The sequence below is a fragment of the Anabaena azotica FACHB-119 genome (genome assembly GCF_014697625.1).
Classification (GTDB): Bacteria; Cyanobacteriota; Cyanobacteriia; order Cyanobacteriales; family Nostocaceae; genus Trichormus; species Trichormus azoticus_A.
In genome coordinates, this window is record NZ_JACJSG010000006.1 from 57,672 (window position 1) to 115,342 (window position 57,671).

The following is a 57,671-nucleotide window of genomic DNA, read 5'->3' on the forward strand; positions in this document are numbered from 1 at the left end:
TAGTGGTGGGCAATGCCCACCCTACGAAATCATATGGGTTTCGGGCTGCGATTTTCGCAATAACAGAGTGGTGCAAGATATGAGTAAACACAACAACACCCAAACATCTACTAGTTGTTTTGATTTCCTCCCCTCTTTAGATTCTTTCCAGGGATGTAAACATCAATTACTACTACAATTAAGCAATAGAAATATGTTACAGCGCCCCCTTACTTAGGATATTTGAGGAAATATCAACTTTCGCGTTGGGTGTTGTCGGTTGTAAACGAGACAGACATGAAATTAAACAGCGTTTTTACCTCTTTCTCTTGTTTTACACACTAGCTGTTACATCTGCCAGGGAAGCTTTTTCTTTAGCTTCAATTATTAATTTAGCATTCAATAGATGACTTGGGAATTCCCTGCAAATAAACTTTACTTCCCTTGGTTAGATATTTTTTACCTCAGCCCTCTATTTGTAAGGATAAACTCAATAAAAATATTTGGTATTGCAGTCATATTTATTAGAGTAATAGCTTCAGTAATTTTTAAGTTTTGTTTTCATCTCTCAACTTGCACATTTTAAAACCTTTATACAGCAAGGCTTTGATAAATATCATCAAAATGTGCTTGTTTCATATTTTGCGGGAGAGTTCATCGTGTCCTTGGGAGGCTTATATCTTGCACCATTACCTTCCACTCGAAAATCGAAGCCCGAAACCTTTATTATTTCGTAGGGTGGGCAATGCCCACCACCAGCTTCCACAAGGGAGATGCAAGATGTCAACAATGAAAATTTCCTTTGATTGCCTGTTCAATTTCTTCTGGGTTAGCATCTGCATAAGCTCAGGCATTTACTAAGTCAGCAGCAACATTGCCCACCGTATCATGGTTTTGGTGGGCAATGCCCACCCTACTGTTTCTATACGCTCTACATTTCACCCGGAATTGAGTATCATCTAAAAAGATGTGAAGAAATGTAAAGTAGATGATGCAAAACAAAGTTGTTGTAATTGTTGGTGCGAGTGGTGGTATTGGTTCAGCCTTGGCTGATAAACTGGCGGCTGTTGGGGCAAAGTTAGTGCTAGCAGCGAGGGATAGCAGCCGTTTAGAGGCTTTGGCGCAGGAGTTACCAGGGGAAGTTTTAACAATTCCTACAGATATTACTGACGCGCAGCAGGTGGAAAGTTTAATCCAAAAGACTGTGGCTGAGTTTGGTCAGATTGATGTGTTGGTAAATGCTGCTGGTGCGGGTATTCTCAAGCCTTACAACAGCGTCGAACCAGCCGATTTAGACAAAATGTTAGATGTTAACTTAAAAGGTAGTTTCTACACCACTCAAGCAGCAGCAGAGGAAATGCAGAAACGTAAATCTGGACATATCTGTAATGTGATTGGTATTTTAGGTAAACATTCAATGCCGATGGCTTCTGCTTATTCTGCGTCTAAGTTTGGTGTGGTGGGTTTTAGCAAGTGCTTGGCTGAAGAACTTAAGCGTTTTGGGATTAAATTTACCTTATTTTATTTTGGTGGAGTTGATTCACCATTCTGGGATAATGTCAGTTTGAAGGTAGACCGAAAAAAAATGCTGAGTACGGAAACTGCTGCTAATGCAATTTTCTTTGCTCTGTCTGCTGAACCCCAAGCTGTACCACTAGAAATTAATATTCAGCCAGATAGTCATTTATTTTTCTAAAAATACGGTAGATTTAAGAGGTCGAAAGTAAAAACCTAATCTCTTGCTTAGGCAGGAATCGAGAATCTGGCTAAAAAGGCAAAATTTACAGTTACTTAAGCTGTGGTGCTGGATTTCCAGAATTTATGAAGATTGATCACGTTCATTTTTATGTCGAAGATGCCAAGATGTGGCGGGATTGGTTCCTCAACTATCTTGGCTTTACAGCAGTAAATAGTAGCATCAGTTCTCTACACACCTGTACGGAAGTGGTGAAAAGTGGTGCTGTCTGTTTTTTGCTGTCTTCACCTTTATTACCTACTAGTCCTGTAGCTGAATTTCTGCGTCAACATCCTCCAGGTGTGGCAGATGTGGCGTTTGCGGTAGATGTTGTAGAAGCGGCGATCGCTCATGCCCAAGCTCAAGGTGCAACAATATTACAATCTATCGAGGAGCGTCTAATTGGCAATATTGTCCGCAAATGTGGCAAAATCGCGGCTTGGGGTGGACTAACTCATACATTAATTGAAAAATTAAGTACAGATAATCAGATAAATTCGTCACCTAATTTTATTACCGCCATAGACCATATTGTACTCAATGTAGCCGTAGGTGAGTTAGAGCCTGCTGTGGCTTGGTATGAGAAAATTCTCGATTTGCAACCCCGACAGGCTTTTAAAATTCAAACCGATCGCTCGGCACTACACAGTCAAGTGATGGTTTCCCGCGATGGCGTTGTACAATTACCAATTAACGAGCCAGCAACTAGCAATTCCCAAATTCAAGAATTTTTAGACTTTAACCGAGGAGCAGGAATTCAACATATTGCCCTACAAACACAAAATATTGTCAGTGCGATCGCGCAATTTCGCCACCGTGGTTTACCATTGCTGTCAGTCCCCCCGACTTATTACTCCCAACTCAAACAGCGTTTAGCGATGCCATTATCATCCACCGAAATCGAAGCGATCGCTCAACAGGAAATTTTAGTAGACTGGCAGAAAGATCATCAACAAGGTGTATTGTTACAAATCTTCACCCGTCCCATCTTTGAACAACCAACCTTCTTTTTAGAATTTATCGAACGTCGTTCCCAAGCCCAAGGTTTTGGCGAAGGAAACTTCCGCGCCTTATTTGAAGCCATCGAAAGCGAACAAATGAAGCGCGGAACACTTCAGTAGGTCAGTTGACAGTTGACAGTTATCAGTTATCAGTTGACAGTTGACAGTTGTCAGTTGTCAGTTGTTATTTTTCCCTTTCCCCCTTCCCCCTTCCCCTTTCCCCCTTCCCCCCAGTCCCTAACCTCCTGAATAAGGCACTAGTTCCGCCTCCCATTTCTGATATTCACCACGCAGTTCTGCAAAAATCTGCGTTTGTTCTGCTTGAATATTGGTTTCTTCTTGTGGGTCAGTTGCTAAATTGAAAAGATATTCATCTTCTCCATAAGTGACATATTTCCAATCTCCCCACCGCACAGCACCTTGTATCATGGGTGGCGGTAAAACTGGTACTGCTTTGCCTTTGTAACGCCAAAACAATTTTCTTTCCCGCACAGGTGCTTCACCTTTGAGAATGGGAAGTAAGTTTTCACCATCAAGGGGATAATTTGGATCAGCCTGGGTTTGGGTAGCCGCCAAAATGGTTGCGGTAATGTCGTGGGTGATGATCACTTGGTCGCTAATTTGGTTGGCTGCTATCACTCCTGGCCAGCGAATAAAGGTAGGAACTCTAATTCCACCTTCATAGACTTTGCCTTTCTTACCTTTAAACGCCCCAAAGTTAGAAAATTTATCGCCTCCGTTATCGCTGGCAAAGATGACTATGGTATTTTCAGTTAGTCCAGCATCAGTTAATGCTTGCAGCACTCTGCCAACTCCATGATCTAAGGTTTGCATAACTGCGGCGTAGGATTCGGCTGTGCCTGTGTTAATCCAGTTTTGCAGACTATCTTGACCAATTAAAGCTTTGCTGAGGTCAATCTCGTTAGGGCCTTCCCAAGGCCAATGAGGCGCTGTGTAATGCAGACTGAGATAAAAAGGGCGGTTATGAGGTCTCTTAATGAAATCTATGGCACGTTCGGTAAATAAATCTGTGATGTAACCTACCTGCTGTATGGGAACTTCCGCTTCCCATAGGTCTGGTTCACCAGTAGGATCTACATGGCGAAAGTAATCGATAGCACCGCTAAGGTTGCCAAAAAACTCATCAAAACCACTGCGTAAAGGCCCATATTTGGGTAGATAACCACAATGCCATTTACCTACTAGTGCTGTTTCATAACCACTCGTTTTTAACAATGAGGCAATGGTTGGATGTTCGGGGGGTAAGCCGATGCTTTCTCCTACTTGGCTATAACCACCTAAAGGTTCTTGTACACCAATGGGTAATCTACCCGGATAACGACCAGTAAAAAAGCTGACTCTTGTGGGTGTACAAACTGGGGATGATGAATAAGCATTGCTAAATCTGGTTCCTTCCCTAGCTAGTTGGTCTAAGTATGGGGTTCGATAATTTTGCTGACCATCAATACTCAAATCTCCCCAACCCAAATCATCAGCCAAAATGAACACAATATTGGGACGTTGTACCGTAGCAGGATTAGTCGCAACCATTTTTAGTAAATACATTAAATTGATAGATTTACAGTATTTTACATCCAAGTTAACACCCCTACACCCAATCTCATTGGAGCGTAAGTCCTGCATAGTCAATAGTCAATGGTCAATAGTCAATGGTCAATGGTCAACTGTCACCTGTCAACTGTCCACTTGTATAGAACTTTTCTAGATAAACTGTATTATAGGTTACAAAAAAAATATTTAATTATTAGTAATATTGGTCACTCAACTATTAATGACTTATAGTTATTTAATTAGATGAGCAAAATTAAGTAATTGATAGTAAAAGTTAATAAATCGCTAGAAATTAATTTCTTGATTAACTGAAATAAATAAAAAAAGTTTCAGTAAAAACATGGTTAATTACTAATTAAATAATTGAAAAAGATTCGTATATTTGCTGAACTAATATATTGTTATATTAGCGTAAATAAATATATGAATTTGTGTTGTTCAAAAAACTATATCTGCATATTCATCACTGACCAAATAGAAGTACATCTATCACAAGCATTAGATATATGTATGAACACATACATATAAAGAGATTAAATGTAAAAAATGAACAAAAATGTGCAATTTATGTAATGAATATAGAGAAATATTTCACATATTAAATTAAAATAAAGATTACTCAATGATCCTACATAATTAACCAAATATTGGTGTTATAACACCTAGAACTGACCGCAACTTTACTTAGAATCATCAACACACACAAACTATGAACTCTAACACTGAAAAACGTATAGCTTTAATTTCAGTTCACGGAGACCCAGCCATTGAAATTGGGAAAGAGGAAGCAGGAGGGCAAAATGTTTACGTGCGCGAAGTGGGCAAAGCATTAGCTCAATTGGGATGGCAAGTAGATATGTTTAGCCGCAGAGTGAGTCCTGAACAAGAGTTAGTTGTTCACCACAGCCCACTTTGTCGCACAATTAGGTTGACAGCTGGGCCAGAAGAGTTTGTACCCAGAGATAACGGTTTTAAATATTTACCAGATTTTGTCAAGCAACTGTTGCAATTCCAACAGGAAAACAACATAACATACCCAATAGTGCATACAAACTACTGGCTTTCTAGTTGGGTGGGGATGCAGTTAAAAGAAATCCAAGGAAGCAAACAAGTTCATACATACCACTCATTAGGAGCAGTTAAGTACAAAGCTGTCGATACTATTCCTTTAATTGCAACTAAACGTTTATCTGTAGAAAAACAGGTATTGGAAACAGCAGAAAGAATTGTTGCTACCAGTCCTCAAGAACAACAACATATGCGATCGCTAGTTTCCACAAAAGGTTACATTGATGTTGTACCTTGTGGTACAGATATTCAACGCTTCGGTTCCATCGCCAGACAAGCAGCTAGAGCCGAATTAGGTATTGACCAAGATGCAAAAGTTGTTTTATATGTAGGGCGTTTCGACCCCCGCAAGGGTATAGAAACTGTAGTGCGGGCTGTAAATGAGTCGGAATTACGCAACTCTGGCAAACTGAAACTAATTATTGGTGGTGGTAGTACCCCTGGTAATAGCGATGGTAGAGAGCGCGATCGCATTGAAGGTATTGTGCAAGAATTAGGCATGAGCGATATCGTGAGTTTCCCTGGTCGCCTCAACCAAGATATCCTCCCGTCCTACTACGCGGCGGCTGATGTTTGCGTTGTTCCTAGCCATTATGAACCATTTGGACTAGTGGCGATCGAATCAATGTCGAGTGGTACACCTGTAGTAGCCAGTGACGTTGGTGGACTTCAGTTTACAGTAATTTCCGAGAAAACAGGTTTATTAGCACCACCAAAAGATGTGGCTGCTTTCAAAACCGCAATTGACAGAATTTTGCTCAACCCAGAATGGCGAGATGAATTAGGACTAGCCGCTAGGAGACACACTACCGAGAAATTTAGCTGGGATGGAGTAGCAGTGCAACTGGATGGGATATACAATCAGTTGTTGACGCAACAAGTTAAAGAAGCAGCATTGATTAGTAAATAGAAGTTTGGGATTTTAATCTATCACTGAAATTAATAGGGAATGGGTAGTATTTCAACCTACGTAATTAGGTTAAACTGTTTATAATACCTGTTCCCTAAATTTTTTGTCTCTCGTTCGTCTAGCCTTACAAATTATTGTAATTATGCTTTCGGAGGAATATCAGATGACGAAGCATTATAAGTCAGGCGATCGCGTAATTGTAAAATCCCAAGATAAACGTGGTGAGGTAGTTAGTCCTAAAGATAATTTTTGGCAGCATGAATACATTGTCAAATTGGATGAAACAGGCACTGAGGAACCGATTTTAGAAAGGAATTTAGAAGCGGAAAACCTTAGTCAGTCTGAAATAGATAGTGAAATAAAAAAGCTAAAAAACCTGATTAAAGAAACTTCTGACAAAATTTCAGACAAAGTAGCCAAAGAATTACCTCAACATTTAGACCATCTTCAGAATGCTTTAAAGACTAAAGATAAACAAGAATCTGAAAATGAGTATACTTATATTGCCAAAGAAATGAAAAGAGTATTGGACAGTCAGTTATTGGCAGAAAATACTAGCTTGAAAAAATTACAGCATTGTTGGAGAAATTTTCCATAATAAAGCAGGCTACTGGCTTGGCAAGGCTAAAACAGTGCATTAGCGAAAATCTGCATCCGCATTTATCGGCGTTTATCCTTTTCATCGGCGGTTAATTTTCTTCAAATTAATTACCACATTTTAGCCTTGACAAGCTACTAATATAGTACTAAAGAACTGATAAAAATATTACTCCCATGTCTGAATTAGAATTGCTGACACCCGCAAGTTTCAATCATGCTTTGACGGTGCTGGCAAATCTTGATGGCGATTTAGCAAGGGTGTTAGAGACACTGGGACCGCCTCCGATGTGGAAACGAGAGGCTGGTTTTCCGACATTGGTACAGATAATTCTGGAACAACAGGTTTCCTTGGCGGCGGCTAAGGCGGTATTTAATCGTTTATGTGAGATTGTTAAACCTTTAACGCCAGAACATTTTTTAACACTTGATGATGGACAATTAAGATTAATTGGTTTTAGTCGGCAGAAAAGTTTATATTGTCTTGGACTGGCGGAGACAATTGTTAGGGGTGAGCTTGATTTAAGCAAGTTGGTAACAATGGATGATCATGCTATTAGAAGCCAGTTAAAGCGGATTAAAGGCATTGGTGATTGGACAGTAGATATCTACCTACTCATGGCTTTGCAACACCGTGATGCTTTTCCTAAAGGGGATTTAGGGTTGGTAATTGCGGCACAACAACTTAAAGGTTTAACAACAAGACCTACACCTGTACAATTGGAAGCGATCGCTCAAAATTGGCGACCCTGGAGAGCAGTAGCAGCCAGAATACTCTGGCACTACTATCTCAATAATCAAGGTAAAGCGGTTACAGTTTACCAGTAAACACCCGATCAGCCGGGCCTGTCATGTAAAGTTTCTGGTCTACTTCTGACCATTCAATTTCCAAGCAACCACCAGGTAATTCTACAGTAGCGGTGCGATCGCTTCTGTCAGTCAACACCGCCGCCACCAAAGCTGCACAAGCACCTGTTCCACAAGCTAAAGTAATCCCCGCGCCGCGTTCCCACACACGCATTTTCAAGTAATCACGACTTACTACTTGAATAAATTCGGTGTTTGTGCGTTGGGGGAAAGCTGGGTGATGCTCAAATTTAGGGCCGATGCTTTCTAAAGGAATTGCGGCTACATCTTCTACAAAAGTGATACAGTGAGGATTACCCATACTCACACAGGTAACTTCCCAAGTTTGCCCCTCTATTTCCAAAGGTTGGTTAATTACCTTCGCATCAGCAGCAGCCAGATTTGTGGGAATTTCCCCAGCCAGCAGTCGAGGTAAACCCATGTCCACCCTGATTTGCCCATCAGGGGTGAGTTGGGGCGTAATTACCCCCGCCAAAGTATGAATACGATAGGCATCCTTGGTGCGTGACATTCCTTCCAAATCAGCCAGAAATGCAGCTAAACAGCGAATCCCGTTACCACACATTTCCGGTTCCGAACCATCGGAGTTAAAAATCCGCATGGTGTAATCAGTATCCTTTTCTCCAGGTAAGGCAAAAATCACACCATCAGCCCCGATACCAAAGTGGCGATCGCACCACTGCACCGCCTGTTCTGGAGTGATTTTCGGCGTTTTAGCAGTGCGATTATCAATCAAAATAAAATCGTTACCCAGACCGTGATACTTAGTAAATTCGATTGCCATTTTTCCGATGATGAATTATCAATGATTCAGAGATTGGGTATTGGTAATTGGTAATTGGTAATTGGTGATTGGGAATAAATTCTGATCATTACCTATTACTCATTACCCATTACCCATTACCTAATCCCTCAATTATTCCATCATTATCAAAAATGGCTATAACTGAATTTGACACTTCTTTGCCTAGCATTCGGCAAGTACAGAACCTGATTAAACAAGCAGCAACCGTAGAGTTCAAACTGCTCACTGGCGACTTTATCACAGGCAGAATCCTATGGCAAGACCCAAACTCTGTGTGCGTTGTCGATGAAAACAGCCGCCAAATCACAATTTCCAAGCCTGCGATCGCCTATTTCTTAGCGAAGGGATAGGTATTGGGGACTGGGGAGTAGGGGAGCAGAGGAGCAGAGGAGCAGAGGAGCAGAGGAGTGGGGGAGAAAAAATTACACCTCTTTTCCCCTTTCCCCCTTCCCCCTTCCCCTTTCCCCCTTCCCCTTTCCCCCTCATCTTTTTTTGAATTTTGAATTTTGAATTGTTTATCCCCTCTCCTTCACTACCTCCGTCTCCTTGGACTTAACCAAGGGAATTGACAGGGGTATATCGCTGACAACAGCAAATAAAGGCTGTATTTGAGTTAGATTTGGCAGGCTACCGCATAGTAAAACTTGGTCTCCTGTGCGGAAGTCTGTATTCTGATTAGGGGAGCGAATAAATTTACCATCTCGCCGTATTGCTTGGACTTTGACACCGATTTGCGGTTGTATGGGTGAATCCTTGAGGGTTTTACCCAAAATGGGGGATTTAGCATCGACTGTTACCCACTGACAGGCGCTGTTTTTGCCTGGAACTGCGACCTTACCTTGGGCAAATTCCTCTAAGGCGGCGATTTCTTCGTTAGCACCAACAATCAATAAGCGATCGCCTGCTTCCAATTGTGTCTGATTACTGGGATAATCAATTTCCTCACCGTTGGCGCGGCGGATAGCCATCAAGCTTACGCCTGTTAAGTAGCGCATATCCGCTTCTTCTAAAGTCATGCCAATTAGGGGAGAATCTGCTGGTAAGGGATACCAACGGCGGTTTAAATCTTGCGTCGCTTGTTCTAAGTGGCGGGAAACCTCATCAGCGTTGCGTTCCGGGCGAAAATCTAAGTAATGGTCACTGCGGAGTTGCTGCATTTCCTGTTGTAATAAACCCGGTGTCCAACCCAAGTCTGTTAAGAAATGCGTAGCCATTTCGATACTAGCTTCAAACTCTGGTTGGACTACTTCCTTCGCTCCTAATTGATACAGCAATTCGATATTTTTATCCTGAGTAGCACGGACAACCAAATCTATTTCGGGACAGAGTTCCAAGGCGCGTTTCACACACAGACGGGTACTCATGGGGTCAGGAAGTGCGATCGCCATGCCTTTAGCATGATTCACCCCCGCCGTTTCCAATACATGGAAGCTGACGCAATTACCGTATACATAAGGTATTCCTGCATCTCGCACTTGTTGAATGCGGCTTTCTGATTGGTCGATGACAACTACGGATAAGTTGTGTTGTTGCAATAGCTTGACTAAATTCTGTCCTACTCGCCCATAACCGCAGACAACTACATGATCCTTAAATGGTAGGTCTTCTGATACATCTAATGCCTGACCTTCTCCGGCGATATAGGGTTTTAGCCAAGGTATAGACTCGGCGAGATTAAATAATGATGGTACTAACCGTAACACAAAGGGGGTAAGCATCAATGTGACGGCTGTAGTGCCTAAAGTTAGTAAATATATCCGTCGAGAAACTAACCCTAAAGCTTGTCCTTCACTGGCTAAGACAAAGGAGAACTCCCCAATTTGCGCCAGTCCCAACCCCGCGATTAAGGCGGTTTTCAACGGATAGCGGAATAGTTTAACTAAGGGCGTGATAATCAGGAACTTACCCAAGAAAACTACCCCTACCAACCCTAGAATTAATTCGATGTTCTGCAACAGAAACACCGGGTCAATTAACATCCCGATCGCGGCAAAGAATAAGCTAGCAAAAATATCCCGCAAAGGTTCTACATAGCTTAGGGTTTGGTCGGCGTATTCTACCTCAGATATCATCAACCCGGCGACAAACGCCCCCATTTCAATCGACAGTCCTAAAGATTCCGTCAACAAAGCAATACCCAAACACAGCGCCACCACACCCAATAAGAATAGCTCTCGGCTTTCTGTACGGGCTAGCAGCCGCAACAAGGGGGGTATGAGCCAAATTCCCGCCACCACAGCCCCAGCCGCAAATAAGCCAATTTTCAGCAAAGCTGCGAGGACAGCCACAACAATCACTTCCCCTGGTTCGTGGAGTGCGGGTAAGACAGCCAGCATTAAACCCAGCGCCAAGTCCTGCACTACCAGAATCCCCAACATCACTTGTCCGTGGGGGGTTTCGGTTTCGTTGCGTTCCATCAAGCATTTGAGGACAACGGCTGTGGAGGAGAGGGAGAGAATTGACCCCAAAAACACACCTTTGGCGGGTAAGGTTCCCCAAGCGCCAGTCAACCCACAGACCACTACAGTAATGAGGATTGTCAAGGCTATTTGCAGTCCACCGCCACCGAGTGCGATCGCCTTGACCTTTTTTAACTCAGCAAAGGAAAACTCCACACCCAAGGCGAATAACAAGAAGGCGACCCCGAACTGCGCCAGAGTCTCAACTTGAACCACCTCTTTAATCAGTCCCAGTCCAGCCGGGCCGACTACCATTCCGCCGATGAGATAGCCCAGCAGCACAGGTTGTTTCAGCAACGCCGCCAACAACCCGCCACCCGCAGCAACGGCGAAAACTAACACTAAATCAACAATTAATCTAAAATCTTCTTGCACCAGATTTATCTAAGAACTATTAAGACGTATTAACTTTAGAATACAAATTTTTAACTATCTGGGGGAGGGTGTCTGTGCAAGAATAACGAAATTACAGGGAACCAAGGAGTGCTGATTGCTGTTAGCAGGGCGTTGAGTTGTCAACTGTGATCTCGAAACAGTTATCAGTTATCAGTTATCAGTTATCAGTTATCAGTTATCAGTTATCAGTTACAGCAGTCTCGCTATTCGTGAAATACTGTAGAGACGTTACATGTAACGTCTCTACATGGTTTTGGGTTTTACGCTTGTACCTCATTTACCCAAAATATGCTGTATCAGTCAGCCAGGGCGTATGGTGGGGGATAAATAAGCGCCTCCCTACGCCTTCCACCAATTGGTGTGGTGTTTCGCCTTCGTATTTAACTGATAACTGTTTACTGTTCACTGTTCACTGTTAAACAGTAATTTTTGTACCATCAAACTTGGTAAAGGTGAAACCGCCGAACCGTTCGTTAAACCCTAGTCTCTCATCTCGAAGAATACTGATAGCAATTTGTTCCCCCAAAACTAAGCCTGCTGCACCATCTGAACGCCAATGGATACCACCATTACCACGACCAATATAATAATTAGCTGCCAACTTGTTCAACTCACCACCCACTGTCAAAGGTGAGCCACTGTAGGGTATCAGTTTGGTTGGGTCGTTGGGGTCAGGTTCTACAGGATTAGGAAGGATAAATGTCTCATCAAAAAATGCCTTCAACAATGTAGCTTGTACACCAGCAATAGAGGCTGCACCACCTGTGTAAGAAGAATGAAATGGTGCGCCTTCAGGGTAAGCATGGGGTAATAAATAAGTCCCGAAAGTACTGAAGGTGCGAGCTAAAGCTGTAGAATTTAACACCTGGTTATTAATGGGATAGTTAGTTTTATTGACGAGGTTATTGTAAATTAACCCTCCATAAGCTTCTGGACGTAAACGACGATGTACATAAAACTTTTGCCAGTAAGAGGCTCTAATTGCCCGTGAGGGAGCCAAGTTGAGTAAAGCTTGAAAATGAGCTGGTGCAAATGTAGCAGCAGAACCTACTTGAGTTTTGGAATTGAGATAGGGATTTCCGGGATTTAAGGGGGCGTTAGTACTACTGAGAATCAAGGAAGCGCCAAAGAACAAAGCCCCACCAATACGTGCTAGTTCACCTAAATCACGAACCGTATAGACAAAACGACGTGTCGGGTCAAATGTAATAGACCTACCAGAACTACGCCCGTTTTGGACAGTTAACCATTCATCATAATTAATGAGAAAAGTATTATCCTTGGTTGCCAGTGCAGTCCGAATCAACGGAGAAATAAACTGAGTATTGTAAGGAATTTCCCTCAACAGAAATTGGGAAATATAGGGGCCATCTAGAACACCCGGAGGAGTAACATATCGTCCTGTTCTACCTGAGCGATCGCGTTGATCAACATAAAGGGCGTTACCACGGAATAAAGTTTGCGGGGTGACAGAACCATTTTCTTTTGGCCCTGAGAATCCGGGAAGGCTGTTTAGTTCGGCGATCGCGGCTGCAACATTCGCATCGCGATCAAAGTTCTGAAAAGGTACATCCCTTAATAAAGCTTGCCAATATAGTTCGACTGCTTCGGCAGCTTGTTCTACACTATCAAGAGTTGGTGGTGACGGCACTGATATCTGCGTTGCATTGACTCCTTCTAAGCTAACTGCTAACGGCCCTTGAGGGTTAACTAACTTCCTTGTACCACCTAAAATAATATTTTCAAAGTCTTCTGGGTTTTGAGTGGTTAAAGCTTTAATCAAAGAATCGTAAGCTTTTAAATCAACTTCCCCTCTTTGATCGTGCGGTAAACCTCTGGTATCAGTGGCAATTTTGTTTGGATAGCGTTCCTCGTCACCATTGGTAGGATGCGGGGGAATCTCAATCTGCTGATTATTTTGCGCTGCTTGGACGCGGACTTGAAATGCTTTTTGACGAAAGCTTACATAGTTAAACTGTCTACCGAAATTTCTTGGTAGTTTAAAAAATTCTTGAGCTTGTACAATATCTTCGTTTTTAGAAAAGACATTTGAGCTAATTAGTCCAGTCACAATGCTAGTAGCACTGAACAAACTAGCATGGGCGAGAAAGGAGCGCCGACTAACATCTTTGAATAAGAAAAGTTTGCTACGCCTCTTGCGAGTTTCCTGATGCTGCTCTTGTTGATTTTCTTGGGGGGGTTGATGAGAATTATGATTGGGTTGCATAAAGTATTTCTTAATAGCAAGGGTTAAAACTTTGAGGTTACACTACAAAAGGGTTATCTGTTTGTAGCTAATCCATGCACCGTAAACAAAGCCCTAGTCAGCAAAGGAAGCTTTCTCTTAATATTGCTAATCAAAATAAATAGCTGCAAATAATCACATAAGCAGAGGCTGACAGCTTATGTGATTATTTAGATGTTACCCATCTATACTTACATCTGTTTGCTTAGACAGGTTAACTGAAAATTTGCACTCTATAAATTGTGGAAATAGCTTTAGGTAAAACCTTGAGTAATCCTTTCAAGCCTTTATAGATAATGGTGTATGTAGTTATGATTCAGAGGTAACATATCTTTATTTTGCATAAAACTCCGTTAACTCGATTGATTTACCGTATTTAAGACTAAAATAAAATTTTGCATAAAAATACTAAAAAAGCAAGACCTTCTTTCAAAGAAGTTATTGAGTTGATAGCCGCCTGTTCAGATTTCTCTATCAACTCACTTTGAGAGGACTAGCTTTGATATCCTCACCACCGTAAAATAGCGTTCTTATACTCCTTATAAGGGACTTCCAGAAATTAAATTATTCCATGAGTGAAAGCGTAGAACATCATGGAATTCTTCCTCCCCATCTCCCCCTGCTTCCCCTAGCGATGGGATATTTATTTACTTGGAAGTCCCTAAACACAGGACTTACGCAACTGGCACTTGGGGTGCGTCAGATGTGGAAAATCCTTGAATGTCTACAAAATTACTACAGTTAGTTTGATTATGACACTTGCGTAAGTCCCACTGTATAAGTTTCTGCGGCTTACGTAGAGATTAAAGCCTGTATTCATAATGCAATTATCATATTACGTGGCTTTGTACAAAAATATACTTATTTACGTAGTATAACGTATACTGAGCAAAGTTATGTAATTTTGCTACTTTATTTTTGGTAAATTTATTGCAAAATAGGGTTCTTAAGGGTTACAAGGAGTAGCAAATTAAATTACTCACGTGAAAATTTAAGAAAACAATATTTATCATTTTGAAATCGGAGTGTTTCATGACAAGCTTCAGAAGCAGAACGAAAAATTCAGATAGACAACCTTGGGAAAAAGACAAATTTCAGGATGAATCAACTGATTTACGACTAGATCAGAAACTGGTGAATGATTCAGCATTGACTACTAAGATAGAAAAAGCTGCGCCAATACAAACATTAGTGTTGGTGGATAATTCTTCCGTGAGTTTTAAACAGGCGACTCTGACTGAGTATGTCATAGGGCATTTAACAAAATCAGAAATCAAATCTGTAGAGCAGACTGTCAGCAATGCTGCAAACTCTGTGATTGCTTCAACCAACTTACACAATACAGGTTGTAGCTGTTCAGCCTGTGCGCTACCTCCAGCCAATCCAAATCGAGTCCAGAATCAACAGCAGACATCAACTGCATCAACAACTGCATTAACAACCATACCAGCTAGTTTAGATTTATCTCAAACATTTTTTCTCAGCAGTTTACCTGGAGCTAATCATACAATTTACTTAGATTTTAACGGGCATACCACCTCTGGGACTGCGTGGAATACAAACTTTACGGGTGGGGCTAATATTGTTACTTCTGCTTTTGACTTTGATGGGAATACAAGCTCTTTTAGCTCGGCTGAACTGGAAAGAATTCAGTATATTTGGCAGCGAGTGGCTGAGGATTTTAGACCGTTTAATGTTAATGTGACGACTCAGGCTCCAACAGATATTAATAATCTGATTAAGAGTGGAACTAGTGATACTCGTTGGGGTGTGCGTGTTGTTATCGGTGGTAATTCCAATTGGTTAGGTTCATCTGCTGGAGGAATTGCTTATCTTAATTCCTTCAATTGGAATAGTGATACTCCCACCTTCGTCTTTAGTGACAATCTGGGTGATGGGGAAAAATCTACAGCTGAAGCTATTTCTCATGAAGTCGGTCATACTCTGGGACTAAGACATGATGGACGAATTAGCCCATCTGAGGAATACTACCAAGGGGCTGGTAGTGGGGAGACTGGCTGGGCTTCAATTATGGGAGTAGGCTATTACCAGAATCTCACCCAGTGGAGTAAAGGACAGTATACTTCTGCTAACAATACTGAAGATGATTTACAAATTATTACTACTAGAAATGGTTTCAGCTACCGAGCTGATGATGCTGGGAATGCGATCGCCACAGCCAAGGCATTGACCAATTCTACTACGGCTATAACTGGTAGTGGCATCATTGAGCGCAATACAGATATTGATTACTATAGTTTTGTCGCAGGTGCTGGTTCAATTACCATCACGGTAAATCCTTTCACACGCGGCCCCAATTTAGATATTTGGGCAGGGTTATATAACTCTGCTGGTACATTACTTACATCTTCTAACCCCGTAGATTTACTGTCTGCAAGTATCACCACGACGGTTACTGCTGGTGCAACTTATTATTTAGCTATTGATGGCGTTGGCAAGGGTGATCCTCTCTCTACCGGCTATACAGATTATGGTAGTTTAGGGCAATACTATATTCAAATCGTTACTAATGATGTCCTCTATGGTAGTGCTACTAATACTACCCTCGCGGGTGGTTTAGGCGATGATACTTACGTTGTAGATAGCACTGCCTACACTATTATTGAAAATGCAGGCGAAGGCAACGATACCATCCGATCTAGTGTCACCTTCAGTCTAGCTGCCCTACCAAACGTCGAAAACCTCACCCTCAAAGGCACAGCCGCAATTAATGGTACTGGCAATGCTAGTAATAATGTGATCACTGGCAATAGTGGTAATAACATTCTCAATGGTGGTGCGGGTGTTGATACCTTAATTGGTGGTTTAGGTAACGATACTTACATTGTTGACAGCACTACTGATATAATTACTGAAAATGCCGGACAAGGCACAGATACAGTTGAATCCTCTGTTACCTTCAGTCTAGCTGCCCTAGCGAATGTGGAAAACCTCACCCTCACAGGCACAGCCGCAATTAATGGTACTGGTAATGCTGCTAATAATGTCATCACTGGCAACAGTGGTAACAATAACCTCAATGGTGGTGCTGGTAACGATAGATTAACTGGAGGAACTGGAAAAGATACTTTAACTGGAGGACTGGGTGCAGATAGGTTTGATTACCGCAACTTAGCAGATTCCCTGTTGAGCAACTTTGATGTAATTACTGATTTAAATGCTAATACTGGTAATGATTTATTCCTAGTTTCCACAGCTAGAGCCGGCTTTTCTAATGCGGGATCTGTCACCAGTCTTGATGCAACCGGAATTGCAGCTAGATTAACCACTACTAATTTTGCTGCTAACTTTGCGGCTCAATTTACTTTTGGTACTCGTACCTTTGTCGCTATTAATAATGCTACCGCCGGGTTTAGTGCAACTACTGACTCTATTATTGAGGTGACGGGTTTGACTGGCACTCTGGGAATAAATAACTTTACAACTGCTTTGGTGTAATTTCTGATTTGATTTCAGAAAGGTACTGTAGAGACGTTGCATGCAACGTCTCTACATGATCTATGGGGATAAAATTAACCACCGATAAACGCCGATGGTTAAGAGTTAGATTTTTCGCTAATGCACAAGTTGAGCCTTGCCAAGCCAGTAGTGGCGTGGCAAGACTAAAATGTGGGCGTTGCTGAATTGGAATATGAAATGTCAAAATGACCTTGATTTTTCTTTGTAATTTAGCGCCTTTGCGCCTTCTCTATGAGACGCTGCGCGAATGCGTGAGACAAATTCATATCTTGATTCAGCAACGCCAAAATGTGGCAATAGATTTATAAAAAATTGAACGCAGATGTTGGCGCAGCCTTTGCTACGCAACGCTACCGCGAACCCGTAGGGTACGCAGATGAACGCAGATGATTAAGATTTAGGTTTTTCGCTAATGCACAGGTTTAGCCTTGCCAAGCCAGTAGGATAAGCATGATCTTAACTGTCCCCAATCCCCAGTCCCTTACAAAGAGGCGATCGCATCCTCTAGCCAAACAATTGAGATAAATATTATACTAGATGTAGAGCATACATCTGGGTACGGTAAGCATAACATCAGGGTTTCGGCTGAGAGGCAATAACTCACAGGGGAAAAATAATGCTAAAAACAAGTTATGAATTTGAGCAACCGATACTACCTGCTGGATTTTCATTACAAGCTAATATTCTACTGCGTTTTCGCGCTGATATACCCGAATCTCCCCGACGCAACCTGAATCTTTCTTTAGTAATTGACCGTTCCGGTTCTATGGCTGGCGCATCTCTGCACCATGCGCTGAAGGCGGCGGAATCTGTGGTGGATCAACTTGAGCCACAAGATATTCTCTCGGTGGTGGTTTATGATGATGCGGTGGATACTGTGGTTTCTCCCCAGCCTGTGACCGATAAATCTGCATTGAAAAAGTCTATCGGGAAAGTGCGGGCGGGGGGTATTACTAATTTATCTGGGGGATGGCTGAAAGGTTGCGAATATGTGAAAAAACAGCTTGACCCGCAGAAAATCAACCGGGTGCTGTTATTGACAGATGGTCACGCGAATATGGGTATTGTAGACCCGAAGATACTCACTGCAACTTCAGCACAAAAGGCTGAGGAAGGAATCACTACAACTACTTTAGGTTTCGCCCAAGGTTTCAATGAAGATTTGCTCATCGGTATGGCTAGGGCGGCTAGTGGTAATTTCTACTTCATCCAAAGCATCGATGAAGCGGCGCAAGTGTTTGGGATTGAATTAAATAGTCTGAGAACTGTGGTAGGTCAAAATCTGCAAGTAACATTAGAGTTGGCTGATGGTGTGCAGGTTGATACTTTAAGCTTGGCTAAGGTGAGTAAAAATCAGGCTGGTCAACCTGTCATTACTCTGGGGGAACTTTACGAGGGCGAGGATAAGTTGCTGGGGTTGAGTCTGCTGATACCCACGACTCAAGTAGGGGAATTACCTGTGCTGAAGTTGCATTATAGTGCAGATGTGGTACAGAATGATATTATTGGGAGCATTTCTGGGACAACAGATGTTATTGCTCAAGTTGGGACGGTGGAAGAATCAGCACAGGCTGCTTCTAGTCATATTATCCTTGACCTCAGCCGCCTGAAAATTGCTAAAGCCAAGGAAACAGCCTTGGAATTAGCGGAAGCTGGTCAGCATCAACAAGGGGAGAAGATTCTGCGTGATTTGGTGCAATCTCTGCGCGATCGCGGTTTGAATGAGAATTTTGAAATTGCTGAGGAGATAGATCAGCTAGAATATTTCGCAGGGCGAATTGCCCAAAAAGCTTTAGGTAATGCTGTACGCAAGGAACTGCGCGACCAAAGTTTCCAAACCATGACACGCAACCGCAGCGACTTGGCTGGGCGGGGTGTGACGGCTGGCGATGAAGTATATGCTATGCCGGTTGTGAATGAAGTCGGTTCTGGTGTGGAATTAACCTGTGTGCGTGAAGGCGGTAAGCTGCGGGTGAAGGTGGTAGCCAATGGCTACGATGCTGATAAGAATGTGCAGTTCCCCCGTGCTATCCGGGCTGAGGGTGCAAGGTATGTTGTGGAAGGGGTGGAACTGTCAAATGACGGCAGTTTCTACCGTGTAGTTGGCAAAATCAGCCGTTTTGCTAAACCGGGCGAAGCTGATATTTTCGCCGCACCCAGACAGTCGCGGTCTGTTAGCACGGGGAAAGCGGCTAAAGCCCCAGCCACAGCCGCCGACCTTGTGACGACTGACAGGGTAGATAATGGGGTGCTGGTGCAATGTGTGAAAGATGGTAGCAAGTTACGGGCTAGGGTAGTTTCTGACGGCTACGAACCCGATTGGAATATGCGTTTCCCCCGTTCTATTCGTGAGGAGGGTATGCTTTATGTGGTGGAGGAAATCAAGACCGCGCCTGATGGTAAGTCTTATATTGCTTGTGGTGATATTAAGCGATTTGTGCAGGCGAATGTTAGTTGACAGTTGACAGTTGACAAAGTGCAATTTTCAATTTTGGGTGTTGCTGAATTCAGGAATGATTCTTGTGGGGTAGGCATCTTGCCTGCCCTATAGATATATGGGACGGGCAAGATGCCCATCCCACAAAACTATGCAAATCATCCTGGGTTTCTGCAATTTCTGAAAAGCTGCTAGATGTGCCTCAGTAGTTTTTGTCCCCTTGCGGGGAATGGGTGGTGTTTAACCAGGATTATTATCTCAACTCTACTCGGAGCTAAACGAGTTTCCGTCCCCTTGCGGGGAATGGGTGGTTTTGAACTCTAGAATTTGGGCAGACATGGGGAGACAAACCAAATATGTTTCCGTCCCCTTGTGGGGAATAAGTGGTGTTTAACAGAGACGCGACCTGACTGTTACAAAAAGCCCCGTGAGTTTGTTATTGAGTTTCCGTCCCCTTGCGGGGAATGAGTAGTGTAACGGTATCAGTCAGTATGCAGACGCAGTTATTTCACTTGAACGGTTTCCATACCCTTGCGGGGAATAGGTGGTGTTTAACATGGTGTAAAGCAAATGGCTTCACTTGTTTTGATATTCGTCAGGTTACGTCCCCTTGCGGGGAATAGATGGTGTTTAACAAGTTTCCTAAAAATATGCTTTTTGCCCGTGCTGTAAGGTTTCCGTCCCCTTGCGGGGGATAGGTGGTGTTTAACTTCTGTGATATTTTATGTCACGGTGGAATATAAACGCATAAAGTTTCCATCCCCTTGCGGGGAATTGATGGTGTTTAACCCAGAGATAGAAGAATGTTATTTCTGCCCAGACTTTGAAGCGCTTCCGTCCCCTTGCGGGGAATGGGTGGTGTTTAACCAATTGGAGAACTGCAATTTAATATAGAATATTTAAAGTTTCCGTCCCCTTGCGGGGAATGGGGGTGTTTAACGTTCTTGACTTCGGCGCAAAAGAAGGTATCAACGAAGTTCCCGTAGTATTTCCGTCCCCTTGCGGGGAATGGGTGGTGTTTAACTGGTTGGGGTGAAGAAACCGTTATCATGCTTGTAAATGAGTTTCCGTCCCCTTGGGGGGAATAGGTAGTATTTAACCTTAAACACTACGCTGAATTTGCTGCTAAATGTGTTGCGTTGCCGTCCCCTTGCGGGGAATGGGTGGTGTTTAACGGCAGTAAGGTGCCTCACATGAACCTATATGTCCAACTGTTTCCGTCCCCTTGCGGGGAATGGGTGGTATTTAACCCTACCCTTGGGAAACTATTAATATATTTGGTTTTCAAGGTTCAGTTGCGCCGAGCTACGAAAAAGACAATGTAACTTAAACGCACAGTGGGGTAAATTCAAAAGTTTTTCTTTTAAAATTTGCCTTTAGATATAAACTAACCGAAAAAATTTGAGCAGTCAAGGTAAAAATTCCCACTTATCTTTTATTGACAGGGGACAGGTGACAGCCAAGGGAAGCGGCTTAATATAAGGGTTTTATGATTTACCTATGTCCTAACCTATGTGGCTACTGCTGTAAATTCTGATGTCTGGTTTTGTAGCAAAGATTTTGACCCCTCTCCAAACCTCTCCCCCACGGGGGGAGAGGATTTGAAATACATTTGTGTTTCTTATGATTGTAGTGAATAAACCTGCTCCCCTACAAAGATTGGGGGAGAAATCAAAGCCTCTCTCCTCGTAGGAGAGAGGTTTGGAGAGAGGTCTTCCAGATACCGTGGAAAGTCAGGTTCTATATTACCGGAAATTGGAAAACCCTATTTCCATGTGGGTGTAAAATGAAATCGTTCTCATCAATCAAAGAGAGTGATGATTATGTCTGTATCTATGGCGGGGAAGTTGGTACTTTACCGTAGCTGGGTAGTGGCTGTAACTAATGCGGCGGTGACTTGGGTGATTTTGATGTTTGCGCCTTTGGGTTTATTTGCGATGATTCTCTGTACAGGGGCGGTGTTTTTCGCTAGTTTAGTTGTGGGTGAGATTTGCGATAGGCTCACACTCTATCATAGGCGATCGCACTTTATTCCGACTACTACGCCAACAACAGCGCGATGTGATGGAAGCTAGGCGGGAAGGAGATAATTTCGATTTGGGTTTAGGAAGTTATCGAGATTTACCCAGTCCAGTAGAGGGGGAAGAACGCAGATAGATATATTGTGTCTGTACTTAGGTAAATGAGAACTTCATGAAAATTTGCCATAACAGATGGCAATAGGGAAATTAATTGTTAATAATATCTAAGTTAGTTGAATAATAGCGACTTCATCAATAGATATTTTTACGGTTTAAATATTTGTTCATACAAGTTTAGATGATTGTGAACTAAGATAATTTTTGTCAGTTTGATTTCCGCCGTCAAGAATTTGGATACAGGATAAAAATTCTTCCAGTTGAGTGCATACCAAGTAAGATTGCCAATTATATGACAGACTCTCTAAACAACATCACTACAGCCATTTGCTGGTGTTTAGCCTGGGGTGACACAAGGGAACCAAAATTTGCAGAATTTAACTTAACTCCCCAGCAAATGCTAACGGCTTTACAGACAGAGGAAGGTTTACCGCAGGAAATACAAGATTTAGTTAAACAGGTGCAGGAGTTACAAGAGGAAGAGTTTCCTGATACTTTAGAGAAACTAAAAAATCTCCCAAATAAATATCCTCAATATTGGAATGCGGAAATTGGCTTAGTTTATGGTGGTGCGACTAAGATTAAACAATATGTGTTTGAAGCGGCAAAATTACCAGATATTCGTGGCGCTTCCGCATTGCTTGATAGAATTAATTTAGTTGATTTACCCGCCTTCTTTCATGGCGAAACCTCTAATGAATATCCTCAGTGTCAAGAAGCTAAAGAATATTGTGAAAAAGAAGTCAGAGAAAAATGGTTAGATAAATCAGACAATTTTCCGGGGTTATCACAAGCACTCATCCCCGAATTAATCATTTATTCTACAGGTGGGAATATTTTAGCTTTTTGTCCGGCTGCTTTTATTGATGATTTAGCTAATGCAGTGGAAAAACGCTATACTGAGGAAACTTTAACGGCTAACTCTTGTGCAGTTGGGGAAAAGTTTAAGCTGCTAGAAATTAAGTGTGGTTTGCTTAATGCTAATATAGCAGAAACATTTTGGCTAGAAAATTATCATAAAGAGTATCATAATACCTTTGTTGAGGCAATTTTTGGAAAAATAAATGATTTATCAACAATTCAATATACATTTATACAACATAAAAGTTTTAACGAATTAACTACAAAATTAGCAATTCGTTTCAATCAGAGACGTAGTGGTAATGAAAGTAAAAATCGTCCTAGTCGGCGCTATCCACCAATGTTTGAAACTCATCCTTATTTAAAAAGAGATGACAGTGAAAAACGTTCTGCTATCACTCAGATAAATCAATTACCAGGAAAACCTAATTTCTCTGAAACTTTAGCACGTAAACGCAGAATGGGAGATAGAGCGAAGACAGGGATTTCAGACACACCAAAGTGGTATTTAGATATCGGTTTAGAATGGGAACCCAGAATAAATGAAAGTTGGATTGATAAGTTTGAGCGTTTTTTAATTAACAATACAGAACAGTCTCAGAGATATTATGGAAATATAAACACCCAAGAAAAAGAAATTAAAATTTCTCAATCTTTAACCCATTTAGGTAAAGTAAGTAATGGTTATATTGCTTACATATATGCAGATGGTAATAATATGGGTGGATTTATTCAAAACATCCGCACTCCCAAAGAGTATCAAGAATTTAGCCAAGATGTGGATAATGCCACAAAATATGCAGTTTACCAAGCTTTAGCATACAATTTGCATCCTCGTGAAATCAGGGGTATAAGTGAACCAGAATCAAAAATTCAAAATGGTGATTTAATTCATCCATTTGAAATTATTACCATCGGTGGGGATGATATTTTATTAATAGTACCAGCAGATAAGGCTTTACAAATCGCTCAGATGATTGGTGAGCAGTTTGAAAAAATACTTTTGCGAAAAGTTCAAATATCAGATGTACAAATAAAGGGCAAATATGAGGTAAAAGCAAAAAAAGCTGATCTCAATAAATTCCATCGTTTTTGTACAGAAGTTTCAGAATATGACCAATGTCAACTTAGTATATCTAGCGGTGTATTAATCACTTCTTACAATACACCAGTTTATTATGCGGAAAAGTTGACTAATCAGTTAATGAAGTCTGCTAAAAAATATGCCAAATCTCTGAAATATCAGGATGAAAATAAGGAAGAATTTACTTATTATGGCGGGACAGTAGATTTTTTCACAATGAAATCAGTTACCATGATTTCATCAGATATCGAAGAATTTCGCGAAAAAGCATTAACAATTGATAAATATAAGTTATATGCTGCACCTTACACACTCCCTGAATTAGATAAATTTTTGAAGTCGATTCAGGCATTGAAAGCAGCAGATTTTCCAAAATCACAACTTTATCAAGTTCGCAGTGGCTTAAAGGAAAATAGGCAAACTGCTAGTTCAAATTACTATTATTTTCGTCACCGATTGAAGAAAGGACAATCAGCACTTCAATCTGATTTTGAGAATATCTGGTGTTTAGCAAAAACTAATGGAGGTCAAATCGCACCTTGGATGTACGACTTCGAGGAGAAAAGGTATGAAACGATTTGGCGAGAAATGGTAGATTTATTTGATTTAATTGTATTTTCAGACAAAGAATCTCCGAAACCATTACATAAGGAGATTTCACCATGATCAGACTTAGCGAATTATCTAATGCTAACATAGTTAAAAGTTACACAATTACAGCAGTTATTGATTCAGCATTGTGTGTAGGTGCAGGAGGTTCTTCTGGTTCGTTGGCAGATAAACCAATTGTCCGCAACTCAGAAGGTAACTTACTAATTCCTGGTTCACAAGTTAAAGGTCGTGTCCGTCATGAATGCGAAAAGTTATTGAGAGGTTTAGGATGGGAAATTTCTGAATCACCCAATGCAGGAAGAATGGTTATTCGTAGAGATAATGCACCTGCTAAATTTATTCGAGATGAATATATAATACCTGGGTATGAAGATACATACCATTGTTTAATTAGCCAAGTTTTTGGTGATCCAGTTTTGCCTTCACGGGTAATTTTTGATGACTTAGTTTGTGTAGAAGACCTGGAAGATTGGGAAGAAATTTTGCGTCCAGGTGTTACTATTAATCGCCGTCGTCGCGTTGCAGAAGAGAGAAAACTATACTTTCTAGAAACTTCACCTGCAAATGCACAACTCCATTTTCAAGGAGAAATACATATTCAATCAAGTTTGACACCAGAAAGACCAGATTATGCAAAGGTATTAATTTTGGTAGGTTTGCGACAAATTTATGCGTTAGGTGGCAGTAAATCGGCTGGTTTAGGTTGGCTGCATTGGCAATTAGATGAATTACAGCATGATTTAAGAAATACTGATGTTGCTGAAGTTTGGCAGTTTTTAGCAAAAGGAGAGATGAAGTGAAGCGGATTGAATTAGAAATTAAAGCCTTATCCCCTTTAGCCATTTCTCGACAAAAACCAGGTGGTTCCGTCAGTGAATGTGAAGATTATATACCTGGTAGTGTAATTCGCGGAGCGATCGCCAGTGAAATTTTGAAACAATCTGGTCAACAGTTTGCCGATTTAAGTAAAGACGGTGGTGATTTTCAGGCTTTATTCTTAAGTGATGAACCTGCTATTTTTCAAAATGCTTATCCTGCCAATGTAAAAGCTGAAAAAGGTAGGATTTTTCCCCAAAATAGGGTAAAGGAAATCAAACTCTTACCTGTTACTGCCTTAAGTTCCAAATCTAGCCCAGGCTTTTGTAGAAAGAGGAATGGAAAATGTTTACCACAATCTAATGGGGTTTTTGATAGTTTGATAGATAGGTTTTGTGCTGATAATTATGGTTTATATTATGAGCCTACTTGCCCAGAAGATGGAGGAAGAGTTGAACCTTATAGCGGTTTTTATAGTAGAATAGATGGGAAGTATTATAATTCTTCAGTTAAAAAACGTCTTTTAACCAGAGTTGGCATCAATCGTAGAAGAGCAACATCTGAAGAAGAAATATTATACAGTATTGAAGTTATTAATGAATCTGCTAATAATAAATCTTCATTTTTAAGGTCATATATTTTATTACCAAATGATTTATTTGATTTACCAGAAAAATTACAATCATTTATCAATAATAATTCTCAAAACTTCCGCTTCGGTGGTTCTACTTCACGAGGTTTAGGAAAAGTAGAAATTAATGCTAAATTAGTGGAAAATGAAAAAAATATTCAAGATAAAATAGCATTATTTAATGCTAAGTTTTGGGAGCGTTGGCACAAATGGTCTGTTTTTGGTAATTCCCTAATTGAATTACCTAAATGTACTTATTTTACCTTAAACTTACAATCAGATGCAATTTTAACTGATAAATGGCAACGGACTATTGTGATATCTGAACCCATGTTAAATAAATATGCAGGTCTTGAAGATAATTCATTAAAACTTGAAGCTGCTTATAGTAGTTATGATTATCGTTCCGGTTGGAATGCGGCATGGGGATTAATGAAGGATGTGGAATTAATAACAAATAAAGGTGCAGTTTATTTATTTAGCACTACAAAACCAGATATTTGGTATGACGCTTTAGCTGATTTAGAGTTAAAAGGGATAGGAGAACGTACTTTTGAAGGTTTCGGACAAGTAGAAGTTTGTAATGATTTTCATCTTGTATTTAGAGAGGAAGCTGCATGACTAATTTTTCAGAACAACAAAAGCAATTGAAAATCCAAAAAGGTATCCGCCAAGCTGAAGATAAATTAGTCGAAGCGATTCATACTGCATTAAACAATACAAGTTCTTACGGTCAATTAGAAGAATCGCAATTTCGTAATTTAGTTCGTGTTGCAGATACAACTGAAAGTGTAGAGGTAATTAAAAACTTTTTACTATATCAAGTAGGAAAAGACAAAAAATGGGGAAGAGGCGAAAATTCTCTTGCTCTCACAATTATTAAGGATATGGAGGACAAAATTAAAAATATAGCTAGAGAAATTAAGAGGGAATCCGATGCTGATGAATTAAATCCTATTTGGATAGAATTAATTCGCCGTTATTTAGGTTACGGCGCTCGCTATCTGGTTTATAAAAATAAAGGTGAAGTTTAAATTTATAAGGAATTAGTTATGCCAAGACTTGTGGTTTCTACTGTAGGAACAAGTTTATTAACAAATCAGATTGATGTATATACTGATCCTGAAGAGTATTTTATCCACATACAAGAATCAGCAAATAACACAGAGGAAGAAATAGATGCTCAGGTTAAAGAAACTATTTTAGAATTGAAATCTAGAGCAGAAAATAAACTTTATACGTCTAATAAAACTACAGAAATTAGACAAGCTAGTGCTGAACTCAATGGGATTTATGGCTTATATGATAGAAATATTGAGCAGGGAAAATTAGACATACACTGGCTCATTGCTACAGATACATATCAAGGTAAAATCACAGCAGAGATTGTTCAAGAATTTTTAGTAAATAAAGGAATTAAAACTCACATACAAACACCCAACACACTTTCCATAGTTAATACTGAAAAATTTTCATACGGTATTGATGCGTTTCTAGAATGGTGGGATGCAATATTTTTAGCATATAAAGATAGTCATCACATTTATTTCAACCTTGCAGGTGGTTTTAAAGCACTACAAGGTTATGCCAACACCATTGGAATGCTTTATGGTGCTGAGATTATCTATATATTTGAAGGTAATTTAGACTTTATTACAATACCTAAGTTACCCATCGAAATAGATTACTCCGTAATTAAGCCTACACAGTTTGCTCTTATGGCTTCATCTGTAGATATTTGGATTAAATTATCAGACCTAGAAAATGTACCAGATAGCTTGATATTTAAAGCAGGAGATGAAGCAAAGCTCAACAACTGGGGGAATTTACTTTGGAATAGATGCAAAAGAAAATTTTTCACTGGTGATATTCCAATAGTTTTTCCTCGGTTATTTTATGATAAGTCTTTCCTCAAAGATTATACAAGAAATATTGTTAATGAACAAAACAAGGTTGAGTTACATGATGTATTAGCTGATATTTCAGCTTCTATGATTAAGTTTAATGGAAATACTACTCGTTTTGACTCCAGACTACATTTTACTAGATATGAAGGTGGGCAGAAATGTGAAGGAGGAATAAGAAAAAACCAAATTGATCATTTTTATATTAAAAACACTGGCTGGCGTGTAAGCTGCATTGTTAAAGATGGCAATTTATATCTACGTCACTATGGAGAGCATGATTATGTCAATGACAACCCATAATTATCTGATGTTTGACAAGTTCCAAAATCGTCTAGAAATCACAGGTAAACTTACAACAATTACAGCCTTAAGAATTGGTGTAGGTGGTTTTAGTGATGTAAAAAGTTCAGATTTATCTGTAATTAAAGATGCTTTTAATAATCCAATAATACCAGGGTCTAGCTTTAAGGGTGCAATGCGATCGCGCTTAGAAAGTTTCCTCCGAGGTATCAATCCCAGTTTAGCTGAAGACCCTGCTAACTTCACCAGTTCAGCCATGAATAATTATGTCAAAGGTTTAAAGGAAAAACATAAAGATGATGATTTAGAACTAACCCAAAAACTTGTCAAAATTACAGATTTAACCTCTTTGCTATTTGGTTCACCCTGGATAGCGAGTAAATTTCAAGTCCGGGATTTAACAATAGTACCTGATACTTGGTTTGGACAATATCAAGAAAGAGACGGCGTAGCTATCGACAGAGATACCGAAACCGCCGCAGAAGGGAAACTCTACGACTTCCAAGTAGTTCCGGCTGGGACAAGGTTTGAGTTTAAGGCGGTGGTTGAGAATGCAGAAGACTATGAACTGGGACTGTTGATGGTGGGGTTACATCAGTTTGAGACGGAACAGATACCACTCGGCGGGGGGCGATCGCGCGGCTTGGGTGTAGTTAAACTAGAAATTGAGAAAATGCGCTGGTTTAATGTAGAAAACGACCCCAATAAATTACTAACTTACCTAAAAGAGTTGGTTAATAGCGAAACAGGCGATAATATCCCCAGCTATCAGGATGTTAATAATGAATTAAAAAAAGAATGGACTGATGCACTCATCAAGAAATTAGGAGAAAATATAGCTAATAGTCCTACCACTGAAGCAACACAAAATTCTTGAGGATGTCGATATGGCTTTCAGTAATTATAAAACCATCAGTGAAGTGCTTAAAGCATTTCAAGTTACCTATACTGAAGCAAATTTTATAGTTGAAGTTCCGTTTGAGATTTCTCATTACTTCCGAGAAGATTTAGAACTGATGATGCGGGATGCTGTTGTTGATAACTCAGAGGTTGCTATCTGTCAAAATCTGATTTATCCGCTTATCAAAGAAGTTTGGAAAACCTACCGTCAACCTTTTATTATCTGGAGTCATCCATCATTAAACCATGATGGAAACTTATCAATATTTCCTGGGTATATCTTAGCTAAACGTTCATCATTAGGGAAAGTCGTTTTTGACAAGCCATACTTTATTTTAGTTGAAGCCAAGCAAGATAATTTTGAAGCAGGTTGGGCGCAATGTTTAGCCGAAATGATTGCGGCTCAAAGACTTAATGGAGAATATCAAATCGTCATTTTTGGCATAGTTTCCAATGGCGCTACATGGCAATTTGGTAAATTAGAAGGGGAAGTATTTACTAGAAATATAACTCCTTACACTATCTACGAATTAGATAAATTAATCTCTGTTGTTAACTTCATCTTTCAACAGTGTGAAATACAGTTAGCTAACTTAGTAGCAGCTTGATATGAAATAATATCCTTCAATAAATACAGTCATGCACAAAAGATTCGTTAATCACTGCACCATTGATTTAAGTATAATACCCGACGGGCCGATTTTAATTAAATCAGGTAAAGAAGGAGCCGACCCTACAAAGCCTGATATGGAATTTGTGGAAACCTATCATGCTGGCGGACGTTCAATTTATTTACCAGGAAGTAGCTTAAAAGGTGCTATTCGCGCTCATGCAGAACGCATCGTTAGGACGGTTGGTAGAGATAAGCGCGATATAAAATCTAATCTACCTTGGGCTAATGACCCTTTAAATGATAAATATGAATATCTCAAGGATATTCAATCAACTAGTGAGATTTACAAACTATCTTCTTTCACAGATCAGATGTTTGGTAATACTGCTATTGCCAGTAGAATTAGAATTGAAGATGCTCATCCAGATAGTTCACAGCCTCTCAAAATAGAAGAACGTAACGGCGTAGCTATTGATAGAGTATTTGGTTCTGTAGCAGTAGGGCCATTCAACTATCAAGTTTGTACGGCTGGGGTATTTAATACTAAAATACATCTCAAGAATTTTACTTTAGCTCAATTAGGTTTAATTGGTTTAGTATTGCGAGACTTAAATGATGGTTGGTTTGGTTTAGGTTTTGCCAAATCTCGCGGTTTGGGTACTGTGGATGTGAAATTAAAGGAAGCTGTTGTGCAATATCCTGGTTGTGTTTTATCAGAAGATAAACAGCAAATTCACGCTCTTGGTAGTGATAAAAACTGGAATAAAACTTTTCTCTTAGGTGTGGGAGAATTTTTACAAGCTGAAGAGGCGAACTTATATGGTTTTCCTCAATCAGATCATCAAGATTCACCAGTTGCAGCACAAGAAATGGATTTAGGTTTTGGTGTACAACTGACTTGGCGAGAAGGAATAGTTCACGATTTATTTGAACGTTGTGTCAGGTCTTGGAGTAAGTTATTAGTGGGTGCGAAATGAAACCTTTTGTTGGTTTTAGCGAAAAAGATTTATCAGTTAATTTACTGTTAGAAATAATTGAGTCTTTATCATCGCCATCTAGTCACTATTTCCTGCGATGGACTGATAGAGTAAGCGGAATTATTCAAGAGAAACTAACAGATGCAAAATTCCCTATGCTAGAGGGACAGATGTTTAATTATGACTATGAATTGCGGTGGAAATATAAAAGTCAAAATCATTATGAAGCACTCTTATTAAGCACTAAAGGAGAACATCCCAGTTTTGCACCATTAGGTGAAGATTGGCTAATTGAAGAACATAATGCTCATATATACCCAGCTACTGAAACCCGTTTTCCCAAAGGTTTCCAAACTACAAACGTGGATGTAGCACAGCGATATTTTCGAGATAAAAAGACCGCAACTGTACATTTTGTTGCACTCACTACCAAAAGATAAATATGACGAGAACACCTTACCAACCACCAAGAAAACCTAATTCCCCAGGTTCATCTAACCCGGAACTAGCGCCAAAGCCTTATGATTTTGTTTCCTTCCCCAAGGAACGTCCTAATTTACAGCGTCCTATAGGACATCATAAATATTTTAGCGATCGCCTACATGGTACATTATTCCTCACCCTCAAAGTGCAGACATCACTGCACATATCCACTGGGATAGTTGCAATGGGTAGCGACATCGGTAACAACCGCATTCCCCTAATTAAAACAATGGTGCAAGGTGTTGACCAAAAGCTATCAATACAAGGTAGTTCCCTTAAAGGTTGCATTCGTTCTGTATATGAGGCGGTTACTAACAGTACATTAGCCGTCATCACCTCTAGGTATAAAGATAAAATTCCCAGTGAACGCTTACCTTGTGGTAATAAAGAACAACTGTGTCCAGCTAGTCGCGTATTTGGTGCATTAAATTGGCAAGGTTTGCTAGATTTTAATGATGCCAAGTGTGAAAGCGTCGGCTTTACCACCGGATTTATGCCTTCACTATACCGTCCCCGTCCAGATGAAAGCAATGCCTACTTTATTCGTGGTAAAGCAGCCGGACGCAAATTTTATTATCACACCATCAGAGCCATTGATAAAGGACAAAATTCCGGCATTCCCGTACAACAAGCTGGGAGAGAATATACTTTCACCACCCAGCTACATTTTAGAAACTTGTTAGCAGAAGAATTAGGCACTTTGTTGATTATTTTGGGACAAGACAGCAAATATCCTCTAGCGTTGAAAGTCGGCGGAGGTAAACCCATTGGGATGGGAACAATGACAGTCAATATAGACAGAATTGAACAACCGCAAAATTTAAAACAGCGTTACTCATCCTATCAAGTAAGCGAAACTGACGAACTTACAGGAGAGAAATTAGCACAATTCAAACAGAAAAACATTCAAGCCGCACACTCACGCTTAGTTCAAAAACAGCAACTAGAAGAATTAACAAGAGTTCTACGCTACCCAACCGACCGCGAACCACCATCAGGGATGTATTAATGATGACTATAACTGAAACTACTCTGTGCGCTGATGTTTATCAACTAGAAGATGATGCGATCGCTTCTTACTATTGTAGGCGATCGCTCTATATTTATTAGATTTTCTTTGAAAAAATGCACGTTATTAGTGATAAAACCTTAAGAGAATATGCAAAAACTAATGCAGACTGCCAAGAAGCCCTAAACAACTGGTATAAAGTTGCTTGCAAAGCTAAATGGTCAAACTTAGTCGAAGTGCAAAAAGTTTTTCCTAAAGCTGAAGCAGTTAGTAATTTTACTGTTTTCAATATCAAAGGTAATAAATACCGATTGATTGTTGATATAAATTATCCACAGCAGTTAATTTATATTAAATATATCCTCACTCATGCTGAATACGATAAGGAAGAATGGAAAAATGACCCTTACTTCTAATACACAAAAGTATAAAGAGTTACTAAAAAATTATCGTCATAAAACCATTAAGACTGAAGCCGAGAATGAAGAAGCCTTAGAAATTGTACAAGATTTAATGCACCAGGAACTTACTTCTGAAGAAGATGAGTTATTTAAATTATTGATTACTTTAATTGAAAATTTTGAAAAAGAATATTATCAACTTGATGAGCAGATGAATCCTCAATCAATGCTTTTGTTTCTTTTAGAACAATCTGAAAAAAACAGCGAAGATTTAGAGTTAGTCTTAGGCTCAAAAAATTTAGTTGATGAGATTTTAAGCGGACAACAAGAAATAACACCAGAACAAGCACAGAAGCTAGGCGTATTTTTCCATGTTGAACCTAGTTTATTTGCAGAAATCGCTGCACCACCAGAACAACCACAAACCCCTATGAATAATTTATTAAATATGGCAATTACTGAAAATATCTTGGAAACTCTTACAGACACACAGTGGGAAATTGCTCATGCGATCGCACTCACTTTAGTCAAAGAAAATACAGATGTCAACGAGTTAGGTAAAACTGTTGCTTATCTGCGGAGTATTGTTAAACAAAAAGATGCAACTTCCAGGTTTTTCAAATATCTCAAAACCTTGGTGAGTAATGGTAGGCAAATAGGACATAGTAAAAAAACCACAGACTATTACATCAGCATCGATAAAGCTTGTAGCGATTATCTCAAAAATATCAGCGATGCTGACACTATCTTACAAATTTTAGGCTGGGTATCTCGCCTCATGCGTTATTACAAAGATGCAGGCGTTCCCATTGGCGAAATTCCCACCCCCACCGCACCGCCAGCAGAGTCAGCACGTCAGGCAGAAATTGCTAAAGTTGTTAAGTCTCAGGACTTCAAAGTTGACCAAATACTAGATGCGACAGTTACAAAAATTAACGGTAACAAAGTCACTTATGAGATATTTGGGACAATTAAGTTAACCGAGAAGGAACCGAAAAAAGCAAGTGTACTGACGGAAGGACAAATAGTCAAGGTAGAGATTGTGGAAATTAAGGAAGACGGTACTATAAAGAAATTAAAGTTAGTTAGGTGAATAAATCATGTTATTTACCATTTCTTAGTTTCATCTGTAATAATAAAATGCAAGGGACATTCACTCATTGTACCTTTAGTAACAAGTAAATAGATGTACAAACAAAAATACTTACACGTAGATACTCCACCCTTGGAAGCATCTAATAACCTTGATTATCCTTCAGGAATTACTCCTGACTCTGATTTAACCGTTAATTCACTATATAGCTCCTGTTTGCGGAAAGGTAATACAGCTATGACACAATATTCTGATGGTTCTGAAAACTATCAACTAGAGTATATATCAGTCTTTACTAAGCAATTTAAGGAAGACCTGAAATACTGGAAAAAGCACTGTCAAGCAAAGTATAACCGCATTCAGGAACTAATACGGGAAATTCAATCCAAGCCTTTTGACTGTGTTGGTAAAGGCAATCCAGAAATTCTAATACATGAGTATTATCAAGGCTACAAAAAACGTTCGCGTGAAATAAATGGCACACATCGTCTAGTTTACGCTGTAGCAGATAATACAATTTATTTTCTCCAAGCTCGCTTCCATTATAAGAAGAAATAAAGCAGTAGTTACAAATGAGTAACTGAAGTTGGAGTGTTATATTGCCAATCAGAGCAGTTTTATTCTCTGCTTTGATTGGCTTCATGGTTAGATGCTTTGAATTATTGGATGATTTTCACTATGATCCTTGATAGAAGAGAGCGTAGCTGTTTGAGGTATTTAAGAAAATGTCTAAAATTTGTCAAAAAATCAATTATGCCAAAGCTCAAGCCAACTTAGACGAACTCTGCAATGAAGTTATTTTAAGCCGTGATGTTGTAATTATCGAAAGAGAAGGTAGTGAAAATGTTGCTCTTATTGCTGCTGATGAGTTAATTAGTATGAAAGAAACTCTTTACCTACTTAGCTCTCCAGACAATGCAGTACGTCTATTTGCGGCTTTGGAAGAAGTAGAATCAGGGGAACTTCAACCTCAGACACTTGAGGAACTGCTTGAGGAATTAGAGAATGATGAAGAAGATTAGATTTAGATATAGACTTTGCTTTGTATACTTCACAAGTAAGATTTTGCTGCTTTCATAGTCCAAAAGCTTGATTTAAATTCAAATTGCCGCTAAGATTAAAGGATATAGAAACCTCTGTTTCATTTATAAATATTCCTTGTAAAGGGATTGAAACAGGTTTCTATAAAGTGAATCAACTGTTTACATCAGAGTTCACTACTTCCCCGCAAGGGGATTAAAGTAAAAAGCTGATTAACTATGTTCTAAAACTGAGAGGTAAAAGCTTGTTTTTGTGTTGACTGAAACTGAGAATAATTGTTTATTTTTTCAAGGCTGAGGAAAGAGGGTTAAGAGCAGTTACATGACAAGAAAGCCTTACAGCGAATTGCGAAAGCGAATGACACCTGAGCGAAGAGCAGAGAATGAAACTCGCGCTAAAATGATGCTGCTTCATCTTAACTTGATGGAACTGAAGCAGTCTTTAGCATTGACAAATGATAATTTAGAAAACGACCTCAGCGTTTTTGACTCTGCTATTTCTGAATTGGAAACACAAGAGGATATGCAAATATCTACACTATCGAATTATATTAAAGCTCTTGGTGGCAGCCTGAAATTAGTAGCTGAATTTCCTGATAAAGAAATTGTTCTTACTCAATTCAACTAAAACACAACCCTGTATACTCTTGTTACCTTCTTTGCGTCTTCTCTACGAGACGCTACGCGAATGCGCCTCTGCGTGAAACAAAAAAACTATCACTCAACCTTCAACGCCCGCCGGGCTAGCTTGGCGTAAGTTTTCACAGTTTCATAAGGCATTTGCAAATCTTCCGCTACCACTTGCAAAGACTCCCCCATTTCCCGACGTGCTAAAATAGTCGCCCATGTTGATGCTACCTCAATAGCGCGATCGCCTCCAGTACGTTTGCGTTGTCCTTTAAATATATCAGTCAACTCCTCAATTCTCTTAGCCAGCAAACTTTCCACATTCGGCACATCAGCTACCGCTTGTGATGACCAACCCAAGCGGGTTTGACCTAAACCGAACGTAGTTTTATGACCAGTACCACAATAGGGTGCTAACTTTCCTAAAGCCGAAAACATTGTACAAAACTCCGGTTTATCGTATGCTTCTTTCGCCAAGCCAAATTCCACCGCACCTGTAAAACCTGTCACCGCACCTTTCTTTCCCGCCAACACTTTCACCGTTGCTATTTGGTGACGAGTAATTAACACATATTCATCTACCCAAGCCAAAAATGTATCCTGGTCAACAGGGGTAGCTGCAAAATCATTCCAACGGCGCAGGTAGCTATGAAACACATTCACCGGAACTGGTAACGGTAAGTGATGACCTTTACGCCGAAAACTCGTAGGGCTTAAAAATTGGAGTGCAATATTAGCCTCTAGCTGAGAATTGAGTAATTGTGCATAAGTTGTAGGTGCAAAAACCACATTACAAGCAATAATTTGTAAAGGTGCGTTACGTAAATTTACTTCAGGAGGTAAATTTGTCATCCACTGCGCCAACCATGTTGTTACTCGACCCGACAACCCAGTTACATACCAGCGATAAGTCCTGTTAGGGAACAGCTTTAACTGCTTACCACTACTCACCAACTCACCATCTAACGCAGAGATAGTAAAAGGCTTTTCTGACTCACCATCATGTAGGTAAGCCGAAAGTTCCGGGTCTGTGGAACGTACTTGGTCAAGAAACCAAGCATGGAGTCCAATTGTGTACTGAGGATACAGCAAAACATCCTCATTTGTCACTAGCTCAAATTCCAACCCCACTAATTCTGACTCTGGCGACCAGTCAGTTCCAGCTAGCTGATGATTAATTTTTTTCTTAGCAATTCGAGGCATTCTATCTAGCTTGTTTAATAACTTACAATAAAGATGGTAATAAGTAAATAGTTTTCCCATTACCAACATCACAGATATTATAAGTCTTTAAACGAGATATGCCGAAAATTGCGATCGCATCCTCATGCACTTCGCTCGTAGTAAGGACTTTAGTCCTAAAAATCCCTACTACAACAAAGCAATAACCTGTTACCTCTAACCAACAACCTTTAATCCTCTCTTAAACCTCGATAACAGCAAACAAACAAAACCAACTACTATTAAAGGTACAGAAGAAATAGATTCTGGTACAGACTGAGGATTTGTCACAGGCTGATAAGGCGACTGAGTAACCACACCCCTGAATAAAGTTACAAGCTCGTCAATATTATTCCCTAGATTACTATTAGAATTATTTCTGGAAAGAATCAGTTGGTTATATGTTTGAGTTGCATCTTCATTGAAATTTCCTGTTAACACAACAAAATTCTCACCCATACTTCCCACTGCTGAGTTAATTATCTCATTAATTTCTCTCCTAGTATCTTGTGCAAAGGAGCCTAAATTGCTTATATTACTACCAACTCCAATATTTGTATTATCTGTATCCACTACCAAATTATTACCAATGATTATATTGTTGCTAGTTAAAACCAAATTGTTATTACCAATGATGATGTTGTTACTACCAAAATCCTGGTTGCCGTTACCGATAGTTGTCCCATTTTGACCATAGTACGAATTATTATTACCTAACGTTACATTATTATTGCTGCTATCTGAATACAAATTATTATTGCCGATAGTGGCATTATCACTTCCCTTGTAAGAATTTTCATTACCTAAAGTTGCATTATTGCTGCCATCACTTGCATACCAGTTACTATTGCCAAGTATGGTATTATAACCGCCGTATGTCTGATTACTGTTACCAATTGTAGTATTATTACTATTGTAATTAGAATTTTCATTACCAATTGTGGCGCTATTATTGGCAAAATTGGAATTGTTATTGCCAATAGTTGCGTTATTAGTTCCTAAATCTTTATTGTCATTACCAACATATGAGCTATTGGGTGTAGAATAATTATTACCAATTTCAAAGGGGTTTTCACCGCTTGCATAGGGATTGTTGCCACCAGATTGAATCAGACTAGCCCAAAAGTTAGCATCATTAGATGAACTACCAGAAGCATTGGAATTGCTAAAATTAGCAAAGAAATTCCTGTAAAATTCGCTATTACCAGCATTGGAGCTACCAGTGCCAGAATTATTCCCATTGAAAGCATTACTAAAAGATTGAATTAACTGGTCTGAATCTACACCAAGGTTAAGTAATTCTCCCCAAGGAGACTGTGCAAGTAGAGCATTCAGATCACCATTGCCAGTATTGGTTGAATCTGTCATAAAAAAACATCCTCCTCAATTTTTTAAAATTTACTATTTCTGGAATATGAAATATATTTATTCCAGAATTTACTGGTGCTTTTGATGAGTTATATCATGTTCGCTTAATCACTTATCATATCTTCGGGGTTGGTAATTGGTAATTGGTAACTGCTAATGGTAGAAAACAATTACCTATTAGCTATTACCCATTACCGACCAAAACAACCATATTATAAGTAATTAGCTGAACTTGATATAAATCCAACTGCAAGCTATCATTTTTTAGTGATAGCCTTTCCAGGCAAAATTTCGCTTAGTGTTAAGTTAAAAAAGTTGCAATTACAAAAAAATATTAAAATGATACTTATATTTATCACAATGATATATTTTTTGATATAATAATGAACAAATAACTTATTTTTAGTTTTTTCTAAATTCTAGTCAAACAAGAAAAAATCCACATTCAATAAATAATTGGCGTATGACTTGGCTTGAATATCATGCGCTAACCATTTATTGAGGTGGAATTACATCAACACTTACAGTCTAACTAAATAGCATTAGCTAAAGCAGGTTGAGGCGCACGTCCAACAACCTTGCTAATTACTGACATTTCCTGCGCTAAACGGTCAAATCTTTCAGGAGTTAAAGATTGAGGCCCATCTGATAACGCTCTAGCAGGGTTGGGGTGAACTTCAATCATTAAAGCATCTGTACCCGCAGCGATCGCACCTAATGCCATTGGTGGCACATATTCAGATTTACCTGTACCATGACTAGGGTCAATCATAATCGGTAGGTGAGTCAGCGATCGCAAAATCGGAATCACAGCCAAATCCAAAGTATTCCGCGCATACTTACTATCAAAAGTTCTCACACCCCGTTCGCACAGAATCACATTCGGATTTCCCGCAGCCAGGATATACTCAGCCGCCATCAACCACTCATCGATAGTAGCAGACATCCCCCGCTTCAGCAGTACAGGCTTATCTTGAGCGCCCACCTTTTTCAGCAACGCGAAGTTCTGCATATTTCGCGCCCCTACTTGAATCACATCAGCTACTCTAGCTACAGCTGCTAAATCAGCAGTATCCATAACTTCCGTGATAATACCTAAACCAGTTACTTCACGCGCCGCCGCCAACAACTCCAAAGCACTTTCCCCATGTCCTTGGAAAGCATAAGGAGAAGTCCGGGGTTTGTAAGCCCCACCGCGTAAAAACTTAGCTCCCGCAGCCTTCACCCGCCTTGCTGTTTCCACAATCATTTCCTCATTCTCCACAGAACAAGGCCCAGCCACCACCACCAAAGGATGATTTTCGCCAATGTGGATGCGCTCATTAGGTGTATCAATAATAACTTCACCGGGTTCCCCATAACGGAACTCTCTACTAGCCCGCTTGAAAGGCTTCTGCACACGCATCACTTGTTGAATCCAAGGGCTAAACTCTTGAATTTGTAAAGTATCAATAGTTGCAGTGTCACCAATGATGCCCAAAATGATTTTATGTTTTCCGACACTCTTTTCCACAGTTACACCCCAAACCTCACTTAGACCTTGGCTAATGCGAGTAACTTCTTCATGAGGTGTTCCATTCTTAAGTATGACAATCATGTCTGCTTCCTCTTATACCTGTTATAACTTACGTATGAAATCTAGAAATCAAGGTTTTGGTTAACGTGAGTTCGACCAGCGTTGTTTTGACCTCTCCCCCAACCCCTCTCCTACGAGGAGAGGGGAGTAAGAGGGTGATTTTTTCGTTTCTCCTCCCTCTCCTACGAGGAGAGGGAGGTTGGGAGGGAGAGGTTCATCGAACTCACGTTTGGTTAGGGTGTAGGGATTAGGAGAAGAACAGTATTTATTAGGTATCTTGATTTAATTATGAGTTCTTTCCCTTAAACCCTTACACCCCTACACCCTCAACGCAAAAATTCAGCCAGTTGTTCTAACTTTGTCCAAGCAGCACCACTTTGTAAGACTTCTCTAGCAATAGCGATCGCTTTAACAGAAGCTTCTACAATATCTGTTGCGGCGATCGCTTCCCCAACTTGCAATGCTAAGGCTGTATTTAAAGCTACTACATCTTGCTGTGCTGGAGTACCTTTACCTTGGAGAACAGCCTTCAAGATTTCGGCATTTTCTGCCACATCTCCACCAGCTAAGGCTTCAGTTGGTGCATGGTTTAACCCTAAATCTTGAGGATAGAGTGTAAAACAACTGACAGTTCCATCTTGCAGGACGGCTAAATCAGTTGCATCCGCCAAACCAGCCTCATCCAACCTTTCCCGTCCGTGGAGTGCGATCGCCCGGCGGCATCCCAATTGTGATAAAGCTTGGGCGATTTCCTCAATTAACAACGGGTCATTCACACCAATAATTTGTCCCGTTGGACGCAGAGGATTAACCAAAGGCCCCAGCAAGTTAAAAATAGTCCGCACCTTCAAAGTTTTGCGTAAAGTAGCCACCGTCTTCAGTGCGGGATGCCAGCCAGGAGCGAACAAAAAGGTAATCCCCACCTCATCTACAGCCCCTTGTACCTTCGCTGGATCAGCATTGAGATTGATTCCCAAAGCTTCCAACACATCAGCAGAACCAGTCTTGCTAGAGGCAGAACGATTCCCATGTTTAGCAACCTTCACCCCGGCGGCGGCGGCTACAAAAGCCACCGCAGTAGAAATATTAAAGGTTGAAGCACCATCACCACCAGTTCCGCAAGTATCAATCAGGGGGACTGCGTATTGAGTAGATTCTTTCCCACCACCTAAGCCCTGAGATTGTAGAACCCTAGCCATGCCCACTAATTCTTCAGTGGATACGCCCTTGGCTTGAATTGCTGCTAAGATAGCGCCTGATAAGACCGGGGGAATAGTATCTGTCAGCCAACCTTGCATCAAATCTGTAGCTTGAGCAACAGTCAAAGATTGCCGTTTGAGCAATTGTTGTAAAATAGCCGACCAGTCCTGAGAATCAGAAGTAACAGAGATGTTATCAAGTGAGGTTTGAGTTATAGCTACCATATTCTTTAATAGTGAATGAACTAACTCAGTCAACAGTTATCAAGGTGTAAGTAGCTGATAACTGGTAACTGATAACTGTTAATAGCTGAGAACCTTCGCCACAGTTTGCACATCCTTGTCACCTCTACCAGAACAGTTGATGACAATGCGAGGACTACCACTCAGTTGAGGACAGAGGGTTTCTAAATAGGCGATCGCATGAGATGTTTCCAAAGCTGGGATAATACCTTCCAACCGTGACAATCTCTGGAATCCCTCTAAAGCTTCCTTATCAGTCACACTGTAATATTCAGCCCGTTGCAAATCCTTCAAATAGCTATGCTCTGGCCCCACACCAGGATAATCTAGTCCAGCACTGATTGAGTGAGCTTCAATCACTTGACCATCATCATCTTGTAGAACATAGCTCATTGCACCGTGCAGCACTCCCACTCTTCCCAGAGTCAAAGTTGCGGCGTGCTTCTCTGTGTTCACACCCTCTCCAGCAGCTTCCACACCAATCAGACGGATAGAAGGCTCATCAACAAACTCGTGGAACAAACCAATAGCATTGGAACCGCCACCCACACAAGCCAAAAGAATATCTGGTAAACCGCCCCATTTCTCCTGACATTGTACACGAGTTTCCTTACCGATAATCGCGTGGAAGTCACGGACAATCATTGGATAGGGATGAGGCCCAGCCACAGAACCCAGGATGTAGTGAGTAGTTTCTACATTAGTCACCCAATCCCGAATAGCTTCGGAAGTCGCATCTTTGAGAGTTCCTGTACCAGCTTCCACCGGACGAACCTCAGCCCCCATCAACTTCATCCGAAATACGTTCAGGGCTTGGCGCTGCATATCATGGATGCCCATGTAAATCACACAGTCCAACCCGAAACGCGCACATACTGTTGCAGTTGCTACACCATGCTGTCCTGCACCAGTTTCCGCAATAATCCTTTGCTTACCCATGCGTTTAGCTAACAACACCTGAGCCAAAGCATTGTTAATTTTATGTGCGCCTGTATGATTTAAATCTTCTCGCTTTAAGTAAATTTGCGCCCCAGTCCCATCTGGTCTAGCGTAATATTCTGTCAGACGTTCAGCAAAGTATAAAGGGCTAGGTCTGCCCACATAGTCGCGGAGTAAATTTTGTAACTCAGTTTGAAAACCAGCATCATCACGATATTTTTGATAAGCTGTTTCCAACTCGCTCAAAGCAGGCATTAAAGTTTCAGGAACGTACTTACCGCCAAACTTGCCAAATCTACCTAAAGAGTCAGGACGTGCAGTCGTTTGAATATCTGGAGTGCTTACCACAATTTGAATCCTCTTACGTTCAAGTATTTTTTAGAAGTTTGTAGTAAGCGGCTCTAGCCCTTCTTTAATTCTCTAAGGACTAAAGTCCTTACTACGAACAGGGGTAGGGTGCGTCAGATGTGAAAAATACTTGAATTTGTACGAAATTATTGGGGCTGACGCACCCTACTGGACTGTCTAGACTAAATTTGTGCATTAGCAAACTCTTGTGGGATGGGCATCTTGCCCGTCCAGTGCAGGCAAGATGCCTACACCACAAGAAAATTCTTTGCAACCTTTTAGCCCGGTCACGCCACTACAGTCACTTAGTTTTGAATTTTGAATTAACGTGAGTTCGATGAACCTCTCCCTCCCAACCTCCCTCGCCTTTTAGAAGAGGGAGGAGAAACGAACAAATCACCGTCTTACTCCCCTCTCCTCGTAGGAGAGGGGTTGGGGGTGAGGTCAAAACAACGCTTGTCGAACTCACGTTGAATTATCTCGCTGAACCCACTGGTTCCAAAGCTGGCGCGATCGCTTGTTTCAATTCTTTGCTAAGTTCTTCTATAGCTTGTAATCCTGCGGCTGGGCTACCTTCTGCTAAACGTTTAACGAAGGCGCTACCAACAATTACCGCATCTGCACCCCATTCTTTGACTTGACGCGCTTGTTCTGGGCCAGAGATACCAAAACCTACACCAATGGGTTTGTCGGTAACTTTGCGTAAGTCTGTTACCAAGTGCTGTACACGGTCTTGGATTTGAGAACGGATACCTGTAACACCTGTGACACTGACTAAATAAATGAAACCTTGTGATTGACTTGCGATCGCCTCAATTCTATCCTGAGAACTGGTAGGTGCGACCAGCAAAATCACCTCAATATTAAAACTAGCAGCAGTTGTAATTAATTCTTCTGCCTCTTCCAAAGGTAAATCTGGTACTACCAAACCACGCACCCCAACCGCCGCAATGGTTGCTAAAAACGACTTAATTCCACGATGCAAAATTGGGTTGTAGTAAGTAAATAAAATTATTGGTGCTTGCAGACTAGGACTAACATCTGCCACTATCTCTAAAACTTGCTCTAATTTAGTTCCCTTTTGCAAAGCGCGAGTTGCGGCGGCTTGAATAACTGGCCCATCAGCCAAAGGATCAGAATAAGGCACACCCAACTCAATAAAATCAGCACCATTACGGTCTAAAATGCGTAAAGCCTCGGCGGTAGTATCTAAATCAGGATCACCAGCCGTGATAAAAGGAATCAAAGCGCATTGTTGACGCTGGCGTAAAACTTGAAAACGTTCAGAAATTGTCGTCATTGTTTTGGTTAGGTATTGGAGAGAGTTGACAGTTGACAGTTGACAGTTGACAGCGCTGCACTGAAGCTCAAGAAGTGTTGACCAATGATTAAGAAAAGGGTTAAGGGAGAAAGCTTAAATTATTTCACTTACCTTTCTCCTAAACTTAACCTCTGCAAGAAGCCTTCTCAGTTCCTTTGTGTCTTTGCGCCTTTGCGTGAGACAAATATATAATCCACCACAGAAGCACAGAGGATTTTTAAGTTAATAACAAACTACGGGTTGCTTGTTCAACGTCAGTTTGTTTAACTAAAGACTCACCAACTAACACAGAACGCGCCCCAACTTCAGCGACAAATGATAAATCGGCTGGTGTATAGATTCCCGACTCGCTGACAATGGTAATATCCAAACTTTGGATTTGTTGCTGTCGCTGGCTTAAGAGTTGCTGTGTGATTTTTAAATCAACTGTAAAATCTTCCAAGTTGCGGTTATTTATTCCCAACAAACGTAAATCTTTTAGTTGGAGGACTCGATCTAATTCAGCTAAAGTATGAACTTCTATGAGTGCATTCATACCCAAATCGTGAATTAGCTGGAGAAAGTTTTGCAGTTCTTCATCCGCAAGGATGGCTGCAATCAACAATACCGCATCTGCACCCGCAGTTCTGGCGAGATATATTTGGTAAGGGTCAATAATGAACTCCTTACATAGCAGGGGTAGCGAAACTTGCTGACGTACAACCCGGAGATTGTGGAAACCACCTTGAAAGAACTTTTCGTCAGTCAAGACAGATAGACAAGCTGCACCACCTTTTTCGTAAGATTGTGCGATCGCCACTGGGTCAAAATCTGCCCGAATAATACCACGACTAGGCGAGGCTTTTTTCACCTCAGCAATCAAGCTAGGTTTGTGAGAATTTTCCTGCAAAGCTTTTAAGAAATTCCGCACAGGCGGCGCAGTCTCTAACTGTTGTTGCAAAGCAGTTAAAGGTAATTCTTGTTGCAACTGCGCGACTTCTTGCTGTTTATGTAGCACAATCTCTTGGAGAATGTGGCGAGGGGGTGCAATTTGGTTAGTCATAGTGGAGTGGGGGAAGTGGGGAAGAAAAACCAATTACCAATTACCAATTACCAATTACCAATTACCAATTACCAATGACTGCGTATAAGTCCGCACTACATTTTTAATCATTGCTAAACCAACTTCACCAGCTAAAGTCATAATTGACTCTGGATGGAATTGAACTGCGGCGATAGGAAGTGTCTGATGTTCGATCGCCATAATCACTTCATCATCAGAAATCGCTGTCACCTTGAGTTCTTTTGGTAAGCGTTGCGCTAGTGCAAATAAGGAATGATATCTACCGACGGGAAAAGATTCGGGTAAACCTTGGAACAAGACAGAATTGGGTGCGGTCACGAAAATCCTAGAGGATTTACCATGTTGTGGGTAGTTAAGTACACCTAACTCACCACCGAAAGCTTCCACAATACCTTGCAGTCCTAAGCAGACACCGAACAAGGGGATTTGGCGACGAACGCAAGCAGCAACTACTTCTGGCACTTTAAAATCACTCGGTCTACCAGGGCCAGGAGATAAAACTACTAGGTCTGGGCGTTCAGTATCAAATAGTGATTCGGGGAAGCCGTGACGCAGTGTGGTGACGGTTGCACCTGTAGAACGGATGTAGTTAGCTAGGGTATGCACAAATGAGTCTTCATGGTCGATAAGTAAGACACGTTTACCTGGTTCGACATCAGGAACACATTTGCTGAGTTTTGCAGTACCACAATCTTCGATTTTTACATTTGTTTGTTTAGCACGGCGAATTGTTTCAAATGCAGCCGCAGCTTTGGTAATGGTTTCTTGTTCTTCTGCTTGAGGTATGGAGTCATATAATAAAGTAGCACCAACTCGCACCTCGGCGATTGAATCTTGCAATCTAATTGTCCGCAGAATTAACCCTGTATTCAAATCACCGTTAAAGCTGAGATACCCAACTGCACCACCATACCAACGTCGGGCGCTGCGTTCATGCTGTTCGATAAACTGAATGGCTGCCCGTTTGGGTGCGCCTGTGACTGTTACCGCCCAAGTATGGCTGAGGAAAGCATCCAAAGCATCAAACTCTGGTCGCAGTATGCCTTCTACATGGTCTACAGTATGGATTAAGTGGCTATACAATTCAATCTGACGGCGACCGATGACTCGTACTGAACCGGGTTCGCAAATACGAGATTTATCATTGCGGTCTACGTCTGTACACATTGTCAACTCTGCTTCGTCTTTGTGGGAGTTGAGTAACTGACGAATTTGTACAGCATCATCCAAAGCATCCTGTCCCCGGCTGATTGTACCACTAATTGGACAGGTTTCTACACGGCGACCTTCCACCCGGACAAACATCTCTGGTGATGCACCGATGATGTATTCCCCACCCAGGTTAAAAATAAATCCGTAGGGGCTGGGGTTAATTTGTTTGAGGGTTTCAAATAGTTTGCTGGGTAGTGCTTCGCAGGGTGTGAAGAAGTTTTGACTAGGGACTACTTCAAATAAGTCACCCCGACGGAAATAATCGAGGGCATATTCTACTAATTTAGAATATTCGCCTATTTTGTGATCACCATTTTGTGTAGGTGTGAGGCGTTGACCTCGATAGTCAATAGACTCTCCAGTGCGTGGGATATCATCAGTGCTGCCATACTCGGTCACAAAGTCATACTCTACCCTGAATGCTTGTTGTTGATAGTAATCTACCACTACCAGTTGGTCAGGTAAATAGAGGACTAAATCTCTTTGGTCTTGAGGACGTTCTAGGTGTTTGTTGATTTGCTCAAATTGGAATACTAAATCGTAACCAAATGCGCCATACAAGCCTAAATGTTCGTCTTCTGGACTAGAGAAGATATGGAGAATTTCGCGAATTACAGTAAATGTTGAAGGTTGTTTACTGCGTTCTTCTTCTGTAAAGAATTTATTTGCTGGTTTAACTAATCCAGTTAGTTGGTGATAATTTTGTGTAAGTTCTTCGAGTTGTTCTGATTGAGATAGACGCTCAAATATTACTGGTAAGAGTATCTGACCGCGATCGCTTAATGCTGTGATCGTAAAAGTATTTTCTCTTGTAGTTAATTCTAGAGGTGGATTGACAAATCCTATTGCCCATCTCTTATATCTACCTGGATACTCATAACTACTGGTCAGCAAGCCGCCACGCTGCGAGTTTAAATAGAATAGAATCTCTTCCAGGGCTGTCTCCATCTTTACTGGAGTGATGAAGCGTGAGACATGAACACCCCCAAGGGTTGTATAATCATGGGAATCGGCAATCATAGATAGGCTCTCTAGAATATTTACTATTTATTTAATCAAAAACTTGTTATTGCTGTGGTAGGGGACAGGGGACAGGGGACAGGGGACAGGTTTAAAAGCCTTTGGTTATCCCGATTTTATGGTGAATTTCCTCCCCGAATTATCTGTTATCTACTATGCAATTTAACTTTGGGCAATAACAAGTTTCAACAATTTGAGGTTTTGAAACTAAGACAAATAAAGATTTATTGCCAAAGTTTAAGGTAAATAGGGCGTTGCTGAATCAAGATATGAATTTGTCTCACGCAAAGGCGCAAAGGCGCTAAGTTACAAAAAAAAAGGAAGGTCATTTTGCGATTTCATATTCCAATTCAGCAACGCCGTAAATAGCTCTTTCTTGTAAACTCTTTATTCAGACTACTGAATTTTTATAACTCTTAAAATGAAATATCTTTAGATGTGGGTATCAATTTCTTAGCATGGTCATTGACTATTTATTAGATTTTGTTCGCATCTAGCTAAAGTAGGAAAAATTTATAAGTCTTACGCAGGAAAATTAGTTGATTCGGTAATAGGTTGAGCTTGATTGCTAATTGTCTTCTACCATTACCAATCCCCGCGATATGATAAGTGTTTAAGCGGACATTTCTATCAGATGTTTGAGAATTAATTGATAAACATCAGTTGCCATAATTGCCGGGGAGTCTAAAAGATGAGATTGTTGAGTAATGAATAATGGCCCCTGTGAGGGAGAAGGGGGAAAGCAACCATGAGAACCTTTAACCAAAGAAGCATCTAAGGGAATGACATCCATCAAATAGCGAAAACCTAGTTTCTTTTGAATTAGCTTAGAAGCAATTTTGAGTTGGGGTAGTTTAATTTCGGGGTCAAGGAAAAGTTCTACAGGGTCATAACCGGGTTTGCGGTGAATATCGACAGTTCTGGCAAAGTCGGGTGCGCGATGGTCATCTAACCAGTAATAATAGGTAAACCAAGCGTCTGGTTGGGAAACTGCGACTAACTCACCTGAACGTGAATGGTTGAGGTGGTAGGTAGGCTTTTCGGTTTCGTCTAAGATGTAGGCAATGCCATCTACTTGTTCGAGGAGCGATCGCACCTTGGGAATGTAGAATGGATCATTGACATAAACATGAGCTAGTTGATGGTCGGCTACTGCAAAGGCAATACTTGCACCAGCATCTAGCAATTCTCGCCCTAGTTCTTCCCTGACTGTCAGTAAGCCATGTTCGCGCAAGATGCGATTGATATGGATGGGTTGGGAGACCGAGGTAATACCATATTCAGATAATACAATAACTTGTGCGCCACGGCTTTCGTAGTATTGAATTAAGTCACCACATACCGCGTCAATTTCTTGTAAATCTTTGGCTACCTTAGTTGTGTCGGGGCCTTGTTTTTGTAAACAGTAGTCGAGATGGGGTAGATAGATGAGTGTGAGTGTAGGGTTGTGGCGTTCATCAACAAACTTGGCTGAGTCTGCTATCCATTGGGTAGAAAGAATTGATGTGTTCGGCCCCCAGAAGTTGAATAATGGGAATTGACCTAGTTGAGATTGCAGGTGCGATCGCAACTCTGCTGGTTGAGTATATATATCAGGTAATTTCCTCCCATCAGCCGGATACATCGGTCGAGGAGTCACCGAATAATCAACTGAGGAGTACATATTGTACCACCAAAATAAGTTAGCACAAGTAAAGCTGGGGTCTATTGCCTTAGCAATGTCCCAAATTTTGGGTGCTTGAACTAGTTTGTTAGACTGTCGCCAAAATTTAACTTCACACTCATCACGAAAATACCACCCATTAGCAACAATTCCATGTTCATCTGGTGATTTACCTGTAAGATAAGTTGCCTGTGCTGTACAGGTAACAGCAGGTAATACTGGTTCAACTGTTACAGCTTTTCCTGTAGATTGCCAGCGTGAGAGAAAGGGTGTATGTTCACCTATAAGGCTGGGTGTTAATCCGACGACGTTGAGAATAACTGTTTTCTGCATAATAAATACTAATAATATAAAAGAAATACTATTATGAGGTCTAACTTTCAACTGTCTGTGAAAAACCTCTATCCTACGAATACCTGACATCTTGCACCTTATCAATAAGATGATGCCTCCCTGCACTGCCCACCCTACGAAATAATCAGCCTTTTAGCTTGTGATTTTGGCAATAAGAGACTGGTGCAAGATATAAGATACAGAGGCTTTGATTTCTCCCCCTTCCCTGCCTACGGCACGCTGCGCGAACGTAGGGAAGGGGGCTGGGGGGTTAGGTCTGAGTTTTTCCACATAATATGAAAAGTCAGATCAACTAAGAACTAATTCTCTCGTTGATAGTTTGTTTATCACCCATGCAAACTCACGCTGAATTGAAGCAGGCAAATCAAGCTTTATATCGTCTGGTAAAACTTCCCAGGTGTAGGTTTCAATTTCCAGATGGTCGCAGAAGTGATGACTTTGCAACAATTCTAATACATTCTCAATGTCACTTTGAGTAGACTTTAATAGTTGGTAATCATGAATGAAAATAGGTACATGAAAATGTATCCGCCACTCTTCATCTATGGTATTTGCCAAACTGGGTAAAGCCGTTTCTAAATCTCGATAGTGAACTAATTTATTATGGCTGGTGCGGGCAATTACTTGATGTAAATATGTGGACTCAGCGAAGGGACGCAATCGTTTAATTAACAGATGCCTTTTCTGCACATCCTGCGGTATTTTAACTTGTAATGCGGCACTAATTTGAATTTTGCCAATGCGTATTCCTGCCGCTTGGAATTGGAGAATAACTGACATGGGGTCTTCATATTCCAGTGCAAAATGGCAGGTGTCATAACAAATACGTACATGGTCTAAAATGTAACTCTCCGCCGCCTCTTGCGTAATACCTAATTGCCTGCTTAAATAAACTCCAGCCACTGGTAATAAATACAACTGGAAGTAATCAACTACTTCAGCAGCGTTTTCAATTAATCCATCTGGTTCTGGTTCTAAATCTAAGTGCAAGATTTTTCCCTGTTCCCAGCGGATACGTACCATATATTCTACTACTTGTGCTATGTTCTGGCTGGCATCAATAAATACTGGCGCTTGCAGCAGTTGATTTCTCTTGAACCAGGGTTTGTATGATAAGGGTACTGTAGAAATACTACCTTCCATACCAGGGGGTAACAATTCTGCTAGGATTTGCGTTAATTGTAAGGTGTAGTCTAAGCGTTCCTGCTTAGACCAATCTGGTGAATAAACTTGGTCTTTAACTACTTGTTGATGGAATTGTCCGTAAGGGAAGCCGTTGAGGGTGAATACATATAAGTTGTTTTCTGTCAACCATGACTTAAACTCAGTCAAGGTATTTCCTTTAAGTAATTCTCTGGCTGCAACCTCTGCTAAACGTAAGCCAATACCAAATGGTTGTTCTGGCGCTAGTTTTGTTTTCAGGGGTGGGATGTATTGCTGGAGGTTAGCAAAGACTTTTTCCCATTCTTCGCCTGGGTGGATGTTGGTGCAGTAGGTGAGGTGGAGGTTGTTATTGCCGATTTTCATAGGTATGAGGGTATAGGGGTATAGGGGTGTGAGGGTATAGGGGTATAGGGGTATTTATTTGTAAGTATAATTACATTATTAATTCCTTTCCTTACACCCCTACAACGCCACTTGCTTACACCCAGTCTGAACAGACAACCTTTGTATACAAGTCCTGTATTAAAGAGATTGCTTGTTTGTAGATAGATAAATCTACTTGGTGGACTTCAATTCCTTTGCCGATATGTTGTAAGAGTGTGATGGTGAGTTCGCCGCCTAAATGTTCACGGAACTCGGTTAAGCCTGGGAATAGGGATGAGGTATCGGTGAGTTCTGGGATGTATAGTTGAAAACCTAGTGCTGAGATTGTGTTAAGTATTTGTTGCCATTCTGAATGAGACAGCCATCCCAACAGGTAGGAGTAGGTGCTGTCTAAAGCGATACCAATGGCTACGGCTTCGCCATGTCGTAAGCTGTAATTTGTCAACTGTTCTAGTTTATGGGCTGCCCAATGTCCAAAGTCTAGGGGGCGGGATGAACCTTTTTCAAAGGGGTCGCCGGCATTGGCAATGTGTTGTAGGTGTAATTGGGCGCAGCGATAGATGAGCATCTGCATGGTGTCCATGTCTCGCAGAACTAAGGCTGCGGTGTTTTCATGGATGAAATTAAAGAAGATGGGGTCTTTAATGAGTGCAACTTTGATAGCTTCAGCGATACCGGCACGCCAATCGCGATCGCATAATGTACTTAAGAATGCAGAATCGTTAATTACGGCGTAAGGTGGGGCGAATGTACCCAAAAAGTTCTTTTTGCCAAAGGCGTTGATGCCGTTTTTCACACCAATACCAGAATCATTTTGCGCTAAGACCGTTGTGGGAATGCGAATTAGTCTCACTCCCCGATGGGCTGTGGCGGCTGCATAGCCGATTAAATCTAACACTGCACCACCACCAATTCCTAAAATGTAAGAGTGGCGACATATCCCCGCAGTTTCTACCAGTTGGTGAATTTGGTCTAATAAATTGGGGTCGTTTTTAGCAGCTTCTCCTCCAGGGACAAGCATTGGTGCAGAGGCTAAGGTTAATACCTCAGCGTAGAAGTTTGTATAATTGGCAATTTGCTGGAGTAAGTCAGGACAGAACTCTAATAAGCCTGCATCTACTACCACGACAACCTTCTGAGGTTTTTTATCGCCGTCAGATGTAATAACCTGTGCTAAGGTAGGGTTTTTTAAACTGAATAAATTATTGGTAAAGTGAATTTCGTAGTTAAATGAAACGGCAAAATTTTGTTGAATAGGTTGTAAGTTAACTTTTGTTTTCTGTCTAATATCAAGTATCATATTTTTGCTTCCATAATTACAGCGCGATTTAAAGCTTGAATAAATAACTCTACTGAGCCTGAGCCTTTAACTTGGATTTTATTATTGAGGATAAAAAAAGGTACGCTAGTGATGCCATTCAACCGGGCGAAGGATGATTCCGCGACAATTTTATCGAAGAAATTATGATTCTCTAGCTGATATCTTAACTCTGTTGCCTCCATGTGATAGGTTTTACCTATCTCAACAAGAACATTAATATCACCAATATTCAACCCATCTTCAAAGTAGGCTTGATAGATTGCTTCTACAACCTGATTTTTGATATCGTCGGGAGCGATCGCAATCAACTGATGAGAAAGCTTAGTATTCACAGCTAAAGTGATTTTATCAAAATCTAGCTTAACTCCAGATGCCGCACCTATAAGTTTTGTTTCATTAAATAAATTTTCCAGTGCTTCTGGTTGTATACCTTTCCTTTCCTGCATAAAACTCCGAAACTCATAGCCAGATGCCGGAACAGTATCATCAAGGAGAAATGGATGCCAACGGATATTTACTGTTTCTTGTTGCCATTGTGATAAAGCATCAAAAAGGTGTTTTTTGCCAATGCGACACCAAGGGCAAACTGTATCGTGAAAAATGTCAATCAACATAAAGCATTAATTTAATGAAATCTATTAAATCCGGTATCTTTGTTTTCTGTAAATGTATAAGTAGCTGGTAATAAAGAATTATCTTCTTGTTGGAAGAAAGCCTGATGTTCCTCAAACTCCTTAATTAGACCTTCTCTATCTTTCCGCGCCACCAATTGGGCCAAACGTTGATAAGTTTCCGCTAAATCGTTAATTACTTGACATCTTTCTTCGGTCGCCAAGATGATATCAACACATAAATTTGGATTTTGTTTAAACAAACGTTTGAGAATTTCGATTTCTTGACGATAACTAGGGGATGACATTAATAAACTACGTTCTAGGTCAATATTTGCCTCTGCTAGAAAAACCCCAAGGCTAAGTCTGTAAAAATGTTGTGTTGCTTGCACAAACACCATCATCTGGTCATGTTCTTCAGGCGTACAAGTAATTAATTCCCCCCCTTGATTTTGCAGGAAATCTAATAACCATTGAAAGGATTCATCATGACGACCAGGACATACTACTATTTTCTGCCCGGAAAAAGATTGCACACTCGGCCCAAACATAGGATGTAATCCCATGACAGGGCCTTGATGATGTGTCAACATCGCCTGAGTTGGCTGAGTTTTAATACTAGTAATATCACATAACGCTGTGGTGGGAGAAAGATATTTAGCGGCACGTTTGATAACATCAACTGTATGTTCGATGGGAACAGAAACTATGACTAATTCAGCCTGACTTAATAATTGTTCTGCAAAGTCCCAGTCTTGGTTTCCTAGAACATTAACTTTATGCCCTATAGCCAGAAGTTTTTGGGCGAATAATTGACCCATTCTACCACGACCACCAATAATAGTGATTTGGCGGGATTTAACATTATTGACTGATGTAAACTCTACATCAATTGAGGATTGTATAGACATTTTTCCTCCGGTTGTTTGTAGTGAGAACTTTAGTCCTCTAATCAACAGGTTACGCAAACAAGACAAACTGAATTACTTAGAACTCAACTCAGGTAATATCTGTAAATTCTCCCCAGCTATAACATCAGTAAATAATTGTTCATAGCTATCCAAAGCTTGCTCAAAAGCATAGTTTTCTATAGCAAACTTTCTGCCTTGATGACCTAATTGTGTAGCTAAATCGGGATTTTGATATAACTTGAGTATTGCATCAGCTAAAGCCTGGGGTGACTCTGGCGGAACCACAACACCACCGCCACTTTTGCGGATAGCTTTAGCCGCAGTACCAGTTGCGGGAACTGAACCGATAATTGGGCGATCGCTTGCCATCAACAATGGTATTTTAGAAGGCATATTAAAGGAAACTACATTGCTTTTCTGCACAACTAAACCCACATCAGCCGCCGCCAACATTTCCGGTAATTTCTCTCTAGGTTGCAGTGATAGCAGTAACACATTATCAGCACCGCAACTCACACAATATTGTTGCAGCCTAGCTAAAGATTTAGACTCACCTGCAATGACAAAAGCAATTTCCGGAATATGGCGTAACCGAGACGCTGCTTTAATTACTGTTTCTAAACCTTGAGTCAGGGCGATATTTCCCGAATAAAGCACTACAAATTTATCATCAAGGTTATGAGCTTTTCTCCAAGAATTATTTTTAGGAGCTTCAGAACTGATAAAATTTAAGTTTACCCAATTAGGAATGCAGGCAATTTTACTATTAGGTACACCTTTATTCACTAAATTATCGACAAAACCATCAGCGATAACGCTAATAGTATGAGCAGTACGATAAGCAAATTTTTCTATAGATTCCAAAGCTCGAATCATTAATTTATTTTTAATTAAACCGACACGAATTCCCGCTTCTGGTAAAATATCTTGTACATTCAACACAACCGGGCAATTATATATTCCACCCAGTAGACTTGCAGGTAAAGAAACTAAAAGCGGTGGTACTGTCACCAGAATTACATCCGGTCGCCAACCGTTCAAAGCTTGGGGAAGACTACTAGCAACAAAACTCAACTCCAGCAACAGCCTATCAATCAAATTAGGATTAGATTTAATTCGTAAATAGCAACGCTGAATAATGACACCATTTCTTTCTTCCGTTTGATAAAATTTTCCTTGATATTCATCATATATGCGGCGTTGAGGATAGTTAGGCATACCTGTAATGACCCGCACTTGATGACCTCTTTTAACTAAACCTTCCGCCAGTTCAGTCATTAAAGGTGCAATACCAATTGGTTCTGGATAATAATTGTAGGAATAAATCAGAATTTGCATGATTAGTTATTAGTCATTAGTCATTAGTCATTAGTCATTAGTCATCAGTTAAAACCTTGGCTTTTGACAGCCTCAACGTGCAAATCTTATCGGCGTATATCGGCGTATATCGGCGGTTAATTTCTCCAAATCTATTGCCACGCCAGTAAAAACAATTTAGACTAGTGGCAAGAATAAACTTGTAAATTAGCCAACAATCTAACATCTGATTCATCTGCGTTTATCTGCGTTCATCTGCGTTCAATTTTTTTTCAAATCTGTTACCACATTTTAGCCTTGCCAGTACACTAGTTAAGTCACAGCAAAAATTTGCGACAATATCATCGAAAGTGGTAAAAGACTGAGAACCAACAACCCATAGGGCAACCCAGCAAAACCCGCCGCCAAGGTAGTATCTAAAATAATTAAAGATAATACACCAGCCCTAACTGCAATACGTATATGTTCTGGAGTGGGTTGACTTGCAGCATTGATAAAAGGAATCAATACACGGATAGCCAGTAATGTCAAGAATGGTAATGCTGTCAGGACTTGATAATCTGTTAACCATCCTAAACCTAACAACCCAACCATCACCGCAGTAATTAATAATAAAGCGATAATACCAGTACTCGATTTGCCTCCTTGGACTTCACCACGACTTAAAGCTGTGATAGCCGCAATGTAAACTATGGGAATTAAACCTAAAAACCAATAATCGCTAATTGCAACTGGAACCACACTCACCCCAAGTAACAAGTTACCGCCTCGGCAAAATCCCATATTGATGGGGCCGAAAATGGGGTGGTGTTTGCCAAAAGCATCATATAATAGAGCAGAAGTTGCGATCGCCAAAGCTAACACCGCACTCAACCAAGAAACCTGCGCCGCCGCCGCCACACCCCCAACTAACAGCGAACCCCCCAACAAACTTGCACCAGTACGCGAAGCCCTACCACTAGGAATTGGTCTTTCTGGTCGTTCTTTGGCATCTAACTCAGCATCAAAGACATCGTTAAAAACGATACCGCCGCCATATAAGCCTGTGGTAGCTAGGAGTAACCACAGGAGTGGGGTGAGATTGAGTTGTACAAAATAGCCAGAAGCCGCAAAGCCAGCCACAATATCAGCCCAAGCAGTGATAATGTTGGCGGGGCGCAGTAGTTGGAGGTATGCCCAAAAGCGGTAGGTGTTGAAGGTGGCGGTGTTCATGATTTGACTCACGCAAAGGCGCAAAGAAGGAAAGGAAGAGATTTTAGCGTTGCTGAATTACGAATTAATGCTGTGTGAGACTTATATCAAGTCCTGACTTTTCACGGTATCTGGAAAACCCCTCTCCAAACCTCTCCCCTACAAGGAGAGAGGCTTTGATTTCTCCCCCTTCCCTACTAGGGAAGGGGGCTGGGGGGTTAGGTCTGGCGTTAACTTTTCCACATGACGTGAAAAGTCAGATATCAAGTCCAGTTAATTACTTCTATATGCTGGGTTTAGTCGGTAATGGCTTAAGTTTCATTGATAATTATTCTCTACTATTACCAATTACCCATTACCCATTACCTATTACCAACCCCCACGATATGATAATAGTTTAAGCGCAAATAACATCATTCAATCAACGCATATTCACGCTGGGACTCTACCAATGGTTGTTGTCCCCGGAGAACAGAGTTATCGTTGAATTTTTGTCTTTGGTCGATGGGTGGGAGGTTTAGCCAGTCTGACTCGTGCATTTGACCGCTTTGGCTGTAGGCGGCGATCGCATTTTGATAGCAGACTTTTTTTACATCCACCTCAGAAATGCCCCGTTCTAGCATGAGTAGGGCGGTTTTGGGAACTGCGAGGGGGTCGCTTACGCCCCAGTCGGCGCTACTATCAACGATAATGCGATCGCTACCATATTCACGGACAATTTCTACCATACGTGCATTCCCCATTTTGGTATTTGGGTAAATGGTGAATGCAGCCCAAAAGCCTCTATCTAAAACCTCTTTGACCGTTTCTTCATTATTATGGTCTACAATTACCTGCGATGGTTTTAACCCATGCTCAATACAGACATCCATACTCCGGCTTGTACCCGCTTTTTTATCGCGGTGTGGTGTATGAATCATCACCAACATATCTAGTTCTTTCGCCAGTTCCAATTGCAGGCGGAAATACTTATCTTCGGCGGGTGTCATATCATCGTAACCAATTTCCCCAATGGCTACCACACCTTCCTTACAAGCATACAGAGCCAATAGTTCCATAACTTGCTCTGCCAAAGGTTCATTGTTAGCTTCCTTGGAATTTAACCCAATTGTACAGTAATGTTTAATACCAAACTGCGAAGCCCGGAACCTTTCCCAACCAACCAAACTGCTGAAATAATCCTGAAAAGAACCAACATGAGTACGTGGTTGTCCAAACCAAAAAGCCGGCTCAATTACCGCCACAATTCCCGACTGACGCATCATCTGGTAATCATCTGTCGTGCGCGAACTCATGTGAATATGGGGGTCGATAAACATCATATCTTTAGTAATAATATTGTTCATAATTGGGGACTGGAGAAGGGGAAAGGGGAAGGGGAAGGGGAAAAGGGGAAAGGAAGAAGCTTTTAATCTGTGACAACTGACAACTGATAACTGATAACTGTCAACTGTCAACTGTCAACTGACCAAATTTCTCTACCAAAGTCCAAATTTCACCAGATACAGGACGTTTAGCACTGTAGCGTTCGCTAGCATAATCTGTTAACATCCTGGCTAATTCCTGGTTGGCACGGGAATCTAAACCTTGAATTAAATGCAGAGGACTACCCACAAATAACGCTTTCAATACCATCTGATTCCAAGCTAAAGTATCAAAATACTCTGCTGGGTATGGGTTGCGTAACGCTACCGCATTAAATACTGCCGTCATGTTACTACGTACACCCTCAGCCGCCCGCTTTTGCCAGCGTTCTGGATAAGGTAGCAAAGGTAAAGCTTGATACAGTGTGACTAATTCACCGACATCGGCGGATTTAAAAACTTGCTCTAAAGTATAAACGTACTTTTCTGGATGATATTTAGGTAAGCTTAATACTAATAATGTGCGTGCAGTTTGGTCTAGGCTCCAATGAGTAGGAAACCAGTCTGAACGAATTTCTGAAGCTGCTTTTAGGTCTTGTGCGGTTAGCTGTAGTTGTAGTTTGCCTATATATCGGGGAACAGCGCTAAATGCAGTAAAAAATACTCGCACATTATCACCGTTTTCAATTCTTTCTCTTTTGTCTTCTAACCAAGCAACACCTTCTGGACTCGCTTGTTGTATGATCCAATGAAGTAATAATTCGCTAATATTATTTAGTTTTAAATCAGTGACGGCAGACATAATAGTTAACTAAGTTAAATTGATTAGTTCCCTGGC

At 40.7% G+C, this 57,671-nt stretch carries 49 protein-coding genes; 24 read left to right on the plus strand and 25 right to left on the minus strand.

Annotation, left to right across the window (positions count from 1 at the left end; translation table 11 throughout):
• Nucleotides 1–598 precede the first annotated feature (598 nt).
• Nucleotides 599–769 carry a hypothetical protein gene (locus H6G83_RS05705; RefSeq protein WP_190468296.1) on the minus strand — a complete coding sequence of 57 codons (171 nt, stop codon included), beginning with the start codon at nucleotides 767–769 and terminating at the stop codon, nucleotides 599–601.
• Nucleotides 770–970: 201 nt separating this feature from the next.
• Here H6G83_RS05705 and H6G83_RS05710 point away from each other — a divergent pair, with 201 nt between their 5' ends.
• A complete protein-coding gene (locus H6G83_RS05710; RefSeq protein WP_190468298.1) occupies nucleotides 971–1,675 on the plus strand; it encodes an SDR family oxidoreductase in 705 nt (234 codons plus the stop codon).
• 125 nt (nucleotides 1,676–1,800) lie between these two features.
• Nucleotides 1,801–2,835 carry a 4-hydroxyphenylpyruvate dioxygenase gene (hppD, locus tag H6G83_RS05715; RefSeq protein ID WP_190468301.1) on the plus strand — a complete coding sequence of 345 codons (1,035 nt, stop codon included), beginning with the start codon at nucleotides 1,801–1,803 and terminating at the stop codon, nucleotides 2,833–2,835.
• A 117-nt stretch (nucleotides 2,836–2,952) separates the two neighbouring features.
• On the opposite strand, the gene H6G83_RS05720 is transcribed toward hppD, so the two are convergent.
• Nucleotides 2,953–4,266 carry a sulfatase-like hydrolase/transferase gene (locus H6G83_RS05720; RefSeq protein WP_190468304.1) on the minus strand — a complete coding sequence of 438 codons (1,314 nt, stop codon included), beginning with the start codon at nucleotides 4,264–4,266 and terminating at the stop codon, nucleotides 2,953–2,955.
• 730 nt (nucleotides 4,267–4,996) lie between these two features.
• Here H6G83_RS05720 and H6G83_RS05725 point away from each other — a divergent pair.
• The 3 genes from H6G83_RS05725 to H6G83_RS05735 all read left to right on the plus strand — a co-directional run bounded on the left by H6G83_RS05725 (nucleotide 4,997) and on the right by H6G83_RS05735 (nucleotide 7,690).
• Nucleotides 4,997–6,265, plus strand: a complete 1,269-nt coding sequence (locus tag H6G83_RS05725; protein WP_190468306.1) for a glycosyltransferase family 4 protein — start codon at nucleotides 4,997–4,999, stop codon at nucleotides 6,263–6,265.
• Nucleotides 6,266–6,428: 163 nt separating this feature from the next.
• Complete coding sequence (locus H6G83_RS05730) at nucleotides 6,429–6,863, plus strand: hypothetical protein (protein ID WP_190468309.1); 435 nt, start codon at nucleotides 6,429–6,431, stop codon at nucleotides 6,861–6,863.
• 176 nt (nucleotides 6,864–7,039) lie between these two features.
• Entirely contained in the window at nucleotides 7,040–7,690 is a 651-nt protein-coding gene (locus H6G83_RS05735) for a DNA-3-methyladenine glycosylase family protein (RefSeq protein WP_190468312.1), read from the plus strand.
• Here the strand turns inward: H6G83_RS05735 and dapF are convergent.
• Nucleotides 7,674–8,513: a diaminopimelate epimerase gene (dapF, locus tag H6G83_RS05740; RefSeq protein WP_190468314.1), complete on the minus strand. Its 840-nt coding sequence runs from the start codon at nucleotides 8,511–8,513 to the stop codon at nucleotides 7,674–7,676. The two genes, H6G83_RS05735 and dapF, sit on opposite strands and share 17 nt — an antisense overlap.
• Before the next feature lie 152 nt (nucleotides 8,514–8,665).
• Between dapF and H6G83_RS05745 the strand changes: the two genes are divergently transcribed.
• Nucleotides 8,666–8,884: an Hfq-related RNA-binding protein gene (locus H6G83_RS05745; RefSeq protein ID WP_190468317.1), complete on the plus strand. Its 219-nt coding sequence runs from the start codon at nucleotides 8,666–8,668 to the stop codon at nucleotides 8,882–8,884.
• A 165-nt stretch (nucleotides 8,885–9,049) separates the two neighbouring features.
• Here H6G83_RS05745 and H6G83_RS05750 read toward each other — a convergent pair whose 3' ends face one another.
• From H6G83_RS05750 to H6G83_RS05755, 3 genes are all read right to left on the minus strand, one after another.
• Nucleotides 9,050–11,368, minus strand: a complete 2,319-nt coding sequence (locus H6G83_RS05750; protein ID WP_190468320.1) for a cation:proton antiporter domain-containing protein — start codon at nucleotides 11,366–11,368, stop codon at nucleotides 9,050–9,052.
• Between the two features lie 298 nt (nucleotides 11,369–11,666).
• Nucleotides 11,667–11,795 (minus strand): hypothetical protein, encoded by a 129-nt coding sequence (locus tag H6G83_RS35805; RefSeq protein ID WP_277876283.1) that lies wholly within the window; start codon nucleotides 11,793–11,795, stop codon nucleotides 11,667–11,669.
• Between the two features lie 9 nt (nucleotides 11,796–11,804).
• The gene (locus tag H6G83_RS05755) at nucleotides 11,805–13,616 is read right to left on the minus strand and encodes a vanadium-dependent haloperoxidase (protein ID WP_190468323.1); all 1,812 of its coding nucleotides are present in this window, start codon (nucleotides 13,614–13,616) and stop codon (nucleotides 11,805–11,807) included.
• 1,050 nt (nucleotides 13,617–14,666) lie between these two features.
• Between H6G83_RS05755 and H6G83_RS05760 the strand changes: the two genes are divergently transcribed.
• Nucleotides 14,667–17,093 carry a bluetail domain-containing putative surface protein gene (locus H6G83_RS05760; RefSeq protein WP_190468326.1) on the plus strand — a complete coding sequence of 809 codons (2,427 nt, stop codon included), beginning with the start codon at nucleotides 14,667–14,669 and terminating at the stop codon, nucleotides 17,091–17,093.
• On the opposite strand, the gene H6G83_RS05765 is transcribed toward H6G83_RS05760, so the two are convergent.
• On the minus strand, nucleotides 17,074–17,298 hold the full coding sequence (locus tag H6G83_RS05765; RefSeq protein WP_190468328.1) for a hypothetical protein: 225 nt from the start codon (nucleotides 17,296–17,298) through the stop codon (nucleotides 17,074–17,076). The two genes, H6G83_RS05760 and H6G83_RS05765, sit on opposite strands and share 20 nt — an antisense overlap.
• A gap of 432 nt (nucleotides 17,299–17,730) precedes the next feature.
• On the opposite strand from H6G83_RS05765, the gene H6G83_RS05770 reads away from it, so the two are divergent.
• The 17 genes from H6G83_RS05770 (at nucleotide 17,731) to H6G83_RS05855 (ending at nucleotide 35,044) form a co-directional block, all read left to right on the plus strand.
• Nucleotides 17,731–19,572, plus strand: a complete 1,842-nt coding sequence (locus H6G83_RS05770; protein WP_190468330.1) for a vWA domain-containing protein — start codon at nucleotides 17,731–17,733, stop codon at nucleotides 19,570–19,572.
• Between the two features lie 1,802 nt (nucleotides 19,573–21,374).
• Entirely contained in the window at nucleotides 21,375–21,626 is a 252-nt protein-coding gene (gene csx18, locus H6G83_RS05775) for a CRISPR-associated protein Csx18 (protein WP_190468333.1), read from the plus strand.
• Between the two features lie 355 nt (nucleotides 21,627–21,981).
• The gene (gene cas10, locus H6G83_RS05780; RefSeq protein ID WP_190468336.1) at nucleotides 21,982–24,300 is read left to right on the plus strand and encodes a type III-B CRISPR-associated protein Cas10/Cmr2; all 2,319 of its coding nucleotides are present in this window, start codon (nucleotides 21,982–21,984) and stop codon (nucleotides 24,298–24,300) included.
• Complete coding sequence (locus H6G83_RS05785) at nucleotides 24,297–25,046, plus strand: RAMP superfamily CRISPR-associated protein (RefSeq protein ID WP_190468339.1); 750 nt, start codon at nucleotides 24,297–24,299, stop codon at nucleotides 25,044–25,046. The genes cas10 and H6G83_RS05785 overlap by 4 nt, the downstream gene beginning before the upstream one ends.
• Nucleotides 25,043–26,314, plus strand: coding sequence for a type III-D CRISPR-associated RAMP protein Csx10 (gene csx10, locus H6G83_RS05790; RefSeq protein WP_190468342.1), 1,272 nt, complete (start codon nucleotides 25,043–25,045; stop codon nucleotides 26,312–26,314). Before H6G83_RS05785 ends, csx10 begins: the two co-directional genes overlap by 4 nt.
• A complete protein-coding gene (locus H6G83_RS05795) occupies nucleotides 26,311–26,727 on the plus strand; it encodes a hypothetical protein (RefSeq protein WP_190468345.1) in 417 nt (138 codons plus the stop codon). The genes csx10 and H6G83_RS05795 overlap by 4 nt, the downstream gene beginning before the upstream one ends.
• A gap of 18 nt (nucleotides 26,728–26,745) precedes the next feature.
• Complete coding sequence (locus tag H6G83_RS05800) at nucleotides 26,746–27,900, plus strand: putative CRISPR-associated protein (protein ID WP_190468348.1); 1,155 nt, start codon at nucleotides 26,746–26,748, stop codon at nucleotides 27,898–27,900.
• A 7-nt stretch (nucleotides 27,901–27,907) separates the two neighbouring features.
• A complete protein-coding gene (csx7, locus tag H6G83_RS05805; RefSeq protein ID WP_190468629.1) occupies nucleotides 27,908–28,777 on the plus strand; it encodes a type III CRISPR-associated RAMP protein Csx7 in 870 nt (289 codons plus the stop codon).
• A gap of 10 nt (nucleotides 28,778–28,787) precedes the next feature.
• Nucleotides 28,788–29,408: a hypothetical protein gene (locus tag H6G83_RS05810; protein WP_190468351.1), complete on the plus strand. Its 621-nt coding sequence runs from the start codon at nucleotides 28,788–28,790 to the stop codon at nucleotides 29,406–29,408.
• Nucleotides 29,409–29,439: 31 nt separating this feature from the next.
• Nucleotides 29,440–30,390: an RAMP superfamily CRISPR-associated protein gene (locus tag H6G83_RS05815; protein ID WP_190468353.1), complete on the plus strand. Its 951-nt coding sequence runs from the start codon at nucleotides 29,440–29,442 to the stop codon at nucleotides 30,388–30,390.
• The gene (locus H6G83_RS05820; protein WP_190468356.1) at nucleotides 30,387–30,830 is read left to right on the plus strand and encodes a hypothetical protein; all 444 of its coding nucleotides are present in this window, start codon (nucleotides 30,387–30,389) and stop codon (nucleotides 30,828–30,830) included. The genes H6G83_RS05815 and H6G83_RS05820 overlap by 4 nt, the downstream gene beginning before the upstream one ends.
• Before the next feature lie 2 nt (nucleotides 30,831–30,832).
• On the plus strand, nucleotides 30,833–31,882 hold the full coding sequence (locus H6G83_RS05825) for an RAMP superfamily CRISPR-associated protein (protein WP_190468360.1): 1,050 nt from the start codon (nucleotides 30,833–30,835) through the stop codon (nucleotides 31,880–31,882).
• A gap of 116 nt (nucleotides 31,883–31,998) precedes the next feature.
• On the plus strand, nucleotides 31,999–32,298 hold the full coding sequence (locus H6G83_RS05830) for a type II toxin-antitoxin system HigB family toxin (protein ID WP_190468361.1): 300 nt from the start codon (nucleotides 31,999–32,001) through the stop codon (nucleotides 32,296–32,298).
• Nucleotides 32,282–33,376 carry a helix-turn-helix domain-containing protein gene (locus H6G83_RS35160; protein ID WP_242044434.1) on the plus strand — a complete coding sequence of 365 codons (1,095 nt, stop codon included), beginning with the start codon at nucleotides 32,282–32,284 and terminating at the stop codon, nucleotides 33,374–33,376. Before H6G83_RS05830 ends, H6G83_RS35160 begins: the two co-directional genes overlap by 17 nt.
• Before the next feature lie 93 nt (nucleotides 33,377–33,469).
• Nucleotides 33,470–33,934 (plus strand): Txe/YoeB family addiction module toxin, encoded by a 465-nt coding sequence (locus tag H6G83_RS05845; RefSeq protein ID WP_190468363.1) that lies wholly within the window; start codon nucleotides 33,470–33,472, stop codon nucleotides 33,932–33,934.
• A gap of 167 nt (nucleotides 33,935–34,101) precedes the next feature.
• Nucleotides 34,102–34,398, plus strand: a complete 297-nt coding sequence (locus tag H6G83_RS05850; RefSeq protein WP_190468365.1) for a type II toxin-antitoxin system Phd/YefM family antitoxin — start codon at nucleotides 34,102–34,104, stop codon at nucleotides 34,396–34,398.
• Between the two features lie 340 nt (nucleotides 34,399–34,738).
• Nucleotides 34,739–35,044: a transcriptional regulator gene (locus tag H6G83_RS05855; RefSeq protein WP_190468366.1), complete on the plus strand. Its 306-nt coding sequence runs from the start codon at nucleotides 34,739–34,741 to the stop codon at nucleotides 35,042–35,044.
• A gap of 89 nt (nucleotides 35,045–35,133) precedes the next feature.
• Here H6G83_RS05855 and cas6 read toward each other — a convergent pair whose 3' ends face one another.
• The 18 genes from cas6 to H6G83_RS05945 all read right to left on the minus strand — a co-directional run bounded on the left by cas6 (nucleotide 35,134) and on the right by H6G83_RS05945 (nucleotide 57,635).
• Nucleotides 35,134–36,246 carry a CRISPR-associated endoribonuclease Cas6 gene (cas6, locus tag H6G83_RS05860; protein WP_190468368.1) on the minus strand — a complete coding sequence of 371 codons (1,113 nt, stop codon included), beginning with the start codon at nucleotides 36,244–36,246 and terminating at the stop codon, nucleotides 35,134–35,136.
• A gap of 195 nt (nucleotides 36,247–36,441) precedes the next feature.
• A complete protein-coding gene (locus H6G83_RS05865; RefSeq protein WP_190468370.1) occupies nucleotides 36,442–37,632 on the minus strand; it encodes a hypothetical protein in 1,191 nt (396 codons plus the stop codon).
• Nucleotides 37,633–38,164: 532 nt separating this feature from the next.
• Nucleotides 38,165–39,229, minus strand: a complete 1,065-nt coding sequence (aroF, locus tag H6G83_RS05870; RefSeq protein ID WP_190468372.1) for a 3-deoxy-7-phosphoheptulonate synthase — start codon at nucleotides 39,227–39,229, stop codon at nucleotides 38,165–38,167.
• Nucleotides 39,230–39,534: 305 nt separating this feature from the next.
• Nucleotides 39,535–40,632, minus strand: a complete 1,098-nt coding sequence (gene trpD / locus H6G83_RS05875) for an anthranilate phosphoribosyltransferase (protein WP_190468374.1) — start codon at nucleotides 40,630–40,632, stop codon at nucleotides 39,535–39,537.
• A 78-nt stretch (nucleotides 40,633–40,710) separates the two neighbouring features.
• Nucleotides 40,711–41,937, minus strand: a complete 1,227-nt coding sequence (gene trpB, locus H6G83_RS05880) for a tryptophan synthase subunit beta (protein ID WP_190468375.1) — start codon at nucleotides 41,935–41,937, stop codon at nucleotides 40,711–40,713.
• 475 nt (nucleotides 41,938–42,412) lie between these two features.
• Complete coding sequence (gene trpA / locus H6G83_RS05885; protein WP_190468378.1) at nucleotides 42,413–43,237, minus strand: tryptophan synthase subunit alpha; 825 nt, start codon at nucleotides 43,235–43,237, stop codon at nucleotides 42,413–42,415.
• 238 nt (nucleotides 43,238–43,475) lie between these two features.
• Nucleotides 43,476–44,300: an indole-3-glycerol phosphate synthase TrpC gene (gene trpC, locus H6G83_RS05890; protein ID WP_190468380.1), complete on the minus strand. Its 825-nt coding sequence runs from the start codon at nucleotides 44,298–44,300 to the stop codon at nucleotides 43,476–43,478.
• Between the two features lie 54 nt (nucleotides 44,301–44,354).
• Nucleotides 44,355–46,553, minus strand: a complete 2,199-nt coding sequence (locus H6G83_RS05895; RefSeq protein WP_190468382.1) for an anthranilate synthase — start codon at nucleotides 46,551–46,553, stop codon at nucleotides 44,355–44,357.
• Nucleotides 46,554–47,166: 613 nt separating this feature from the next.
• Nucleotides 47,167–48,549, minus strand: a complete 1,383-nt coding sequence (locus H6G83_RS05900) for an alkaline phosphatase family protein (RefSeq protein ID WP_190468384.1) — start codon at nucleotides 48,547–48,549, stop codon at nucleotides 47,167–47,169.
• Nucleotides 48,550–48,858: 309 nt separating this feature from the next.
• Nucleotides 48,859–50,097, minus strand: coding sequence for a metabolite traffic protein EboE (eboE, locus tag H6G83_RS05905; RefSeq protein WP_190468386.1), 1,239 nt, complete (start codon nucleotides 50,095–50,097; stop codon nucleotides 48,859–48,861).
• A 115-nt stretch (nucleotides 50,098–50,212) separates the two neighbouring features.
• Nucleotides 50,213–51,418 (minus strand): 3-dehydroquinate synthase, encoded by a 1,206-nt coding sequence (locus H6G83_RS05910; RefSeq protein WP_190468388.1) that lies wholly within the window; start codon nucleotides 51,416–51,418, stop codon nucleotides 50,213–50,215.
• Nucleotides 51,415–52,053 carry a DsbA family oxidoreductase gene (locus tag H6G83_RS05915; RefSeq protein WP_190468390.1) on the minus strand — a complete coding sequence of 213 codons (639 nt, stop codon included), beginning with the start codon at nucleotides 52,051–52,053 and terminating at the stop codon, nucleotides 51,415–51,417. Before H6G83_RS05915 ends, H6G83_RS05910 begins: the two co-directional genes overlap by 4 nt.
• A gap of 11 nt (nucleotides 52,054–52,064) precedes the next feature.
• Nucleotides 52,065–52,961, minus strand: a complete 897-nt coding sequence (tyrA, locus tag H6G83_RS05920; RefSeq protein WP_190468393.1) for a bifunctional chorismate mutase/prephenate dehydrogenase — start codon at nucleotides 52,959–52,961, stop codon at nucleotides 52,065–52,067.
• A gap of 72 nt (nucleotides 52,962–53,033) precedes the next feature.
• Complete coding sequence (locus H6G83_RS05925) at nucleotides 53,034–54,299, minus strand: glycosyltransferase family 4 protein (protein WP_190468396.1); 1,266 nt, start codon at nucleotides 54,297–54,299, stop codon at nucleotides 53,034–53,036.
• A gap of 37 nt (nucleotides 54,300–54,336) precedes the next feature.
• The gene (locus H6G83_RS05930) at nucleotides 54,337–54,513 is read right to left on the minus strand and encodes a hypothetical protein (RefSeq protein WP_190468399.1); all 177 of its coding nucleotides are present in this window, start codon (nucleotides 54,511–54,513) and stop codon (nucleotides 54,337–54,339) included.
• Nucleotides 54,514–54,590: 77 nt separating this feature from the next.
• Nucleotides 54,591–55,490, minus strand: coding sequence for a UbiA-like protein EboC (gene eboC / locus H6G83_RS05935; protein WP_190468402.1), 900 nt, complete (start codon nucleotides 55,488–55,490; stop codon nucleotides 54,591–54,593).
• Nucleotides 55,491–55,882: 392 nt separating this feature from the next.
• Nucleotides 55,883–56,815: a TatD family hydrolase gene (locus H6G83_RS05940; protein WP_242044436.1), complete on the minus strand. Its 933-nt coding sequence runs from the start codon at nucleotides 56,813–56,815 to the stop codon at nucleotides 55,883–55,885.
• A gap of 100 nt (nucleotides 56,816–56,915) precedes the next feature.
• Nucleotides 56,916–57,635, minus strand: coding sequence for an EboA family metabolite traffic protein (locus H6G83_RS05945; protein ID WP_190468405.1), 720 nt, complete (start codon nucleotides 57,633–57,635; stop codon nucleotides 56,916–56,918).
• Between the last annotated feature and the right edge of the window lie 36 nt (nucleotides 57,636–57,671).

Bases quoted from the DNA above. Each gene is read 5' to 3' on its own strand.
- H6G83_RS05710 (WP_190468298.1), top strand. From the start codon at position 971: ATGCAAAACAAAGTTGTTGTAATTGTTGGTGCGAGTGGTGGTATTGGT.
- hppD (WP_190468301.1), top strand. From the start codon at position 1,801: ATGAAGATTGATCACGTTCATTTTTATGTCGAAGATGCCAAGATGTGG.
- H6G83_RS05720 (WP_190468304.1), bottom strand. From the start codon at position 4,266: ATGGTTGCGACTAATCCTGCTACGGTACAACGTCCCAATATTGTGTTC.
- H6G83_RS05725 (WP_190468306.1), top strand. From the start codon at position 4,997: ATGAACTCTAACACTGAAAAACGTATAGCTTTAATTTCAGTTCACGGA.
- H6G83_RS05730 (WP_190468309.1), top strand. From the start codon at position 6,429: ATGACGAAGCATTATAAGTCAGGCGATCGCGTAATTGTAAAATCCCAA.
- H6G83_RS05735 (WP_190468312.1), top strand. From the start codon at position 7,040: ATGTCTGAATTAGAATTGCTGACACCCGCAAGTTTCAATCATGCTTTG.
- dapF (WP_190468314.1), bottom strand. From the start codon at position 8,513: ATGGCAATCGAATTTACTAAGTATCACGGTCTGGGTAACGATTTTATT.
- H6G83_RS05745 (WP_190468317.1), top strand. From the start codon at position 8,666: ATGGCTATAACTGAATTTGACACTTCTTTGCCTAGCATTCGGCAAGTA.
- H6G83_RS05755 (WP_190468323.1), bottom strand. From the start codon at position 13,616: ATGCAACCCAATCATAATTCTCATCAACCCCCCCAAGAAAATCAACAA.
- H6G83_RS05760 (WP_190468326.1), top strand. From the start codon at position 14,667: ATGACAAGCTTCAGAAGCAGAACGAAAAATTCAGATAGACAACCTTGG.
- H6G83_RS05770 (WP_190468330.1), top strand. From the start codon at position 17,731: ATGCTAAAAACAAGTTATGAATTTGAGCAACCGATACTACCTGCTGGA.
- csx18 (WP_190468333.1), top strand. From the start codon at position 21,375: ATGTCTGTATCTATGGCGGGGAAGTTGGTACTTTACCGTAGCTGGGTA.
- cas10 (WP_190468336.1), top strand. From the start codon at position 21,982: ATGACAGACTCTCTAAACAACATCACTACAGCCATTTGCTGGTGTTTA.
- H6G83_RS05785 (WP_190468339.1), top strand. From the start codon at position 24,297: ATGATCAGACTTAGCGAATTATCTAATGCTAACATAGTTAAAAGTTAC.
- H6G83_RS05795 (WP_190468345.1), top strand. From the start codon at position 26,311: ATGACTAATTTTTCAGAACAACAAAAGCAATTGAAAATCCAAAAAGGT.
- H6G83_RS05800 (WP_190468348.1), top strand. From the start codon at position 26,746: ATGCCAAGACTTGTGGTTTCTACTGTAGGAACAAGTTTATTAACAAAT.
- csx7 (WP_190468629.1), top strand. From the start codon at position 27,908: ATGTTTGACAAGTTCCAAAATCGTCTAGAAATCACAGGTAAACTTACA.
- H6G83_RS05810 (WP_190468351.1), top strand. From the start codon at position 28,788: ATGGCTTTCAGTAATTATAAAACCATCAGTGAAGTGCTTAAAGCATTT.
- H6G83_RS05815 (WP_190468353.1), top strand. From the start codon at position 29,440: ATGCACAAAAGATTCGTTAATCACTGCACCATTGATTTAAGTATAATA.
- H6G83_RS05820 (WP_190468356.1), top strand. From the start codon at position 30,387: ATGAAACCTTTTGTTGGTTTTAGCGAAAAAGATTTATCAGTTAATTTA.
- H6G83_RS05825 (WP_190468360.1), top strand. From the start codon at position 30,833: ATGACGAGAACACCTTACCAACCACCAAGAAAACCTAATTCCCCAGGT.
- H6G83_RS05830 (WP_190468361.1), top strand. From the start codon at position 31,999: ATGCACGTTATTAGTGATAAAACCTTAAGAGAATATGCAAAAACTAAT.
- H6G83_RS35160 (WP_242044434.1), top strand. From the start codon at position 32,282: ATGACCCTTACTTCTAATACACAAAAGTATAAAGAGTTACTAAAAAAT.
- H6G83_RS05845 (WP_190468363.1), top strand. From the start codon at position 33,470: ATGTACAAACAAAAATACTTACACGTAGATACTCCACCCTTGGAAGCA.
- H6G83_RS05850 (WP_190468365.1), top strand. From the start codon at position 34,102: ATGTCTAAAATTTGTCAAAAAATCAATTATGCCAAAGCTCAAGCCAAC.
- H6G83_RS05855 (WP_190468366.1), top strand. From the start codon at position 34,739: ATGACAAGAAAGCCTTACAGCGAATTGCGAAAGCGAATGACACCTGAG.
- cas6 (WP_190468368.1), bottom strand. From the start codon at position 36,246: ATGCCTCGAATTGCTAAGAAAAAAATTAATCATCAGCTAGCTGGAACT.
- H6G83_RS05865 (WP_190468370.1), bottom strand. From the start codon at position 37,632: ATGACAGATTCAACCAATACTGGCAATGGTGATCTGAATGCTCTACTT.
- aroF (WP_190468372.1), bottom strand. From the start codon at position 39,229: ATGATTGTCATACTTAAGAATGGAACACCTCATGAAGAAGTTACTCGC.
- trpD (WP_190468374.1), bottom strand. From the start codon at position 40,632: ATGGTAGCTATAACTCAAACCTCACTTGATAACATCTCTGTTACTTCT.
- trpA (WP_190468378.1), bottom strand. From the start codon at position 43,237: ATGACGACAATTTCTGAACGTTTTCAAGTTTTACGCCAGCGTCAACAA.
- trpC (WP_190468380.1), bottom strand. From the start codon at position 44,300: ATGACTAACCAAATTGCACCCCCTCGCCACATTCTCCAAGAGATTGTG.
- H6G83_RS05895 (WP_190468382.1), bottom strand. From the start codon at position 46,553: ATGATTGCCGATTCCCATGATTATACAACCCTTGGGGGTGTTCATGTC.
- H6G83_RS05900 (WP_190468384.1), bottom strand. From the start codon at position 48,549: ATGCAGAAAACAGTTATTCTCAACGTCGTCGGATTAACACCCAGCCTT.
- eboE (WP_190468386.1), bottom strand. From the start codon at position 50,097: ATGAAAATCGGCAATAACAACCTCCACCTCACCTACTGCACCAACATC.
- H6G83_RS05910 (WP_190468388.1), bottom strand. From the start codon at position 51,418: ATGATACTTGATATTAGACAGAAAACAAAAGTTAACTTACAACCTATT.
- H6G83_RS05915 (WP_190468390.1), bottom strand. From the start codon at position 52,053: ATGTTGATTGACATTTTTCACGATACAGTTTGCCCTTGGTGTCGCATT.
- tyrA (WP_190468393.1), bottom strand. From the start codon at position 52,961: ATGTCTATACAATCCTCAATTGATGTAGAGTTTACATCAGTCAATAAT.
- H6G83_RS05925 (WP_190468396.1), bottom strand. From the start codon at position 54,299: ATGCAAATTCTGATTTATTCCTACAATTATTATCCAGAACCAATTGGT.
- H6G83_RS05930 (WP_190468399.1), bottom strand. From the start codon at position 54,513: ATGAATCAGATGTTAGATTGTTGGCTAATTTACAAGTTTATTCTTGCC.
- eboC (WP_190468402.1), bottom strand. From the start codon at position 55,490: ATGAACACCGCCACCTTCAACACCTACCGCTTTTGGGCATACCTCCAA.
- H6G83_RS05940 (WP_242044436.1), bottom strand. From the start codon at position 56,815: ATGAACAATATTATTACTAAAGATATGATGTTTATCGACCCCCATATT.
- H6G83_RS05945 (WP_190468405.1), bottom strand. From the start codon at position 57,635: ATGTCTGCCGTCACTGATTTAAAACTAAATAATATTAGCGAATTATTA.